Origin of the sequence: Vibrio sp. 10N.222.49.C12 (genome assembly GCF_041475025.1) — a bacterium.
GTDB lineage: Bacteria > Pseudomonadota > Gammaproteobacteria > Enterobacterales > Vibrionaceae > Vibrio > Vibrio crassostreae_C.
This window is the reverse complement of record NZ_JBFRVF010000055.1, coordinates 1-57671: the sequence shown is the minus strand read 5'-3', so window position 1 is coordinate 57671 and position 57671 is coordinate 1. Positions and strand designations below refer to the sequence as shown.

The following is a 57671-nucleotide window of genomic DNA, read 5'->3' as shown; positions in this document are numbered from 1 at the left end:
ATCTCTATCGGCGAAAGTTCGTACATTACGCGCTCAGGGGATATCGCCAGACAGGAGTCGTTACTTACATATGAAAGACAAGCGCGAGAAATGAGAAAACAGATGACCTATTCAGAATACAAAGAATCCGATTTGCATAAGTGCGTGAGCATTGGTTCAGAAGCAATGGTATCCATTACCAAGTTTGCCTTTAAAGCCACTACCCTTTTATTTCGATTTTTCCGCTGGCTTGTCGTATCGGCTTATACCTACGTGATGAAGTAATTCTATATGGGAGTCGTTGTTTTCATTACGACTTATCTAAATACCCCAAAGCGCGCCCTATTAGGTCGCGCTTTTTTTGTGCCCAGTTTTATACCTAGCTTGATGCCAAAAGTCCGAGTGCATTTTATATCGTCAGTGGCGCTAAATGGTAAAACTGACCATCGAATAAAAACCATACTACACCTGTTCCAACGAAACAGACTTCTAACTTATACAGGTACTAAAATGAAAAAGATTGCACTTAAAATTGTAGGACTAACGGTTTTGGCTTCTGCGCTAACTGGTTGTATCGGCAGCAACGCCGTAACAGGGAAAGTGATGAAATTTAACGTTGAAGTTGTCGATAACCGCTATGCCCGTGCAGGTGTAAACTTCTTATTAGCGCCTGTATACGGTATTACTACCGCAGCAGACTATGTGGTATTCAACTCACTTGAATTCTGGACAGGTAAAAACCCTATCAGCGGTTCACCACACGTATTTGATACAAAAACAGACACGCACTTCAAAGTGAACGATGAGCTGGACCCAAGCCTGAAAGAAGCCCCTGTCGGCCCAATTTCTAACAATCGCACCATTGAAACGGGTGAGATGATTAAGATCGACGAAAACACGATTCAAATGGACATCGTCTATACATCTGGTGAAACAGCGACTCTAACGGGCATCAAAGACGGTCAAAACGTTACCTATTACATGGATGGTCAGCTTGTATCGCAAACAACTATCGCTGAATTAGAGAAGATTCAAGGCACTGAAGCTTAAGGTTCATCGCCCACACAGAGTTCAAACTTAAAGAGACTTTTAAGCTCATAAAATAGAACAAGCCCGGCGATTGCTGGGCTTGTTTGTATGTGCTCTATTATTTGTAAATGCTCTATTGGGACTTGGACTGTGCAAGTCGAATGCTCACCAAACTCGCCACCATGATAGCTAAGTAAAAGCTGCCGATAATGGATTCCATAAACACAAAGAATTGAGCAATAGGCAGAGCTGGTGATATGTCGCCGTAACCAACCGTAGTCAAGGTGATAAAGCTAAAGTACATCGCATTAAACAAGTTCGTCAGCCAGACTTGCTCTTCTAACCCGTTAAAGGCATTAGGAAAGATCTCTAAAATTAACAAGTAGATGGTCGACCAAGCAAACCCTAGCAACAAGTAAATACAGATGGAGCCGATGATGTGATTAGGTGTCACCGTTTTGGCTTTCATCACCTGCTTCAACGCCGAGTAAATGTGTGAAAACAAGAACACAGCCAACGCCGATAGCGTCACTATCGACAGGTTATAGCCTTCCAAAAATGAAAACACGCCAGACACGAGCGCCGTAATCAATAACAGCCCATACCAAGAGCGATACAAGGCTCGCTCTTTACGAATACCGGCAATTGAACTCGCCAACGTAATAATGATAAGAAATAGGATTGTTTTCTGGCCTTGCGGATAAAACTGCTGCATCACCGCGCAACCAAGAAACAACACCAACAGTGCATAGAATAAGAAGTAGAAGTTGTCGTCTTTAGAGACTGGCTTCATCTATTTTCCCTCGACCTCTGCAGGTTTTTTCTCAGTTTCTTGTTGGTTTTTCTCTTCAAGTCCAAGCCACGCCATCATCAGCTCATAGCTTAAACTCAGTATCACAGCACCGACAAACAGACCGACGATGCCTGACATCGCCATTCCGCCCAGTGCACCCAATAGAATTACCAACATTGGAATGTGAGAGCCACGGCTCAGCAATACTGGCTTTAAGATAGCGTCACTGCCGCTCACCAAAATACACCACACTAAGAACAAGCTCGCCGCCAGTGTCGATTCAACGCTGAACATGTAGATGATCGCCGGTAATAGAGCGAGAATCGGTGGAAGTTGGATTATCGCAATGAGCAGCACAGCTAGCGCCCAAAACGCAGCTGCTGGAACGCCTGCAATCACCAAACCGATTGCCGACATCATGGATTGAATCACAGCCACACCAATCACACCTTGCACAACGCTTCGCACGGTCGATTTAGAGAGCTCTACCAACTCTTCACCTTTACCGCCCGTTAAACGCGCCACTAAGTGAGTCACGCCGGTTTTACATTTATCGGCATTACTCATGAATGCACCCGCAATGATGGTAGAGATGATGAACTGAATAAAGCCGCCACCTAACGAGCCAAGAACAGAAGCCGCTTTCGTCGCAAACTGTTTAAGTTCATCCGCATACTTTATGAAAGTGCCTTCAATATTGTTGGAGGCGGCAACCAAGGTTGAATAAACCTTCTCACCTATGAATGGAATATCTTGTAAGGACTCTTTCGGTTTAGGCAATGACAATGTGCCATCTTGAAGCCCTGTCATCAGGTCAGTCGCGCTGGTGTAGATACCAGAAGAAAGCGCCGCCAAAGGAATAAATAGAAGAATCACGCCAATAAAGCTCAGCAATGCACTGGCTTTACCTTTCGACATCCTGGTTTTATTTGAAATTGCGACCGCCACTGGATACAACGCAGTCGCAATGATCGCACCCCATATCACCAGAAGAATGAATGGGCGCAAAATCGAAAAACACCAATACACGAGCATGGCAATCGCTGCGATCTTGATGGCAGCGTCTATCGCCTGTTTTGAAAAATCATCAGTTAACTTCATGAGACGTCCTTGTTAGACAAAATTAAGGCTGATTTTGTAGAAACTTCCAATTCCGTGTTTCTAGGAATAGAGAAGCCAAAATCATATATATGCCAATTAACACTAATTGGAATATGCGTATAAGGGTGTTGCTATCGATATCACCGGAGCTCATCAATGTGCTACCAACAAGTACGAGCAACGTACTAAATGCAGTGGCGAAAATAGGTGCTTTTTCGTGAACCGTGTAGATCTTGGTAGCCATAAGAATGGCAATAAGTCCTATAAACAAAGAATAGAAGACAATGTTGGGTACTATAGAAAGAATTGAAAAAGCAGCAATCGCCAGCAATCCCCCGATACCGTTACTTATCACCAGAAAAGCGCTCAACTTTATCGACTTCTCTGACGTAATCATCAACGATAACAACGCAATGAACATCATTGTCAGTAAAGCTTCAGATATTTGAAAAATAAAGAAAAAGCACACCACTGGATAGGAGATAATCATCGCCCTAAAGGCCGCATACCAACGCTGTTTCTTTTCGAGTGGCGCAGCAGCGAAGCCTGAGAACGCCGATTTTGGCTCAGGGAAAAATACATGCACTAACGCAAAAAGCATGACTGAAACCACACCAGAGGTCGCTAATGCTGCTCGCGCTTTATCTGCATCTGATTTAGAAACGACACCTTTATCGGCCACCTCTAAAACACGCTTAGCTTGCAGTTTGGTATTTTGTCTTTCAACAATGGCTGAGGTGAGTTTCGCTTGTGCTGAAGCAATGCTCGCGGTTTGAGCGCCGACATTTTGGCCTGCAATCTCTAAATTTTGCTCGGCTTGTTGTACGGCTATTTGGTAATCAGACTCATCTAAAATGGCTAGCTTATCGCCTTGATTAACCAGTTGGTTAGGTTGAACAAGAATATCGAGCACTTTACCCGACACCTCAGGTTTGATTGGAACGATATAACCTTTGACACGAGCATTATCAGTAATAGGGATGATGCGGTCTGAAATGATACTGAAGATCAACATGAACGCTACGAACAACAATAAGTAGTTGGTGACCTTTCTTACTTTGTCTTTTCCATTTTCTTGCTGGCCAACTTCTTCCTTGGCTTCTTGCGCATTCCCGTTGACTTCTGACATGGGACTCCCTTCTAGATAACTAACATCAACAAAATTAATACTTTAAAAATAAGCCCGGTGATGGAAAACTCAAGTAAATAGGGTTAGATTTAGTAAACAAAACGTTGCAAATGATATGCACGTCTAATAGTGCGACAATATATACAGGATTGTATTCCAATGAGCTCTAGTCACTACCAAGTCCCGGTAATTCAAACGAACTACGCCAAAATTCTGGTTCAGGTTTTTTCTGACTATGGTCTCGACCTCCACCTTTTGCTCAAAGATTCTGGTTTACCGCCCGATCTCATTGAATCAGAAAGCGACTTTGTGCCATCAGAATCGATTAAACGTTTGATTTATCTGACATCCGCCCAACTTGGCGTGTCTCGGTTCACCGATATTCTTGGACTCGCATTTCGACGTCGAATCATCCCAAATGTCTTGCATCAATTTACCGAATTCGAAACCATTGGCGATGCACTAAAACAGATCAATTCAATCTTTGCCTATGATTCACCAGGCAGCAAAGTCGAGTTTATCCAAGAACACGGTCAGAACTGGTTTTGCCGGACAGCCCCGGAAGACAACTCCCCTATGTTTCAATGGGGCGAAGCTTTCGCTGTTATTTATATCATCGAGTTAATAACCATTTTATCGCAATCACCATGGTTACCGACTAAAGTTCGCTTGCAAGGGCATGACATCGATGTCGTCAAAACACTGGTATCAAGTAACTGCCAACTGTTTGTTGATCATTCGTCGACTGCTGTGCAGATTCCTGATGAGATCTTACAACTCCCAATCCGTCTTACGTCTAAAGACCTCAGTACAAAACCGACACTTATTGAGTGGCATACCAGCTTTACCGATAGTATTTATGAGCTTCTAAAACCGTACATGAAAGAACAAGACCTCTCTCTTGAAGAGGCGGCAGAGCTGCTCAACTTTTCAGTGCGAACGTTCCAACGCAAACTCAAGAATGAAAACACCACTTATCGAAAGATCAAAGAGAACCTGATGTTTTCTGTAGCTTGCGAGCTGATGGAAGAAGGCCACACGCTGACCTACATTTCTAGCCAACTCGGTTACACCAACATCTCTCATTTTTCTCGTGCATTTAAGCGTGTGTCTGGCCTCACGCCGAAGATTTACCAACGCTCAATCTCGGCTTAGGCTTCGCTCGATTGATTAACCAAGCACGGCCTACATCTAACCAAGGGCAATTGGAGTAGCACAGCCTGGGCTAGAGCTACACACTCTATTTCGCCCGTTACCTTTAGCGCGGTAAAGTGCCTTATCTGCACTGCGATAGGTCGCTTCGGCTTGCGCCTGTATTTCAGACACACCACTGCTCACGGTCAGGTTCAATGTTGTCCCTTTGGTAATCACTTCTTTCAGTCGATACATCGCCTCAAACGCTTCTGCCAAATTGGTTTCAGGCATCAAGATAGCGAACTCTTCTCCGCCTACTCGCGCGACGATATCAGTGTCTCGGCTGTTGTTTCTCAACAGTTCAGCGACCTCTTTCAGCGCTGAATCACCTTGGTCATGACCGTGATTATCATTGATAGCCTTGAAGTGATCTAAATCGATCAACGCCAAACAGGAATGTGTGTAACCATAACGCTCTGCCAGGTTAGAATAATGTTTTAAGTCGTTATCAAAGCGGCGTCGATTCCAGCACCCTGTCAGTGAATCCGTTTCCACCAGCATTCTTAATCGACGTTCTAATACTTTGCGTCGACTAATATCGGTAAAGGTCACCACATATTTATTATTGTGCGACAGTATTTCAGCTAACTTTTCGACAACCACATTCACAGTAAACTGCTCACCAAGTCGACTGACGCCACTCAACTCACCTTTCCATCTCTGGTTTTCCTTCAGTGAGCGAGTAATGGTCGTGATTAGGCTGCTGTTATTCATAAAACAGAGATCAGAAATCGGACGAGATTCGACTTGGTCAAAGGCATAACCTGAAACCCGAGAGAATTGTTGATTCACTTGTATGACCCTCAATTGACTATCGAGGACAATAAAACCTGCGACACCATCAATGATCGCTTCCGACAAGTTATTCTTGCTTTGAGCCATTTCATGTCGATAAAGGCGTGCGGTAATAAGAGTGCTAAGTAAAAACAACGCACACACCGAAAAAAACATGGCTGGCGTAGAAGCAATACTCAGCAACCACAAGCTAAATGCCATATTGAGGACAAGTGCAGACACCACGTATAGCGGCATTTTTCGGTCATAACTTAACTTGTTCATAGTTTGCTCTGGTGATGGGCGAATGACTATGATGGCTAAGTTTCCACTAAGATATTTACCATTTTACGACACATACAAATTCAAATTACATATCGAACAATAAGTGCATAGGGTTACACTAACTATTAAGCGGAAGAGATTGAAAAGATTCGAGACCGCCACTTTTAATGCCAACCAGTGCCGGGTTACCTAGGCCTACTAACCGAATATCTCCGTCAAAATAACGAATAAACAAACGGTTAGTGGCCAAGCTCGTGTATACTGACTTGGTAGATTACTGAACGGCTAGCTCCCCTCTGCGTACCCAGAATGCTCGAACATGGTCATAAATCAGATTAAACACAAACGCGTAAATGGTAATAAAAATGGTCACGCCGATGTCCATCAAAAATGCTTGCCATAACCCCACGTTAAGTAAGTATGCCATCACAGGGATTGTCGCGATCAACAAGCCAGCCTCAAATAGCACGACATGAAAAACACGTAACTTGAGCGAACGCTTTGATTTTTCACCCGTGAAGTAGCGATCAAAAATGCGGTTGAAACAGTAGTTCCAAATCATCGCGATAGTCGCAACAACTATCATGGTTCCTGATAAGGCATTCACATCGTGATCAGTAAATATCGCTAAACCTATAATTGACAGTGTGACGGCCAATACTTCAAACAACACCGAGTGGAAAACTCTCTCTAACGTACTCATACATTCCTATAGCAATTTATAACATGGTGGACTTACCGAAATTATGTCACCGAAAACAATAAGAGAAAGTTAACAGCCATCACGTTTAGTGATAGCTTAAGTATAAGTACCCCCTTTGGTATTGAGCGAGAGATAACATGTACAGTTTTGAGCAATTAAAAGTCTTCGTCACTGTGTGTGAAAGTGGCTCTTTCTCTGCCGCCGCTCGCAAACTGAAACGCGCTCAGTCTGGAGTCAGCCAGTCGATCGCCAACCTAGAAATTGCCATCGACCAAGAGCTATTTAACCGAGAGAAAAACATCCCCGTTTTAACCAGCAAAGGTAAAGCGTTATTGCCTGTGGCTAAGTCCATTCTTGACCAGCAAAAGTACTTCGATCAAAAAGTAGAATCGCTGACCCAAGAAGATGAGCACGAACTGATCATTGCGGTTGATGAAAGCATCATAGATAAGAACTTCATTAAGATAATCAGCTCACTCGCCGATCAATTTCCAATCACACACTTCGATATCATTACCACCTCAACCTTTGATGTTGAAGACCTAGTAAGACGAGGAAAAGCACAGATTGGCATCATCTACGCGGATGGCGCACTGAAGGTCGATATGGATTTCTTTTTGCTGGGCCAAGCGCGTTTCCTAACTGTTAGCTCTGCCACTCACGAACTGAGTCGCATGTCCGTTGTACAAGACTCAGACCTAAAGCGCTATCGCCAATGTGTGCATCGCAGCTCAAAACAACGCGAACTGTGGTTCACCTACGGTATTAGCTCGATGCTTTGGTACGCCAACAACCACAAGACCATTGTTGATCTCGTTGAACAGAACGTGGGTTGGGCTAATGTGCCCGAGATGATGGTGATGGAAGGCATTCAAAAAGGCGACCTTGTGGCGTTGCCTGTTTCGCACGAGCATGGTGGTTGGATTACTCCAGTGGGATGTTTGGTGTCTCGCAGCCACATCAACGGCCCAGTTCTCACCAGCCTTATTGAGCAGCTTAAGGGGCACTCACTGCATTACAATCAATGGCAAGCCAACTAGCCTCCCCTGTTTACAAAACATCTCTATTTTCAAAACATCGTCAATTCAGAGATTCAATATCGGCATGGAACACACCACCGCTACCTCATTTCTGCTTATCTTGCCGATAAATATCTTTGTCGTGTGGATAAAACACCCTAGTTGATGTCCCAAAGTGACATAACTACTATGCGATCCCAACGGGTTTGTCTTTTCAAACGAATATAGACAGGCCCAAATCGCTCTTTAACACCACTGACCCAACTTCAAATCTCCCAGATAAGCGCTCAGCCTTGCCGTTGCTTATATCGGTTTCAAATAGATCACTTTTTGAATATTAATTCGCACCCAGTTTATGAGCGCTCTTTGAGTGCTTTTTTATATCTAAATGAACCTTTTGGAAAATTTGTCGTGAACGTTTTAAGAAATATTTGCCCTGAGAAAATGGGTAAAGAGCGTAACAAACGAGAGTATGATTTACGCGTACTTAATTGTGTCAGTGAAAGCGAATATGAATCGCGTATGGCGGTTTGGAATAGCCTAGCGTTAACTGCTACTCCGTCTGCTTCGGAAACAAAGGGCTTCATCGATGAGTCTTTCAACAAGCTTCAACAAGACCTAAAAGAAGCTAGCCGTGAGTTATCGATTAACTACACGGACTTCATCGCAATGGCGCATGAAGAGATCAACTACATTAAGGTGTTTGTGGCTGATAAAACAGCACAATACGGTTGGTACGCTGCGATCGTTCTTATGGTCATCGGCACGGTTGCTCTTTGCATTCAATAGCCAAACGATGTGTTAGATAGAGCACCTTAAATGCTCTATCGATAAGCACACCTAGCACGACTCCCTGCTTGTGCTTTAACTAGAAAACAGATGACCAACCTCATTTGTTTTCTAGTTCTACTCCCCTTCAATCTCCCATCAGAGATAGCAGATCCTGCGTCGCTTGTTTTGGGCTTTCAGCGTGACATATCGCTGAGACCAAGGCTAATCCATGAATACCTGTGTTAACCAACTGCGGAATGTTCGATTCGTTGATTCCACCGATACCAACAATCGGCAATTTCGTTGTTTTCAAAGCCATTTGAATGCCTTCATAACCCCAATGTTTCTTTAGATTCGTCTTAGTCGGTGTGGCAAAAATCGCACTGAGACCAATGTAATCGATCGGCAAACTATCTGCTTGTTGTAGCTGCTGTTCAGTTTCAATTGATAACCCAAGAATCTTGTCTGAACCAATCAGCTTACGTGCTAACTCTGCAGGCATATCCGATTGACCCAGATGCAAACCATCGGCGTCGACAGCCAATGCTACGTCCACTCGGTCATTGATGATCAGCGGAACACCTGAGCCAGCCAGAATCGACTTAACCGCTTGTGCTCGTTCAATGAAGGCTCTTACGTCCCCATGTTTTTCTCTTACTTGAACCATAGTGACGCCACCAGCAACCGCTTGTTCAACCACGAATTTAAGCGTTTCTAGATCTTGTTGGTCGTCAGTCACCAGATAAAGTTTATAAGGGTTCATCGCGTACCTTTGAAGTCGATTTCTAAAATTGGTTTTCTGCCATTTTACCGACAAATCACATCCTATGCATGGAAGTTAGCACTTAATTCCTTAAGTTAGGCGGTTGAATTCAAATACGCAACTCGTTGAAAGCATGTCGAAAAACCCGATTTTTCTAACAAAAGCGTTACTTATTACACAAACTATTCGCTTTAGCATGCCCAGAATGCTGTTTTATGAAATACTCCAAGGTGAAGGAATCAGGTAAATATAGGGATAGTTATGCGCCACCTTTCTATAGCGCTCAAGATCAAGCTGGGTTATGCCATCTGCTTGCTCTTTTTCGTCATTTCAGGCTTTGTGAGTTACAAAGGTATCCAAACCTTGTCGAACGGCTTTAGCCAATACAGTGAGCTCAGCCAAAAAGCGACATTATCAAGCAACATTCAAGTGCACTTTCTTCAGATGCGTTTAGCTTCTGAACGTTACTTAGAGTCATTGGATGAACAGTACGAAACGAATTATCAATCAAGCAAACTTGCGATTGATGAACTGCTCAACAACTTAATCCAATCCACCACCAAAACCGATAGCCTAGCTAGCCTGCAATTAGTGCAAGACAGTGTGGCGGCGTTTGATGTGGCTTATGGTTCAATGAAACAGAGTGAGCTTCTCATAGACCAACTGGTCAACGTTGAGATGGTCCAACGAGAAACCAACGCACTGAAAGCTGCTCAAAGTTTGTTGTATGAGTCTTACAATAACAATGATCCAAACGCGAGCTTATACGCGGGCATGTTGATGGAGAATTTCCTCGCAGCCAAGATCACCGTACTCAGTTATTCAAACAACAATGACCTTAAAACCTATGAAGCGGGTAAAGATATCTTTGAATACGCGCTACCAGGTATTGAAGGCGACATTGAATCACTCAAATCATCGCCTTATCAAAGTGAGCTGATTGAAGACTTCTCGAATCAGCGCGAAGCGTATGCAAAAGGCTTTGAGCAAGTTCATCAACAAATGATCGAGAACACCCAAAGAACTGCGACCCTCGCCTCTATTGGTGACAGCTTAGCGATTGCAGTCGCGGATGCTCAAAGTATTCTCGAGCAACAGAAACAAGCGCTCACACCAGTACTGCAAGCCAGTGAAAAACGTTCAGTTCAAATCATCATATTGCTGACAGGTGTGGCTTTAGTTATTGGCATGACGAGCGCAGTGTTAGTGACTCGCTCTATCACCAAAGGCATCGCACAAGTTAAACAGATCACCAATGAGCTTTCTCAGGGCAACCTGAATGTGGAAGTGAATATTGAGAGCAAAAATGAGATTGGTGAACTGCTGACTAATATGGAGATCACCATTGAATCTCTGCGCGATATTGTTGGCCAAGTGAACCGCTCTAGCGTGCGTATTGGTGAGATGTCGGAGTCACTCAATCAAGTGACAAACAACAGCTCGACCAATGCAACACAATTGAACAGTGAAATGATCAATATCTCTTCTGCCGTTGATCAATTGGCTTCAAGCACATCAGAAATTGCTGCAAGTGCTAACCACGCGTCTCAAGTTGCTAACCAAGCAACCGAGAATGTGGCAATGGGACTCAAAGAAGTAGACAAAACACTGCATGAAATTGGCAGCGCCGATGAAAGCATGCAGGTCAGCAGCCAAAAAGTGACGGACCTACACAAAGAGTCGATGAATATTGGCGCCATTCTTGAAGTAATCAAAGGCGTTTCTGAGCAAACCAACCTACTGGCATTGAACGCGGCTATCGAAGCTGCGCGCGCAGGTGAACAAGGTCGTGGGTTTGCTGTCGTAGCCGATGAAGTAAGAACGCTCGCTAAGCGTACCCAAGATTCAGCTAGCCAGATTGATGAGCTCATCACATCGCTACAACGCGGCGCTAAAGATGCGTTAGAGTCGATCAAAGAGAGCCACAGCACTGTTTCAGATGCTTCGACTCAGGCACAACAAGCTTCTCAAAACTTGCATGTGATTAACCAACACATCCAAGATCTGAATCAGGCTAACAGCCAGATCGCAGTATCTGTAGACGAGCAAGATTGTCTGACCAAGTCGTTAGGTGAAAACGCGCAAGGTGCAAATACCATCGCACAAAGCAACCAAGAGTCGGTCAGCAGCATTTCTGGTGCCGCGAGTGACTTAACCGAGGTTGCTCATCACCTAGAGAGCCAAGTAAATCGATTTAGAACCTAGCTGACTTTCTGTCTCTGTTATTTAGAGCCTCGTTTATTGAAAACATGGCGAACACGGTTTATATAATAAGAAAGCCCTCAACACATATGTGTTGAGGGCTTTTTAATAAGCTACGAATGCAGATCTAGATTGAATCTACTGAACCTTCAAACGTTGAACCAGAGTCTCTTCATCTAACTGGTACAACTCATCAAGCAAGTTCATTTGCAGGCTACCCGGGCCGCGTGAGTTTTCAGCTGCGATTTCACCAACCACACCTAATACCGCTGCTGCCGCCAAACCACTGTCATCACCAACAGCCGCGAAAGCACCCGTCAATGCAGTTAAAGTACACCCCATACCCGTCACATACGGCATCATTTGGTGTCCATTGTTTAACGTCACCACGCTGTCTTTGGTGACAACGTAATCTGTCTCACCAGATATCACCACATTTGCACCGTATTCAGCCACTAAGCACTGTGCAGCACCTAACGCAGCATCACTGCTATCAAGCGCATCAACGCCTTTGCTCTGCGCTTGTTCGCCCGCTAACGCGATAATCTCAGACGCGTTACCACGAATGATCAACTTATCGGCTAAGCGTGCAATTTCACGAGAAGTCTCGGTACGCAACGTACTTGCCCCACAACCCACAGGGTCAAGAACCACAACCTTGTTGTTCGCGTTCGCTTGCTCAACAGCAAAACACATTCTTGGCGTCCAAACACTGTCGAGCGTGCCGATGTTAATCACCAAAGCACCAGAGAAAGACATCATCTCTGCCAGTTCTTGTTGCGAGTGCGCCATAATAGGCGAAGCGCCAATCGCCAATAACGCGTTGGCCGTGTTGTTCATCACTACATAGTTAGTGATGTTCACAACCAGTGGTTTTTGCTCTCGTACTGCGCGTAGCGATTGAATAATTTGTTCAGTAAGCATGGGTAAATCCTTATTCGTGAAAGTCGCTTTTAAGCCGCTGTTGAATCATCAAGAGCGTTCAGCCCTTGCTGCCAAAAAGCCACTTCCATACGCGTTGCGGTTTTGAAGATATGAACGATGTTCTGACCGCGTTCGCTGTTGATATCAATTTCAGCAAGCAACTGATTGAAGTATTCCGCGCCCGTTGCTACGCCAGACTGGAACTCTTCACTGCCATACAGTTGCAGCCAACTTGCGTATGGGTTGCCTTCTAATACGGTATCGCTGCTTTCTAAAAGCGCTTTACCAATCACAGCGTAACCAATGGAACACGGAGCCAGTGCAGCATATAAGTCAACAAGATCACCCGTCATGCCTGCATCCAGAACGTAGCGCGTGTAAGCCACCGTACCGAAATCTTCCGGTTCGTTTTCTAGGTCAGATTCGGTTAACCCCCACTGACCACAGTAAGTCACATGGTGAGAGATTTCAGAATCTAATAAAGCATGAACACTTGGCAGTGCACGACGCATATCAGCCAGTGTTTTTGCCTTGTAAATCGCCAATGCATAAGCGCGAGCATACTGTTTTAAGAACAGAAAATCTTGCTTCAGATAATGCAGAAAACATGGTTGAGCGAGCGTGCCGTTTGCTAGCGTTTTAACAAAATCATGCTCTGTGTAGTCTTGCCAATCTTGTTGACAGGCTTGGATTAAGTCTTGGTATTTCATGAGATTCCTTAGTCAAAAGTCGGTACGTAGTCAGCGGCTTTCGGTAGTGATTTGATAATGCCTTTGTCAAACATGAACTGTGCGTAATCGTCGTAACGCTTCATATCTACAGCAGAAGGACGAAGTGCAAAACGAGTCAGCGTGTCGCTCCATGCGCGTTGGTTAAGCTCGTTATTCAACGTATCTGGTGAATACGCCACAAACTCACTCCATGACTCTTGGGGGTGGTTCACAATGTAAGTCGTTGCTTGTTCCAATGCTTTGTTGAACGCTTTGATCGCTTCATCATCGTGCTGCTTTGCGTTCGCAACAAAGATAAGCTCGTCGTAAGCGGGTACGCCGTGCTCTTCTGGGAAGAATGCTTTCGCTTTAAAACCTTCAAGTGCTAACTGGTTGGTTTCGAAGTTCCGTAAGCCACCCCAGATTGCGTCTACCTTGCCCGATGCCAATGAAGATGAAAGTGCCCAACCGACATTGATGGTTTGCACATCTGTAAATGCAACATTTTCTTGCGCTAACATAGTGCCGATAGTCGCTTCTTCGTTACCCGCAATCGCAATACCGATCTTCTTGCCTTTCAGATCCGCTAGCGAATCGTTCTTGCCGTTATCCAGTACCATTAGTGTGTTCAGTGGCGTCGCGATAAGGGTTGATGCACGAACTAAAGGAAGACCCGCTGCCACATCCATGGTTAAACTTGGTTGGTAAGTTACCGCTAAATCGACCTTACCTGCCGCGACCAATTTTGCTGGCGTACTTGGGTCTGCTGGTTCTTGGATTTCAACCTCTAAGCCTTGGTCAGCAAAGTAACCACGCTCTTGAGCAATCACAATCGGGCCGTGGTTCGGGTTTACAAACCAATCCAACATCAATGTCAGTTTCTTTTGTTCAGAGTCCGCTAGAGCATGACCTGAAACTAACGAAGCAAGCAGTGCCACTGCACCTACCAATTTGGTATTTTTCATAGTTAACCTTTCCTTTTGAATATTATTATTGTGTTTATAGAGCTCATTCTTAACGAGCTATTGTTGAGATAAATAGCGTTGAGCGAAGCCTTATTAAACAAAGTGTTATTGAGCAAGCCATTACTGGTTCTCCCAAGGGATAGCTTTTTTGAGTAACTTGTCTATGATGAAGTAGAGCGAGATAGACAGCACCGCCAAGATGAACAAGGCAGCAAACATCTCATCAATGATCATGCGCGCGTTGGCCTGCAGCATTAGGTAACCTAACCCTTCACTCGAACCAACCCATTCCCCGACTACGGCACCAATTGGCGCAATCACCACCGCTACACGAATGCCAGACGCTAAGGTTGGCAGTGCAGCAGGAAGTTGGATATGGCGGAGCAGTTGCCATTTCGATGCACCCATCGTTTTGGCAAGATCGAGATAGCCTGTCGGTGTATTGCGCAGACCGTCGTAACAACAAGTGGTTACTGGGAAGAAGATAATGATCGCCGCCATCACCACTTTTGAGGCGATGCCATAACCAAGCCACAGCATCAATACTGGCGCGATCGCAAATACAGGGATAGCTTGGCTGGCAATTAAGATAGGCAATAACCAACGTTTTAACGGATCAAACATCAACATCTGCAGAGCGAAAAATAGCCCCATAGACAATCCGAGTAACAAGCCAAGTAGGACCTCTTGCGCAGTCACCCATGTGTGTTTGAGTAACACATCGTAACGTTCAATCAGCTTTAAAAAGACTTCTGCAGGCGCTGGCAAAATGAAGCTCGGCATCTCGAAGACAACCACAACTAACTGCCATAAACCGAGAATCACAGCACTGCTGATAAGCAAACGAACAACAGGATTCATCTGACGAGGGCGTGCAGTGGTAGTCTGTGCGTTAGTTGAATGAGCCACAGTTTCGCTTCGCGTTAGATCATTCATAATCACGCTCCAACTGATCTAAGATCGCTTGTTGTAACTCAGCACATTCACCATCTAACACTCTTGGTGTGGCAGTGAGAGGCACAGATAAAGACTGAGCGTTCGCCGGTGTGCCTTGCAACACATACAAATTGTCCGCCAAACGCACCGCTTCTTGTGGGTCATGGGTGATCAACACAACGGTTTTATCTCTCAACAGCTCACACGCTAAGCTCTGTAGTTTGTGTCTCGTTACCGCATCCAGCGCAGAGAACGGCTCATCCATCAGCACCACTGGCTTGTCTTGCATTAAAGTTCGAGCCAAAGCGACACGTTGACGCATACCACCAGACAACTGATCCGGCATCGCATTCGCATAATCAGCCAAACCAACCGCAGCGAGCAACTCGAGTGCTTGATTGGTTTGCACTGCTTTGTCAGAAGCTGAATTTTGAAAACAATGACTCAGACATACATTGTCGATAACCGACAGCCACGGCAGTAACAAATCCTGCTGCGCCATGTAAGCGATGCGATCCGTTAAAGGCAATTCATCAGAGGTTGTCAATGTTCCCTGCCACTCCACCTTGTCGTCCAACAAGCCTGCCAGATAACGCAATACCGTGGTTTTCCCGCAGCCACTTCGACCTAGCAATACCGTCCACTTACCTGCGCTTAAGCTAAGCGACAACCCAGACAAGGTTGCGTGCTCACTGTCGTTATAACGTAAAGAGGCATTGCTGAGCTGAACACCAACCGTATTAACGGACATTACCGTGTCCAGCGAAGAAGTGATTTACAGGGCCATGACCTTGGCCTTGGCCAACTTGCAACTCATCAGCGTGAGCAATCGCGCGCGAGATGTATTGTTTGCCTAGGTCGACAGCCTCTGACAGCGTATTGCCTTGCGCTAAGAAAGAAGCAATAGCAGATGAAAGCGTACAACCCGTACCGTGGGTGTTTTTGGTAGGAAAACGCTTCGCACTAATCAAAGCAGACGTGGTTGGCAGAATCAGTAAGTCGTTACTGTTCTCATCCTTCTCTAAATGACCGCCTTTGAGAAGAACGGCTTTAGCACCTAGTGCACGCAGGTCTTCAATCATATCCTGCATTTCGGCTTCGCTTTCAGGCACAGCTTTGCCCGTTAGTGCTGCGCCTTCCGGCAAGTTAGGCGTAATGATGTCTGCGAGCGGAATCAGTTCTTGTTTTAGCGTGGTGATCGCCGAGTTTTCTAAAAGAAGGTCGCCACTTGTCGCCACCATGACAGGGTCAATCACTAGGTGTTTAGGTTGGTATTGTTTGATTTTGTCCGCGACGACTTTGATGATTTGCGAATCCGCCAACATGCCGACTTTTACCGCCACGATATTCAAATCGGTAAACACTGCATCTAACTGACTAGCGACATGCTCTAGTGGGATTGGAAATATAGCGGACACGCCTTGGGTGTTCTGAGATGTAATCGCGGTAATTACCGAACAAGCGAAGCTACCCGTTGCAGACATGGCTTTAATATCAGCTTGAATGCCCGCGCCACCACCACTGTCAGAACCCGCAATGGTCAAAACAATCGGAGTATTGATCGAAGAAGATTGGTTTTCTGGTGTTTGAGTGCTGTTAGGTGATACTTGAGAATTGGAATGCTGTGTCATGGTCGCTCCTACTGTCTAAAAGACGTAAGAGAACCGAACTTTGGCCGCAAAGAGAGTGTGGAGGTGAAAGCAATGAGAGATCATTGTTGAACCACGTAGGCAAAGTAATCATAGTTCCCTACGCCAGTGTTAACTGAATCAGGTTCAACGGGTCTCGAATAACGATCTCAGCAAACACCAACTAAGGTATATGCCCCCCGACTATTGATAACGATAGTAACAGCACTCTCGCAACTGAGATACTCATTTTATTCAATTATAAGAATCACGCATGAATTTAATTCAATTAATCCCGTTTTAACAAATACTTATAATGGCTTTTTAGTTGGCTGAGATTGGATGAATAAACACATCACTATCAAGAACATACCTAGCCATCCAACCAATGGAATAAGCTCACCCACAATACACACGGCCAACACGGCGGCAACGACTGGCTCAAGTAAGGTAATCAAGTTGGCGCTACTCGCTGTGACATGGCGTAGCCCAAAACTGAAAGCGATATAGCCTAAACATTGAGGAAGTAACACCAAGTAACTCACCACCAATATATTGGTATTCGATGCGAACAAGTTATCCCCCGTAAACCAAAGCGTTGGCAGTAGCAACATCGCTCCTAGCCCAAATATGCTGCCCATCGCTGCTTGCGACTTAATGCCTTCGTCTATCAGAGCTTTTGTCGCCCATGAATAAATGGCGTAACACAACCCAGCAATCAACCCTAATCCAATGCCCAAAAGCTTCAGATCGTCACCAGAATCATTCGCTGATGATGATTCTGAAAATACCAGTAGCCCAATACCAACCACGCCAATGGCAAAGCTCGTTAACCAACGTTTGTTGATATTATTCTTTTTGCTAATAAGACACTCTAAAAGTGCAGAAAAGAAAGGAGCAGTAGCTATCGACACCACTGTGCCCATTGCGACACCCGATAACTTCATCGAAGAGTAAAAAGCCAGAGGATAGATCGCCAAAGCCAGCGCACTCGCCGCTAACAACTTTTTGTTGAGCAAAAGCTTATCAAGTGAAGATAAGATCTTTCGATACGCCAAGACTGCTTGCATTAAGCCGCCGACGCCCATTGAAAAAGCACCAATCGCTAATGGGCTGAGATCAGGCGCAAAGCTTGCGGCGGTGCCTGTCGTGCCCCATAAAACAGAAGCAAACACGATGGCTAAAGTGCCCGTTTGGAATTCGTTAACGCGATTGATGGCAAGATTCATTTCTATTACCTAGTCTATTTTCATTTCTGAAATAGATAATAGTGAACATATACTAAGTTGAGTTTGCCAAAAGGACGCTATTCTTGTTTTGGAAGACTCTCTTTCATCGAGCCCAAAAACGCCCTTGGAGACATGCCAAAGTGCTGAGAGAAGCGTCGACTGAATGCAGACAAGTCACTATAACCCACATTTTCTGCGACCAATTGAACGGGTAAATCGGTATGGCTAAGCAAGGCTTGAGCTTTCTCCATACGATAGCGAGTGATGTACTTAAGCGCACTGATTCCAATGCACTCTTTAAAGCGCTTCTTAAATTGAGTGGGGCTCAAGCAAGCCGTTTCTGCAAGCTGAGAAATAGAGAGAGGCTGGGCGTAATTATCCGCAATGAGCCTTTGGACCGCTCGAATACGAGGGTCGATGCTCTTGCTGACTTTTTGTTGCTCTAATAACAGTGAAAACACATCCAAGATGGATGATTCAATGCCACTGTCCACTTGGTATTCCAACTGCTTTTCAACAAACAGCAAGAAGCTCATTAAGGGTGGCGTGATAGTAAACACCGAGAGCTCATGCTCTAACAAGTGCTGCGGTAACTCTGCCATATCTGCGACAATAAACCGCGCTGCTTCATCCGCCTTAAACGCATGCGCTGTGGTTACCGGAATCACCACGCATTCGCCCACGGCCACCTTGCCGACATATCCCACCATTTCAATACTAATACTCCCTTGAATAGGCAGCACGAGTTGATGGTAGCCATCATGGGCATGAGTATTAAATTGCTTGGTGTAAGATCGAATGCTTAGGCTAGATTTCATGAGCAACGCCGGAGTACATTTCGCTAGGTTAAAGTAAGAGATACAACGTTACATCATCACTTCCCTAGAGTCACACTCAATGCGCATCAAATTCATGCTAGCTAAGTGACATGATCAAAAACGGCCTCCAAATAAGAGGCCGTTTTGGTTAAAAAAACGTAATTCACATAAAGGTTAGAATGACACTTGGCTGTCTTGACCAACAGTTACTAGTACGCCATTTTGAGCTTCGAATATTGTGAACCCAGCGGCTAGTGGCGCTGCATTGTCTTCATCACTGTCGTACTGCGCAGTACAGGTATAACCCAATGAGTAAGTACCTGGATCAATGAAGCCCAGAGAGAACTCATAGTTAGACTGTGCTTCATTCATTGCCACTGATGCTGAAGTGATCGGTTTCACTTCATCACTGCCGCCAATCGGAGCCATGTCAGCTTTGTCGACATTACCTTCATACAAGTACACCGACTGAACGAATGTATTGTCACCACCGTTACAAATGTCATAAGTAGAAAGAGCAACAGTACCTTCAATGTTTCCTGTCTCAACCGTATTGATAAGGCTCACAGACGTTCTTTGAATAGTGTAATCAGGGAAAGTCGAACTGTTCTTTAGGCCGCGTCGAAGATCGAACTCGACAACAAAATCATTACTCTGTTGATTCACATTAAATGAATCATTAAAGTAAAGCACGCCAGCATTATCTTCTTTACCCACACCTTGCGGGCACGCGCCATTACCTTTCACCGTTAACTCACGATTCGTATCATCATTTTCTATCACGTAAGATGGATCTGTTGGATGATCCCCATCATTGGCAAACACACACAACTTATAGCTGCCTACCGGAATGACCTCATTTTCAATCAAAGGAAGAGCCTCGCTGCCTTGGTAATCTAGCAAATTCACACTTAATGGAATCGGGTCCTCACCATCTGGCAATGGATCGCCATTTTCATCAACGTAGTCGCCGTTTTCGTCCGTTTTATACACATCATAAATCAGTGGCGAACCTCCCCCTTGAGGAAGTAAAACGACCTTACTGAATGTCACGGTGACGTCTTTAACATCATCAATGGGCGCATCACTCACGCTGAAGGTAATGGGTGTTGTGCTGCTTGATGAACCTGAATCACCGCCACAACCAACAAGCCCAGCCAGCACAAGGCTCGCTAAAGCGGTTTCCTTTAAATACTTCATAACTCATTTCCTATAAATCACTGCTCAATAAAGGGCTTAGTTTGTTGCCCTCTTATTCTTTTCCTTAATGTAACTCATAGACAAACCACGCTTATGGCCCAAATCGGCTAGCCCTATTATTTAGGGCTGTCTTCATCCAAAAACTCTGTTCATCAAGGTGCACATATCAGGTCGCACATAGGTTAATTAAGTCTAGTAAGTAAATTGTCAGTAGTCGCGCATATTTGGCAAGGTTGCTGTCAATTGTGTTGGAATGGTCGGTATGTATAGGGTCGGAGAGGATGATTGAAAGCACTCAAATCAAAATAAAAAATCGCCACCAAGATCAAAAAAGGCCGTTAAGACAGCCTGTTGCTGAACTTAAACGACCTTTTTATTGAATGTGGATTAAGCTAATTCGATATTAGCTCATTCAAATTCACTTATTTTTGAAGTTGCTCTTTAGCCGCTTCAACCTTAGAAAAATCTAGGCCAAGCTCTTCAACTGCTTCTTTGATTAGCGCAGGGTTTTGCATTACCTGGCCCATCAGCATTTGAAGTTTATCTTGTGGTAAGCCAAGTTGGCTGATCGTCGCCATTGCTGCAAGAGGGTTCTCGGTCAACGTCTTGAATAGCTCGCTGATCTGCTCGTCGCTAATATTGTTCTCTTTCAACATTGCTAAAATCGGGTTCATTTTTTTGCCTTTGAAACACTAAATTAAGTAGGAGCACAGCATACCATCTAGCTGTGCTCGATTGTACTAGCAACTTATACTTTGCCTACTGTGAAGTAACCCTAAGCCTAGCGAGACTCTAATGGGTAAGAGCGGTAGCTCCACATACCATAGGTTCTAAGCGCATCTCGGTAGATACCTAGTAGCTCACCATCACTCGCCTTCTTAAGATCTTCTAGCGGCTTATCTGGGTAAGAGACCGTATCGAAGGTAATGCCCTGAGGGCCCGTTTGCCAGCTCGCGATCTCAAACAGAGTTTGACCACGACGAACATGGCTTGCCGAGCTGATAATGGTCGCATGTTTAATATCATGACGAGCAAGCGCATAGCTACTGAACAAGGCGTTGCCTACCGTGCTAGTCGCGTAGTTCTCTTCAATGATGCGGTCTTTGCTTACCCCTTTTGAGATAAGCCAATCCGCCATTAACTTGCCTTCAGTCTTATGATTCTTTGGCACTCCGCCCGTCAACACGATCATCGCATCAGGGTTCGCTTTCGACATTGCTAATGTGGTTTCAAGACGTTCAATCAAGATCTCATGCATAGAACCATCAGGGTTAAGCGCGTAACCCAAAGTGACGATGGCACCGTGGTCGCTCAACAGTCCCTTATCTGCAGACTCTTTAAGCGGTGTTTCTAACACGCGGTCGACCGTTGCAAAAATACGTTTGATGTCTTCTGCTTTACCTTTGTTCAGGCTTTCCAGTTTCTCCATGTGCTTGTTGGATTCACTGTCATTGCCTTCAAATCGCTGCCAAACCGCAAGATATGCGTGCAAGTCGACATCGTCTGGCGCAACCGTCAGTGCTTGTTCAAACAACTCAATAGCGCGCTCTGCATTCTTGTTGTAGATCTGAGCGTTAGCCGCCGAAATCAACAAGTCAGTACGGTAAGGTTCTAGCTGGTACGCTTCTAACAATCGGTTAGTCACAATTTCCATGTTGCTTGGCATTTTAGCCGTGAAGCCCGCGTGAGAAATTCTTGCCGGAGACTTAAACGCCTGCAACGCATCAAGAAGTAATTGGTCGACAACTTGTCGCTTAGTCACCAACTGCGCGTAATCCGCAGAAGCCTGCACTGCGCCATCGTTAGCGGCAAAAGAATAAGGTGTTGCGCCAAAAGCGAGCATGCCACCAAGAGCGAGGGCGATAATGTTCTTTTTCATGGAAAGATCCTGTGTCGTTAAGTGTTCACATCAGATTTGCTCACCAATGTAAGCCCCCAAGATTAAAAAACCGTGAACCAAACCTTACTCTCCAAGGTTAATAATCATTTGTTGCATAAGGTGTGGCTGCAGATCACGATTTTATGCGCCAGAGTAAGCTCAAATATCCAGATAGCTTCGAGCTATGAGGAGCTCCCTTGATGACTTTGGAATATTTAACTTCGAATCCCACATCCCTATTCCATCTAAACCCGTAAGTTTCGAAGCTCTGTCTTATTTCTAAACGTGCGTTTATGTTCATTATTTCAGCAACTTAAAACGCGATTCCCCTACCAGTCGACGCTAATTCACGTTTACACAGCCAAGTTCAAAGGCACAGAGTGTGATATCAAATCAGTCAATTCACAGAAAATTCAAAAATCATTTATTGAACGATCGTTCAAGTGATGGTTTAATGAATCACCAATACAAGGAGTTACCCCATGCTTAAGTTCTATTTTCACCAAACACCCAACCCAATGAAGATCGCTCTGTTTCTAGAAGAGACAGGCCTAGATTTTGAACTTGTTCCTGTCGATACCTTAAAAGGCGAGCAACACACACCGGAATATCGTTTGATCAATCCAAACGGCAAAACGCCCGCGATTGAAGATGATGGACAACGTGTATTCGACTCTAACGCTATCCTGCTCTACCTATCTGAGAAAACAGGCAAGCTAGCTGGTCAGCCAGAAGACAGAGCTGAACTATTATCTTGGATGATGTTTATCGCCAGCGGACTTGGTCCATACTCTGGCCAATCGGTACACTTCCGTCATGCTGCGCCAGCAGGCTTAGATTACGCGGTAAATCGTTATCTACGCGAAGCACAACGTCACTACGAAGTGTTAGAGAAACACATGGAGGGTCGTGAGTTTTTCGTCGGAAATGAGTACACCATTGTCGATGTCGCGGCATGGGGTTGGATTGACAAAGCACCTTTCGTGCTTGGTGAAGAAGGCCTAGAACCTTACCCGAACTTGAAGCGTTGGTTTAACGCAATCAACGCCCGCCCTGCCGCACTGCGCGCTCGCGAAATCGGCAAAGGCATTGAGTTTAAAACCGAACGTGATGAAGAAGCGAAACGAGCACTGTTTCCTTCGAATTATGCGAAGTAGAAGAAGTAAAGTCTGATAACAAGGCTCAGTAGTAATCTGCTGGGCCGTTCCTGCAACTTGATTAATCATCAGTAACCGCCCTATCCGTCCAGACTCAAAAACTTCCATCCTGATTCAATCGCCCCGTATGTGTAATAAGTATTCTAAAAACCGTAAGTAACTGTTGTAAATCATAAAATACAGATTTAGAGCTACTTGATATGAGATCATAATGATATTCTACATATCATTAAATATTTCATAGGCTTTAAAACGAGCCTTTAAACTAACCTGTGCGTGGTTGGTATCAATACGATAACCAGCTTTCTTTACGCGACTTACTAGACCCAAAGTAGACTTTCAGTTTCAGTGCTCTGATATAACTACCGATAACGAAGGGGGGGTCTTGTATGTGAAGTTTCGTTGATAACAGAAAGAATTGGTAAGTTAACCTCTTAGCTTACAAACGACATACAAACAAAGTAGAAGACGGTGATATGAGACTAACTGCAACACCAAGTTTAACGACACAAAGACATCGTTGGAAAAGACATTTAAGAACTAAGAAAAACTATCAACCTAACAACGATAATGTAACTTCCAATACACATGAGACTTCAAAACCTGTTTCTCACGTTGCAGATATCCAAGGGGCAAAAATTGCGAAGGAGTTCAATAAACTACATCTAGAACGCAAAGCCTTGAGTAAAAAATCGTGTAGATCCGGGACATATAAATTCCCTGTCCCAAAGAACTTTGACATCTATAATAATCCTGAAAACGTTTTTTCTGGCTTAAGTGAGCTATTTTTTGCTGCAACTTCAAAGCACGTCAAAAGGATTCAATTTTCTCACAAATCACAAAACACCTGTATGGCAAGCGAAGCTTTACTCGGTATTCTTGCAACTGACTTATGCAGAGCTAGAGCACAAGGGAAACATCCTTTACAATTGAAAGGAACAATTAGTGAACAAATTGCTACTCATGAGCTAATCCATGAAGCAGGAATCGTCGCAGAGCTTAATCATGCAAAAATACTAGCGGGTGAACCTTTAACTACATCCAAAGGTTCATTTGTATACAGAAACGAAAGCAACAAATTTGAGTCTGCTAGTGCTACAGCGGATGATGCAAAAACAAACGTCGCTGAAGAGTGCATTGATAGCTTTTGTGATGGCTTAAAAGTTCTGGCTTTGAAGATGCACGATGATGTACAAGCTGAATTACAGATGTGTTTAGCTGAAGTATTAGACAATGCGGAAGAACACTGTCACCGAACGGCTCCTAATTGGTACGTCAGAAGCTATTTAAACTGTAGCCACGAGAGCCAAAGGTATTTTGAACTCATGGTCATGAACATTGGTCACTCAATTGCCGAAACATTCAATGAACTACCTACAACCAGCGCAGCCAAGAAGCTAGCGCAAGATTACGTAGATAGGCATAGTGCTACATTCGATTCCGACGCCCTAACAACTGTAGCTGCGTTACAAGGAAATATAAGTTCAAAAAAAGACGAGGAACCAACCAGAGGGCAAGGAACCGTTCGATTAATTGAGACATTTGAATTAATATATAAAGCCTATACTGAACTTAGAGGTAATGGAAACCATAAAGATCGAGCTATGATGAATATTATTTCTGGCTCTACTTTAATCCATTTTGATGGGAAGCTCTCTTCCAAGACAACCGCAAATGAAGATGGAAGCGAAGATGTACACATTCCTTTAAATGAGGAACAATCTTTGAAATTCCCACCAAGTTCTAAATGCGTAAGAACAATGGATAAGAATCATTTCCCAGGGGTCATGATTAATATTAGGATTCCACTAAATGGTAGTACTGTTCCATTAGATAATCTGCAGGAATGACATATGTCTGAACAAAAAATTGATTTCACAAAGATTGAAGGGAAATTACTTTCAGGTAGAAAGAATGGCGAACGTGCGCATAAATTACTTGGCATAAAACTTGCTGATGGCTACAAATTTGTAGCAAGACAAGAGCAGTTGATAACTAGTTCATACTTTCTTGGTTTGATGAGTAATGAGCTTCAAGAACTAAGCTCATCGATCGACATTGAAGAGTTAATGGCCCGACTAGACACAACGGACCTCAATGAGAAGAGCAAGAATGAATGCACTAGAGCTATTCGTCGTAGTATTACGACCGCTAGAGCTCTTTAGGTATTGATATGAGTCGTTTGCTATGTTTATTCTTAATCTGCCTCAGCCATTATGCTTTCGCTGAACCATCAAATTCATACTTCGACGTCGATAAGAAAGATTCTACGATAACACTCAAATTAGAAGGTAAGGCTTCAGATGATGACGGAATTTCACTTGAAACTGTCTTCGCAGGCTTTGCTGTTCTAATCTCAGTATTGTCTTCTGTGCACACTCACAAACTCACAAAAAAACAAAAGAAAGAGTCTATCCATGACCTTTTTTGGCTTAGAGAAGTGATTTACCCAAACTGCCTAAAACATTTCGTTACTTTTATAGATGAAGCACCACAGTTGTTCAGGGCAAATGGGCAAGATATTGATGACTTTTGGGAAAGCTATGGCTTAGAAGAAACAAACAAAATTCGAGATAGCTTCATATGGCTGGTCTCTGTAAACACCCAATTAAAGGACGACGCAGAACGAATTATGGATGATTTAGATGACAATATAGCTGACGTAAGCTCAGCTGAAGAGCTCAACTTGATACTAAGTCAAACAGCTGAAAAATTCATTGCACTACTAAAAAACACACAAGAAGAGATCTGATATCTTACAATATAAACCTAACTTTCTAGATTAAGTTCTTGTATAGCCTACTGGTTAGTTCGAAGCGATTTCCTTGTTATAAGGTAAGATAAAACATCGTAGTTATTATCCCTTTCACTGATAATAACTCACTCTTTTATAAAAAGAGCCGCTTTAGCGGCTCTTGATTTTCAAACTATTCGAACTCGTTCAGATTACTCTTTACCGAATACGTTGTTCTCTTGCTCTTGTACACGGATGAAAGTCGTACGCTTAGTTAGCTCTTTAAGCTTTGCTGCACCTACGTATGTACAAGTTGAACGTACACCACCAAGGATGTCAGAAATTGTGTTGTGAACAGAGCCACGGAACGGAAGTAAAACAGTTTTACCTTCAGCAGCACGGTACTTAGCAACACCACCTGAGTGCTTGTCCATAGCCGACTGTGACGACATTCCATAGAACTTCATGAATTGCTTACCGTCTTGCTCTACAACTTCGCCGCCTGACTCAGAGTGACCTGCTAGCATACCGCCTAGCATTACGAAGTCAGCACCGCCGCCGAACGCTTTAGATACGTCACCCGCACATGAACAGCCACCGTCACCGATGATCATGCCGCCAAGGCCGTGTGCTGCGTCGCCACACTCGATGATTGCAGAAAGTTGAGGGTAACCTACGCCTGTTTTAACACGTGTAGTACAAACAGAACCAGGGCCGATACCAACCTTAACGATGTCTGCGCCAGCTAGGATTAGCTCTTCAACCATGTCACCCGTTACAACGTTACCAGCAGAGATAACTTTAGTCGGGAATTCAGCACGTACTTTTTGTACATACTCAACTAGGTGCTCTGAGTAGCCGTTAGCGATATCAATACAGATAAATACGAATTCGTCGCTCAGCGCCATGATTTGCTTAGTTTTCTCAAACTCAGCTTCAGAAGTACCTGTTGAAACAAATACGTTGTTCAGCGTTTTCTTGTCTGCTGTTTTTGCGAACTCAGCCCACTGCTCTACTGTGTAGTGCTTGTGTACTGCAGTCATAACACCGTGCTCTGCTAGAGCAGCTGCCATTTCAAAGCTTGCTACCGAATCCATGTTCGCTGCAATTACTGGAGTACCAGACCATTGACGACCGCTATGCTTGAATGTAAAATCGCGGGTTAATTCAACTTGAGAACGGCTTTTAAGGGTAGAACGCTTCGGACGGAAGAGTACATCTTTGAAACCTAGCTTAAGTTCTTGTTCGATACGCATGATAATTTGTCCTGTAATCATATTACGTGTCGTGCGTTTTCGGTAAGCGTTGGCAGACGCTTTACTGAGTTTCGGACACAAAAAAACCGGAGCGTTGGCAGACGCTCCGGTTTTCAGCATTATAGGCTGTGATTTACTAACAGCAAGTCTGATATTTCATTTTTTTTTGTGCTATCCTCTCAAAGATTCCATATCTGGTAAAAGCTTCCCGCCCGTCATTTCCTACTAAATTCATAGTAATTAATAACTTAACAACATATTCACGCAAACGCTGTCGGTTTATTGCGCAAACGTTTCCCTTGCAAATTCGGCGAAAAAATCTTCGATAAGGCAAATTTGTGAAAAAAGTGCCCTTTAATCACATAAAAATCACACTTTTCTTGAATCAAAAAATGCGTTTTTTCTTAAATAATTTCATTTTTTTCTGACTTTTTTCGCTTCGAGTGCCGATCTCAGCCCTCTTTCATTAGCCCTGAAATTTATAAAGTACAAAGGCAAGATCGATTAGCACGTTCGAAACTTGGATGAGCGGGGTAAAGTCCACAAAATATGGCAGGTTAGATGCGCTTATTTATGAGAACCCAGCGGATACAAGCCGCTGTTGATAGAGCCTAACAACAACTCGACTAAAGTTAACGAACACGGAACGCCTTTCTTTAGTTCGAACTCATTACTACAGGATCAGATACAAAAATGGCCAAGGGGATTAACCTTGGCCATTTTTATTTGGTTTTCAGAGTGCTCTTATAAGGCGATTCAATTTTCACCTTAAGGTACGTCAAGCCTTTTTCTGAGACATCAGAGCTTCAGCAGTCGCATCTTGAATCGACAAGAACAAGGATGTCACTTGCCCCGTTGGAGAACGCATCGGGTTAAGCGTGACGTTCTGATACATAAAGTCGGCTTGCTGAGTTACTGGCCTCACGTTGCGGCACTTAAACAGATAAGGCCTTTGTTGCCACGTTATGAAGCTACGGCAGCCTAGGTCATAAACCGGTTTTGTTTTAAGCCTAAACCACTCTTCAGGAATTTCAGGGAATAACTCAAAGATCGACTTACCGATCGCATCATGCGATTGCTTACCACTATGGTGCGTCATGAAACCATTCCAGACTTGTACCTGAAAATCACGGTTAATAACCACCAGCCCCATATCGACGTTTTGAACCATGTCGACCATCCAGTGGAACTGTTCAAATTCAGCAGGAAGATTCAGCATATTAAAACTCCTCCATTAGGTAGGCCAATTTGTTGTCTAGAAGAGGCAGAGACTCATCAACGAACATAAACAGAAGGTCACAACGGATAGAAGTGCCGTCGATGTTGTAGCTGACTTCGAACGTCATGGTCTTTTTAAATGAGCCGCTGGTATTTTCAATCACCGAATCAATCGAGATGTGTTGACCTAGCAGCACAGGAGAGCTCTGGAAGAAACGAACTTCCGACTGCTCCCCTAACCCATTCAAGAATGAGCCGACTAAGATGTTCGATACATCCATCAACAACTCTAATTCTTCTAGCTGCTCGCTTTCTGTTGGCACCTTCATGAGCTTCTTAAGATCGCTCACACTGGAATCACTCAACAAAACTAGCGCTTCACCTGCAATGCCTTCTCCACTGAAGCCTTGGCAAACACCCGACACTTGGTCGTTATCCGCTAGGTCACGAAGTGCCATGTGCAATTCACTCACTTCGAAGATGTTAACGTTCGGCAGCGGTAGGTGAACAAACACATTAAAGTGACGAGCCAGTGCATCAGCGGCACGGCCTATCGCTACGTTCGCGACTTCCATATAGATATCGCGTCTGCGAAGTATTGGCAGTTCTAAAGCGGTTGGGGTAATGATTTGAGGTTGTTTTGGCGGCTCGACATGCTCACGTAAAATGGCTTTTAGCGCTTCTTTATCGATCGGCTTTTGCAAAAATGCTTTGGCGCCAAGATCCAGCACCTTCTGTTGTGCTTTTGGTTGTATGTCACCAGAAACAACGACAACTGGCGTGGTATCGCCTAAACGTTGCATCTCTTCCAATGTGCCATAGCCGTCTAATTCCGGCATGGTTAGGTCGAGGAACATCAATTTGAATTGGTTTTTAGCGAGCTCTTCAAGTGCATTAAGCCCATGAACAGCAAAAGTTATATCTGCATTTAGAGAACTAGGCAGTGACCGAGCCATCTGCTTCCTTGCTAACGCAGAATCATCACATATAAGAACTGGGAACGACATAAATGCACCACTGACAAATTAAAGCTAATTCGACCGAGTGTAACAGAACATTATGGTATCAGGTACGGGGTGAATGGATTTATGTGCAGATTATTAGTAAGAATGATGAAACAGGTGGGTAAGCTATTATTTCGCATTATTCTTCATGAAAAACAATATGCTACAAAGGTAATAGCCAATCCTTGCTGTTGAGTAATAGCACTATTATATTTAACAGCAGCCTTAACAAGCGGGTTTATTAAGGCTCGACTGACTCATTCATTGAACGGCTTTATGTAGCCATGATAGAGAGCTATCCAACAAAGCTAATGCAAGAGAACTAGAACTGATATGAAGGCCATAAAATCAGTAATGCGAAACGTATGATCACAGCAAATACCAACAACGCGATCCCCAGGCGATACCATTTGTATTCGGCGATGTTCATTGGGATACGCTTGTAGAACATCGTAATCACGCCTTTCCAATCGCTACTGCGTCTTCCGTACTGCATCATGCTCGTCAAAACAAACAGTGCGCCAAGCACTAACATTCCTTTTTCAGCCCAGAACAATCCAACTTCCATTTGTGTATTCCTTGATAAAACGGTGAGCAACTCAAATCATTCTAGTCACCTTTTAGCTCGGTTTCTGTAAGACCAAGGTCTAAATTACGAAGTACGCAATTTAGGGCTTATAGGTCATTGTTGGTAATTGATAGTTCTCGGTCAGCAATACAACGTTTATCGTTCAAGGTTCCATGGTAAAGGCGAGCATCACAAGCAAATCACGTATAAGCATGATTCGACAAATCTGGAGATTGGTTGTTCTTTTGAATGACACGCATCAATTGGATAAGCAGCAGAATACCTGTCACGCCTAAGCCAACACCGATTCCGCCCCAAATCCCTGCCAATTCGAACTTAGGCATCAAATACCAAGCCGCAGGCAAGCCAAATACCCAGTAACCGATGGCAGTCATCACGGTTGGCATAGAGACAATCTTCATGCCTCTTAGCAGGTTAATCGCCAGTAGCTGCCAAGCATCAACAATAAAGCACAAAGCAACGACCCAAATCACAGAAGCCAGTAGTGAAGTCATAGCACCCGTGCCATCGTCTAACTTGAAGATAGAAGCGATCATCTCAGGCCATATAATGAACACGGCCGACAACGCCACACTCAACACCGACACCAATATGAAGCTTTGAATCGAGGTTCTTTTGATGCCTTCGTAGTTGCCCGCGCCATAATCACGGCCTACTAAAATTGCGGCAGCTTGCGAGAAACCGAAGTTGAAGTTCCACGTAAAGCTTAAGCATTGCAGCAAGATTTGGTGCAGCGCTAGAGAAGCAATACTGATCGTGCCCGCCATCAAGGTGCCACCGTAAATCAAGCCATGCTCAAGTAAAGCAGCCAAGCCGATAGGTAGACCCATCAACAACAATGGGCTCATCAACTTGATTGAATACTCTTCTGTATTTAGCCAAGGGGCGAACTGCTTAAACTCGTCACGCTTAAATACCCAAACCGTATATCCAACCATCACGATAAATGCCGCGATAGCCGTACCAAGCCCTAAACCTGTTAAGCCCATGTCTAATTGGAAGGTGAGAAAGTAGCTCACTGGCACATTCAGAATTACGGTGATAATCGACATCACAAGAATGGAGCGCACGTTGCCAAACGCACTGGTTAAGCCACGAAGTACCAACAAGATAAGCGAAGGCAACATTACCCACTTCAAAGCATGGACATATTCCATGGCTAAAGTGATCACTTCTGGTGGCTGTTTGGCTGCTTCTAATACCAACGGAGCAAACCAGAAGCTGGCCATTAAGGTCACGCTGAGCACGAATGCCAACATGGTTGCGCCTTTCACCGCCAATCTAATTTGAGTATTACCAAACTCAGGGCGAGCTACTCGCTGACCATAAGCGATCGCAATCAAATTCGCGACACAACCCACGGTGCTGCTCGCAATAATGAAGATGAAAAAGTAGATTGAGGCACCTAAGCCACCAGCCGCAAGGGCTGACACACTGATACGCGACATCATCCAAACATCAGTAAGGACTAAAGCCATAGAGATCAGCTGTGAAATGATCAAAGGGAATGCAAGAGTGAGTATTTTTTTCATGAGCGCCTCAGTTAATTTCGCCCAAAATACGATCGATGAGGCTGGCGTTCAATTGATAAATTTGCGACTCTAACATTCCATAAACTCATGCGAACGAATTATGACCCCATATCCTAGCTTGCCATCATCACATAATGGCTTAAAAGCCTTTGAAGCTGCCGCAAGGCTGATGAGCTTTACTCTGGCTGCCGAAGAGCTGCATGTGACACAAAGTGCGATCAGCCGACAGATCAAACAGCTTGAAGATGAGTTAAACGCATCACTGGTTATTCGTAAGCATCGAGCCATAGAATTAACGGTACAAGGTCATGATTTGTATGTGGCTTTGCGAGAAAGCTACGGTAATATCGAAGCTGTTATCGCCTCTTGGAGTGAGCCCAAGCAGAAGCGTATCGTGATCAAAGCGACTCTGAGTTTCGCGACGCGAGTATTGATCTCCAAAGTTCGGGAATTAAACGAGCGTTATCAAGATCATGAGATCGTCATTGTTCCTGTGATTGAGGAAGACGAATCGATTAATAGTAGTGAGTATGATCTACTGATCTTCCACACGCGTTTCAAAAAACGCTATGACAAGGCACCTGACATTACCTTCTTGCGTGAAGAGTTCATGGCGCCGGTTTGCTCTACTAGTTTAACCACCAAAGACACCGACCTTGATTCAATCTTAACCTTGCCAAGGCTGCATCCAACCTTAGATCATCACGACTGGAAAGTGTGGCTGGCCGATGTTGAATTCCCACCAAAGAAACCTGTCAGAAATACCAGCTTCTTGTCTTTAGATATGGCGCTCAGTGCCTGTCTATCCGGTGAAGGGGTTACGGTCACGGATCTGTTGTTAGTTCAACAAGATCTCCAACGAGGCTTCTTGTACTGCCCTAGAAATGCAAAAATCCAACACAGTGCTTGGACTTACTTCATGCACCAGCGTAGTCACACGCCTATCATCAACGACCTTATTGAATGGCTTAGAGAAGAGACAACAAAAGAGATCGAGTTGCTGAAAGTACTCGCACAGCAATATCAATGGTTTGGTGTAATAGAACAGGACAAAGACTTTGGTCGGCTCTTCTAAACTAAGTTATGATTCCTGTTCCCTCAACCGATTGATATTTTTATGTCTTCTTTCTCTTTTTCACAAATCCCTGTTGGGGTTCGATTCATGATCCTCTCCGCTTTTGGATTCGCACTGATGTCAGCTTGTGTGAAATACATCAGCAATTATGGCATTCCTGTATTCGAAATTGTTGCAGCAAGGGCTTTGGTGTCTTTGATCATCAGTTATATCGACGTTAAGCGAAAAGGCATTTCGATCTGGGGAAATAACAAACCTTTGTTGTTTGTTCGAGGCGCAGTTGGTACAGCAGCCTTGATGTGTGTTTACTACGCTGTGACCACTTTGCCATTAGCCGAAGCGACCATTCTACAATACGTTCATCCTGTATTTACCGCCCTACTTGGCGTGTTATTTCTGAAAGAACGCGTCCAAAAATCGACCATGATCTGCATTGCGTTCTGCCTAGCTGGGCTATTAGTGATGGTACAACCAAGTATGAACAGTGGCGCGAGCAGCGAGTTACCGCTATTCAGCATTATGGTGGCGTTATGTGGTGCGTTTGGTAGCTCAATTGCTTATGTGATTGTGAGAAAGCTGAGCCAGACGGAAGACAGCTCTGTCATCATCTTCTACTTCCCACTGGTTGCTCTGCCAATATCGACAGTCCTTATTTGGAACGACTTTGTATGGCCAAGTCTATTCTTAACCGTGATGCTCGTGTTAGTCGGTATTTTCACTCAGATAGGCCAATACGGTTTGACCAAAGCGATGCAGACTCAAGCGGCGGGTAAAGCTTCGGCTTACTCATACGTCCAGATCGTCTTCTCGGCACTGTTAGGCGTGTGGATCTTTAATGAAATTCCATCGGTTTGGACTTATCTAGGCGGTGGCCTGATTGTGACTGGCGCGCTGATTAATGTGTTTGGCAAACAACTGTTGGTGCCTTTTAAGGCTAAATAAACAACCCAACAACTGAGCTAAACATCAGCTAAATAATCAGCTATTGCATAGACCTAAAAAGGGCATTGCGGATTATTCCACAATGCCCTTTTCTATAAATGCTCTCTAGCGCGCTTTCATTCAGCTAACCAACTTTAACAAAGCGGCGTATTACGTAACTAACTCGTGGCATTTCGTAACTTAGGGTCATCACTTAGGTATTCAACGAACTCGATTTCAAAGCCTGCCGGATCCACAAAGTAGACATTTTTTCGATAAGGTTCTTCAGCGCCAGGTTTAGCAATCGGGAAACCCGCATCGATAAGACGTTGAGTGACGCTTTCGATATTATTGGTCACATAAGCGAAGTGCGCGAGGCCAACAGAGTGCCCTGCCAAATCTCTGTTTTCACCCTCACCGTGATCACTCAATGCGATGTATTGGTACTCGTCGCCAAAATGCAGCCAGTTACGTGGCTTGCCTGACCATTCACCTTTTCCTTCATCACGAACGTACCAGTGTGGAAACGCCGCTTTATAGAAAGTCAGCATTTCAGGGATGTCCTTGACGACTAAATTCACATGTTCAAGTTGGATCATTCTTCTCTCCTTAAAGTATTCTCGTAAGCAACGTTGCACATCCTAATACCTCAAGTTAAGTTGAGGTAAAGCACTAATTTGCATTTATTTCGAGAACGTTTTTAGAGCCCAAATTGTCGTATTTTGAAGCGATACAAACCCTAAGTTTAGACGACCTTCCCTGATGTGGTTTATTTGGAATCCAGAATGACTGAGAGACAAGCCGCTATGGTTTAGGCGGAGTAACCTCAACTTCTAAAGCGGCTCGGTCTCTCCACTTGAAAACCTTCTTCCATTTAATCGGCATCATTGGAATAACGATGAGACTAATGCCCACCAGCGTCAGGATGTCTGGAATCTCATCGAACCACATAACACCAAACAATGTTACGAACACCAACCCAGAATATTCGGCGAGCGCAATCTGGTTGGCCGGTGCTTTTTTGTAAGCCACCACCACAAGCGCATGGTATCCAAGTACGAACAAGTTGATTGCCATGATCCAACCAACATGACGCCATTCGAGCGCAGACCAAGTTGGCAGCGCTAATGCCAGTGCAAGTGGCAGAGTCATAATGCTGGTCCAGAACAGAGTTGAGATGATGTGTTGCTCTGCATTCAAGCGTTTAATCAAGATATTACCCACGCCCATCGCAAGCGCACTGCCTAGCCCAGCAATCGCCGCCCAATGAAATTGTTCAGGGCGTAACACGATTAATACGCCCACAAAACCAATCAGGGTCGCGATCACTTTTGAAGATGTCGGCCTTTCTTTCAACAGCACGATCGACAAAGGCAGCATAAGGATTGGTCCAACGTAGAACATCGCGTTTGCTGTCGCCAAAGTAAGGTGTGTAATGGCGATCATCGCGCAGCCACTCCCCACTAAGATAAATTGAGCCCTTAAGAAGTTGATTCGGCAACCGCCTTTCATACGCGTCTCTCTCGGTAACTTTAACCAAAATGGAAGCAACAAGATCACGCTCAATAGCTGACGGATAAACACGTACTGGAACGTAGGGACTTCGCCATTCAGTATCTTCAATGATACGTCTGAAAAAGACGCAAGTAGGTTTGCGAGCACCAAAAGCAAAATGGCGTGGTTAACAGCTTTATTCATACAGGAGTAAGATTACACATTTGTCATACAATTATGGGCGCACATCATACATGAGAATTTGAAATGTGTAATAGCAAAATTAATAAGGCTCAGACTAATGCAATTTTGAATTAAACCTCGATGAACAAATCACAGCTATTCGTTCAATATTTAGCCGCATTAATATTCTCTTATTGACTGATACATCAAGTTACAAATCGCTTTCATATTAACCAAGAACACTGATCTGGGTTAATAAATTGGCTTCACAATAACCTTACTTTTAATGTGGTCAGATAATTACAAAAAAGGAAGTTAAAGTGAAAAAATTATTAGCACTTGGTATCGCAGCGGTAATCTCGGCTCCAGCAGTAGCCGACCACAACACAATCAATGGTATGGATTTTGGTCCACTCGCAAAGTTAGTCGGCACATGGAAATCAGTCGAAACTGGCGGCGTTGATATTTCTCCAGGCCAAGAAGGCACAGAAGTGGGTGCAGGTGGTCCCGCGGTTACACCATTCTATGAAGTAATGACGTTTGAGGTTGCGGCAGATGCAACCAATGCCAGCGATCAATATCTGGTTGCTCTGTACTACAAACAAGAAGTATTCAGAAAGGCCGACGACTCTAAGTTCCACGATCAACGTGGCTACTTCATCTACGACCAAAAAAATCAGGTCGTCTACAACTCTTACTGCGTACCACGCACCACATGTGTCACCGCAGAAGGCCCTGCTGGCGATACAATGACGTTAGTTGCGTCTAAGCGTGGCATCGCTGAGTCCGAATACATGACGGACAACGCAACCACCACGGGCTTCACGATGAACATTAGCATTTCAGACGATACGCTGACGTACTCTCAAACAACAGGCTTAGAGATCTACGACAACGCATTTGCTCATACAGATTCAAGCACTCTAATTAAAGTGAAGTAGATTCAAATACAAACGCCTTTCACAGCGAAGTGAAAGGCGTTTTTCTGTTGTACTTGTAACAACAAACAAGTTTAACTAGATTGTGTATCAACCTTGGCGTAACGGTTGGCTAGCACTGCACAGTAAAAGATCTGAATCGGGTGATAAAGCATGATTGGTAGTAATATCATCCCTAGATTAGGGTTGTGAGCAAAGATCACCTTAGCCATAGGAATACCTGCCGCTAAGGTCTTCTTAGTACCACAGAATACTGCCGCGACTTCATCTTGATGATTGAATCCAACCTTTCGGGCACTCCATTGAATGCCGTGTACCATCACCATCAATACCACTAAACAAATCACCGCTGACAGCAACAACAGCATTGGTGAAAAGTCGCTCCAAATACCGTGTTCAATAGAGTCACAGAAAGCACTGTAGACGATCAGAAGTATCACGTATTTATCTAACTTATTGACCACTGACTTGTGTTTCTGAGTCCATTCAAAAAGTAACGGGCGCATCAACTGGCCGACAATCATTGGCAATAGCAGCATTTTAGATATAGAGATCACCGATTCCATCAGGTTTAGCTCTGCACCTTCCAACCCCATAAAGAGCTGGATCAGTAGAGGCGTAATGAACACGCCTAAAATACTAGAAAGTGATGCATTGAATATCGCACCCGGTAGGTTTCCTTTTCCAATCACCGTCATCGCGACCGAAGACGAAATCGTACTCGGTAATACGAAGAGGTAACAGAAACCAAAGGCCAGAGCTGCTGGCATATAAGCGACAAAGCCTTGCCCGAATATCACCCAAAGCAGTGGGTAAACTAAGAATGTCGCGCTTTGTACAAAAACATGCAGCTTCCAATTCGAAAGCCCCTCAAGAATGGCTTTGGGAGACAAACCCAAACCGTGTAAGAAAAACACCAAAGCGATGCCGAGAACAGTCACCGTATCGAGATGAAGTACCCCACCCGATTTGCCCCAATCCGGCGTAAAAACAGAAACGACCATAGCCACCACCATCCCTACAAGAAACCATTCCTTTTTCAGTTTTTCTATCATGTTGACACGCACTTTCTGTAGATTCCATTTCAGCCAATAACAAGGCTCCGATGCTATTTATCCTATCGACTCTAATTTTAATTAACCACCATAAACGCAAATTAAGCTCGTCTTTATCTTGAGGGTTAACGTTGTTATTCGAGTTTGTTACGCACGCTTCGCTCTGGATTGAACAGATGTATGGAATGATGATGAAATATTAGAAAACAGCGGTTTATCGAGAAGGTAAGACCCTTTCAGTGATCGGGGCACAGAGGTAAGCCGTAAGGATATGAAAGAAAGACGTAGGCAATCTAAACACCAAAGATCAGCCTATTCTCAAAGATAACGCAGCGGGAGTAACACATGGACAACAGAATCACCATTATTGAATTTCTCAGAGTATTTGAGTTTATTCGCTCTTCCGGTGAGCAACGGGACAACAAATATCTAGTGGGCGAAATGACGGCTTGGCATGATTACGACGGTTACACCTGTTGGCTAAGCTATAAAGACGTCACGGTGACGCTGATGTTTCACGGTTCGCTAAAAATTGAGTACGACAACGCTTCAAATTACTCTGAATTTATTGAGCATTGTATGGGTATGCTTGCCACTGAACCTTCTCCATAAAACGCGAACAGACTAACGGGTAACGGAGACAATCATGAACGAAACGGCTTCATTACTTAAGCGAAGACACCCTTTTTGGCTAGTACTCAGCCTCTCCTTTTTATGGTCTCAAGTATCTGTAGCAGGCATAGGTATGATTGATTTTATACAACCGAACGAACACAAGAATTGGACAGCGACCAACGACGATGTAATGGGTGGCATCTCAACGGGCGGGCTCATTTATCTTGATGATATGAGTCGATTTAGGGGCGAGCTATCGTTAGAAAACAATGGTGGTTTCAGTTCTGTAAAGCGCTCCATTGAATCACCTGCCCATGAAATAGATAGTGCAGAGCTATTATTCTTTGGTGATGGTCGCACCTACCAACTGAGGTTTACAACATTGAAGGACGGCAATCGAGTTCAATACAAACACGATTTTGATACCTTTAAGGGACAGCAACTTAACAAGGTGTTCCACTTCAATGATTTTCAAGCGGTATTCAGAGGTAGGCTACTGAGCGATGCACCGGAACTTAAGGCACGAGACATCAAACAAATCGGCTTTTTGATTGCAGACAAACAGCCATCGCCTTTTGAGCTAGACCTAATACAGCTTCACTTCAAAACATCGCAACCTATCACATCACCAGAAGCTGACTAAACTGACTAAACTGAAAACAAACAAAAGCCCCTGATACCTTTTGACTAGCAATCAGATATCAGGGGCTTCTTCTATTTAAACCGTCAACGACTCAAAACAACGACGGATTAAAACATCAGCAATTAGTATTTGATGGCAGTTTTACCAATCGAGGCACTGCTCTCAATGCGTTGGTGTGCATCTTTGATTGTATCCACACTAAAGCCATTTAGGGTCGTGGTTAGAGTCGTTTTAATACGGCCCGAATCAATCAGATTCGCGGCTTGGAATAGGATGTCTTGCTGCTTCTGGATATCTTCGGTGTTAAACAATGAACGCGTGAACATCAGCTCCCAAACAAAGCCTGCTGATTTTCCTTGCAGCGCTGATAAGTCAATGCCACCATCAAATTCAACAATCGAACTGATCATGCCTTGCGGTGCGATCAACTCAACCATCGCATCCCAGTGCCCTTTTGTATCAGCAACATTGAAAATGTAGTCAACATGTTGAATGCCTTGCTCTCGCACAGACTCAACAAGGTTACGGTGGTTCACCACATAGTCCGCTCCCATATCTCTTACCCACTGCTCCGTTTCAGGTCTTGAAGCTGTTGCGATAACATTTAGGTTGGTCAGTTGCTTAGCCAGTTGAATCGTAATTGAACCAACACCGCCTGCTCCACCAATGATCAGGATAGACTTTTTCTCTTCAGGACGAACACGCAAGCGGTCAAACAATGCTTCCCAAGCCGTAAGCGTTGCTAGTGGCATAACGGCTGCAGCTTCATCAGAAAGGCTCTTCGGCGCTTTAGCGGTAATACGGTAGTCCACAGCTTGGTATTCTGCGTTAGCACCCATGCGTGTTACGTCACCCGCATAGTACACACGGTCACCGACTTTGAAGCCTTCAACGTCAGCACCTTTGCCAACAACTTCACCGACTGCGTCATAGCCCAGCACTTTTGGCTGCTCAAGAGTTTTGTCTTTGGCATTACGAATACGAATTTTTGCGTCAGCAGGGTTGATAGAAGTCGCGCTCACTTTTACCAGCAAGTCATTATTTTTTAGTTCTGGCAGACTCGTTTCAAACTCAAACAAACTGTCTTGTTCTGTAATCGCAAGTGATTGAGTAAATCCGATAGCTTTCATTTTTGATGGTAGTGACATTGTGCTTTCTCCTTGAATTAGACGAGTTAATCTTAGTCAATTCTCACTCTAGATAAACCGCCTAATATTTGAATAATTCTCAAATAATTTTTGATAGTAAGATGTATATGCGCAGGAAAAATACTAAGATTAGCAATTTGAAAATGCCTAATTTATGGGTAACCGAACAACCGATTCAAGGTTCAGAACAGGGAAACGAAATGCTTCTTGAAGACTTACAGGTCATTTTGAAAGTGGCGGAGTTTCGCAGTATCACCGCTGCAGCCACCAACCTCGATATGCGTACTGCCACAGCAAGTGCAGCGGTAAAACGTGTTGAAGCGGCACTCGGTGCGGAGTTATTTGTAAGAACCACGCGCCACCTAAGGCTCTCTTCAGCTGGCGAGCGTTATTTACCGGAATGCGAACAAGCCTTAAAGATGTTGGAGCAAGCGAAGCTCAACATGCGCGAAGAGCTTGGTATTCTTGACGGTGAAATTCGCATAGCGCTTTCATCAGATCTAGGACGCAACCTAATCACACCTTGGTTAGATGAGTTCTTGCTTGAATACCCAAAGGCGACGCTTCGCACTAGCATCAGCGATAGCAATATCGACTTCTACCGAGATTCCGTCGATATGGCGCTGCGTTACGGCTCTCCGACCGATGCGAACATGTATGGTTTCAAGATATGCGATGTGCCGAGGATATTGTGTGCGGCTCCTGAATACTTGGCTGAAATGGGCACACCAAAACACCCGAGTGACTTAGCTCAGCACAATGGTTTGCTTTACCAACTCCATGACATGTTGCAAGACGAGTGGGTGTTTAACGATGGTACTCAAGATCATAAAGTGAAACTAAAAGGAAATCGCGCTTCGAACGACGCAGACCTTGTAAGACGTTGGTGTATCGCAGGTAAAGGGGTGGCAATAAAATCTTGTCTAGACATGTCTCCTCACCTGCTTTCAGGCGAAGTGGTTAAAGTTATGCCTGAATTTAAGCCGACACCTACCGAGCTGTGGTTAGTGTGTCCAAGTCGTCAATCCATCACCCCTACTGTGCGTCTACTGAGAGATTTATTCAGAGAGAAAACCGCTGAGATCCTTTCGCAACTGAGCAAACAAGGCATTACAGAAGGCACAACATCTTAAGGTTTAATGTCGCTTATATAAGAAGCAGAGAGACAAAAAAGGCGTTAGCGAACTTCAATTCGCTAACGCCTTTCATCATTAGAACATCATAGCTGCATGATGAACCTTAATAAGAGTACTTAGTTTAATACTCTTAATACAAAAGCTTAGTTTGACTCGTCTTCAACATCGCAGTCTGCGCAGCACTGAAGAGCAATCTCATGTTCGAAGGTGATGGTGTCTTTACCTTCTTCAAGTAGCTCTGCGATTTCGTCTGCCACTTCTTTTTCATCATCCGCTTCGATTCCGCTTGCTAGCTCTTCTTCTGAATAACCGAAGAAGTTCAGTAGTAAATACTCACGCGCTTCATCTTTCGTACAAACCACGTCCGCTGAAAGATCAGGAGTAACCTCGCCTTGTGCAAGTGTTGCTGTCACTTGTGCGATAGCATCGTCTTTCATCGCAGGCGTTAACCAACCAAGATCAGTACTTACTGTCGTTTTTTTACAGTCGAAGCAAGGCAGTTGGTGAAAGTAGTATTGAAAGGTAGTCATAGGTAAATTCTTCTTTAAATGTTGTATAGCGAGATTATGCGCGTTTTGTAGCAAAATACTATCTCAATCACAACCTGAAACCGCTTCGTTCTAAGTATTTTTCAAGCTCCGCGCAAGCTGATGTGATCATCCTATAAAAGCGCTGTTTTGCGCATGCTTACTCAGCTTTACGCTTGTTTACATTTGTACGGGTAATATATGCCTTATCAGATAACAAGCGTGGCACCTCACAAATATTTTGGCTCTTGCTTAGTTTCGTCGCTCCAGCTGTTAGCTATGAGATCACGGCTTACTTAGCTACTTAGCTCGGATTTGTTTGAAATAGCTTTGTTTTCAATTAACTTACTTGCACTTGGCTTATTTTGAACCACGCTTATTTAAATAACCCCTTCTCGGATACCCAATCAATGATCATCAAAAAATATCAAGCCCTTGCCCTTTCATCGGTTGCTTTGCTCGCTACAGGCTGCTCACCATCATCAGATACGCCTTCGGTCAGCAACATCAGTGATTACCAAGGCTCAGCGAGTATTACTCAAGGTGTGGCGACCACTGTTGAATCGAATCTCTTTGAGTGTGCAAACGGACGTAGCCGAGTGGCGGGCGTCGGGGAAATTATGGACTCAGAAGGAAAGGTTTGGACGGTTCCAGCCAAGAACAACTTTGCGACAGGGCCAAAAGCCTTTGATCTTTATGAAGAGTGCTCAAACACCACACCAAGCAGCCTAGCCGAAGTCGATCAAAGCTCTGTACCGGTAGCTGTTGTGGATCAAGACGGTGAGGAAATAACAGGTTATATTTTTGCCGATAACTATTTCGAACTTTATATCAACGGCAAGTTAATCGCGGTAGACACCGTTCCTTTCACACCGTTTAACTCAAACATCGTCAAATTTAAGGTGAAGAAGCCTTACACGATTGCGGTGAAAGTGATTGATTGGGAAGAAAACCTAGGTCTTGGCAGCGAAGATAACCGCGGAAAGGCATACCACGCTGGTGATGGTGGCTTTATCGCGAGCTTTAGTGACGGAACCGTGACAGGTCCAGACTGGCAAGCACAAACCTTTTATACCTCACCGATTTATGACCTGACTTGTTTGAGTGAAGTGGACGGGAAGCGTCTTTCTGAAAGCTGCACCACGGAAGGAACTGACCACGGTCAAGATGCCTACGCCGCTCATTGGGAAACACCAACCAACTGGATGAACCAAGAGTTCGATTCAACATCTTGGCCTCTAGCATCGGTATACTCAGAAGACGATATTGGCGTGAACAATAAAAAAGCGTACATGAACTTTATCGAAAAATTCAGTGGTGCTGGCGCAAGCTTTATCTGGTCGACAAATGTCGTTCTCGATAATGAAGTGCTACTGAGATACGAAGTTAAATAGCTTTATTCCTTTGTAAGCAAGCCCAGTCACGAGTATGACTGGGCTTGCTACTCAAACAACTTGCTGGTGTTTCTAATTCACAGCGAACCTGATCCTAATCTTGGGTCGTTTGATTACGACGAAGTTTGCGAAGTCTTGTTTGCTCCACGCGACTTAGCTTTGTAATTGTGTAACCAGCAACAAAACAACCCGATGCACAAACCCCAAAATGCACTGCCGATTCCCAGTAAATTAGTACCAGAAGCAGTGAATAAGAAAGTAAGCAGCGCAGGCTCTCGATAGTGGGTGTCTGCCATCGAAACAGCTAAACAATTCATCAAGGTCGGCATCACCGCTAAGCCAGCAACCGCAATGACAATCTCGGAGGGCACAGCGCTAAACAGCGACACAAATGACATACCCATCACGCCAGCTAACAAGTAAAACCCGCCCATACAGATCCCCGCCATGTAACGTGTCTTTGGATTACTATCCGCATTCGGGCCCATACAAATAGCGCCCGTAATCGCTGCAAGGTTATACGCAAAACCGCCAAATGGTGCGAAGATCAAACCTGTCACCCCAGTGGTAGTAATGATCTTCGATGAATCGACTTGGTATCCGTTCGCTTTTAGAACCGCAAATCCCGGTAAATTCTGTGAAGCCATCGTCACGATAAACAGTGGGATACCGACACTGAACAACGAAAAGAACTCAAAATCGGGCGTAATGAACACCGGGGTCGTTAATCCCATAGTTACCTGACTAACATCGAGTTTGCCAAAACCCACACACATGACCAGTGCGATGATGAAAATGCTTGGGATCAGTAAATTTCCTAACCGCGCTTTCGCCAGAATAAATACAGCAAGCATGACCGCTACGACTTGTGCCTCTTCCATTAGCGACGTGAACAAACCCAAACCGAATTGCAATAGAATCCCCGCGAGCATCGCAGAGGCAATCGATGTTGGGATCTGTTTTAGGACTTTCTCAAATATCCCCGCTAATCCAACTAACGTGATCAACATCGAACTGAACAAAAACACGGCCACAGCCTGATTCATTGTCAGCCCTTCAAGCGATGTGATTAACAACGCCGCTCCAGGCGTCGACCACGCTGTAACCACAGGCTTCTTGTAATGAAACGAAAGCAGTATTGTGGTTACGCCCATGCCAATTCCCAACGCCCAAAACCATGACGCCACTTGTTCTTCGGTTGCTCCAGCACTCATTGCCGCTTGGAAAATAATCGCCGCAGCGCTCGCATAACCAATGAAAACAGCGATAAAGCCGGTACTGACGTGAGAAAATTTTAGCTTAGTCATGTTAATCTCTTCCTGCGTGCGTTATAACGTCCATAGAACAAACCTAGCACTGTGCGCTATAACGCACAACTTATTTGTAAAAACTTTTAGAGAAAATATGCAAACAGAAATTAAAGTTGGTGTTAATTTGAAACGCCTTCGCCAACAAAAAGGCTGGAGCTTAGACAAAACAGCGAAAGAAACTGGCGTAAGCAAAGCAATGCTAGGACAAATTGAACGTGGAGAATCCAGCCCGACAGTCGCTAAGCTCTGGCAAATAGCTTCTGGGTTCGAGGTGTCACTTTCAAGCTTTATCACTGCTAGCCCAAACAGTGAACTGACGAGTTTATTCAGAGACGCAAACGAACTAAGACATGAGGAATACAACATTGGCTTTTTCGTCAGTTTGTTGTTTCCTTTTGAGGAAGCACTAGGATTTGAAATATTCGAACTCACCCTAGCACCCGATTACCAGCATGAATCCGCCCCACATAACGCAGGCGTCACTGAGCACATCTTATGCATTTCAGGAGAGATGGCCGTGATGTTTGATGATGAGTGGCATACGTTACGCGCAGGACAAGCCGTTCGCTTCAATGCCAACCAGACCCATGCCTACAAAAATATCGGTGAAGGAAACGCCGTATTTCATAATGTGATTCACTACCCTAATAACAAGCAATAGTGCCGGATTTGGTGCTAACGGATGTTTAGCTCTAACCGGATGTTCAGCGCTAACGAAAGAGCTGGCAGACCACTGGCTGTTACTAACTTAAAGCGACTATACGTTGACGACCATACTGCCATCTTCGGCTTGATAACGAGCCCATAGTTGAGAGAGGTTTTCTTTATTAAGCTGTATCTCTTTTTCTTTCAGAAACGTTTCGTTGTGCAGCTTCGAATACGAGCGCTCAGCAAGGTCACAGCTAAATGTAACGATGGTTTTCCCTTTCCCCATTCTAGCCGCAGCGTATAGCGCACCTGCTACGTTCAACGACGAACTGCTTCCTAGAAGAATACCGTCATGTTCCGCAACAAGGCGGGATATCGTCACCAAATCCTGATCGGGAAGCGTGATTGCACGATTGATTTTTGCCTGCCTGAAATTTTCAACCGTTCGCATGATCCCTATGCCTTCCGTGAACGAACTTCCCGTTGATTGATAGTGTCCATTACGTAGAAACGAATAAATGCCGGACCCATTTGGGTCAACTAACCAAGTTTCGAGATTGGGTTGCTGCTCAGATAGATAGTGTGAGTTTCCGGCAATGGTTCCACCCGTCCCCACCACTGAAACTAGAGCATCAATATTCCCCTGTGTTTGCTGCCAGATCTCAGGTCCAGTATTTAAATAGTGCGCTCGATAATTACTGAGATTTTCAAACTGATCTGCCCACCAATAACTCTCATTTTCGACACCAATCCGCTTAGCCGTGTGGTAAAAATGTTCAGGGTTTGCAAAAGGACAAGGGTCGACCAATAACAGTTCAGCATTATAAAGCGAGATCATGCGCTCTTTCTCTTGTGCCTGCCCTTTTGGCATCACCACCAACATTTTGTAACCAAGGGATTTAGCGACCAGAGCAAGTCCTATTCCCGTATTACCAGCAGTACCTTCAACGATTGTCATTCCCGGCTTAAGCTTACCGGCTTCTATTGCATCCATAACCAACTGAAGTGCCGCTCTATCTTTAATCGAACCACCCGGGTTCTGGTGTTCGCACTTAATAAGAATCTCACAACCTGATATCTCTGAAAGACTGTTGATTCTAACAAGATCGGTATCGCCAATCAGTTCACTGAGATTGTTTGCAATATGGGCAGATGACATCGCGACTCCATTTATTTGTTGAGGATAAGTTTGTTCATCGATTGGGTTGTCGATGATCATAAGCGTAGCTCTGGGGTCTGCTTAGTCAAGAAGTGCCGGAATTGAAAAGACTCTCATTTTCCAAATAGCAATTATAATTAGGGGTGACCGATTAGATTGAGGGCAAAAAAATGTTTCTAAAAGAGAAAAAACCGGTGACCTCGTTGATGTAACTGAAATGACCAAATTAACCAACTTATTTCAAGACAGTATCGAAGATCGGTTTCAAGCAGGCGAAGAACAGCAAGACCCTGAGATGTTTAAAAAGTCCGAACTGATGTTTATGTCAGGGGAAGAGTTACCTCGATGCTGGACAGATCCAAACTACCGCTCAGGGACTAAATAACCTTAGCGCTTCCAGAGCACCCGATGAGTCGCAATTTAAGCTCTGTTCTAAAACTGTTTCACGATCGCCTTGTAGGCTATCCCCCTGTTAAAACATTCAGACGCATCTTTACTAGACACAAAAAGCGAGCCACTTGGGCTCGCTTTTGATTGTCTTTTTCTTGCTTAGACTTCAGTTCAGATTACAGAAGTTCTACCGACTGTTGAGCAATCACGAATTCTTCGTTGGTTGGCAAGCTATTATAATCGCACCTATTAACACGGGTTTGGACAGAAATCATTTAGACTATTTACTTAAATCGGGAGTCACCGGATTAGTTCAGGTATCTAAAACTCCAAGGTCTCACCATCAGCAGGAATAAGGACTTTATCTGACAAACCGTTTTTATCAATTGCTTCTTTAAGAATTGGTCGAGTCACTGCACAGTGATTGAGTGCCTCCATATGGTTCGCAACCACCTTATTAGGGGAAAGGCGAATAAACTCCATGACCTCATCAATAGACATCAATAACGGTTGACCAACGTCCATACGAGCACGACCTGCCGCGACTACTGTGATATCAGGTTTCAACTCAGTCAACGCTCGTTTTACATCATCGGTTAGAACTGTATCACCGCTAATGTAAATAGAAGGCTCATTGGGGAGCTCCAAGAAAAATCCAACACCATTAGCCATTACCTTGTGAATCCATCCATGGCCGTGCAAAGCCGGAACCGCGGTGAGCTTTCCGTCTAGAAAGTCGATAGTTTGCCAGTCTTCAATTCCCCAATTTACCGTTAAGTCATATTTTTCTAAGTAAGCCTTATCTTTGGCTGGTGTCGCAACTGGGATATTACGACTTGTTAAAAACGTCTCACCTGCCGGATCTAGGTGATCTCCATGTTGTAATGCCTTGATACCAAGTGTTTGACTGTGAGTAATTAAGGTATGAGTAACCTTGTTTAGTAGCTCATCGGCATTACTTGGCATCTCAACGGTTGGATTTTTCGCGGCCTTAGCCTTAATGACTGAAAACGGAGGCATAGAGCCTTTTTTCCCCAACATAGGATCAATAAGGATAAATTTTTCGCCAGATTCAATAATAAATGTTGCGCTACGTAGGTGGTGGATCTTCATAATGCCTCTCTAAAATCACTAACAAGCCATGTTCTCTATGAGATTTAGTATGCTTCTTTCTAGTTTCTTGTGATACTGTCTTGAAAGTCAACATTCGCGCAAATCGAGACACTTGTGAACAAATCAACCGAGCTAATTAAAATTACGATGGTAGCCTTTGAAGGCATCAGTGCTTTTCATCTCTCTGTGCCTTGTCTGGTGTTTCAAGATATCTTTTTCGGCCAGCCGGTTCGGTTTGACTTGAGGATCTGTTGCGAAAACAGCTTGCAGTTTGAAACAAGCTCTGGATTTGGTGTGGTGATCGATAGAGATTTGAGCGCTATTAAAGAGGCGGATATTGTGATTGTTCCAAGCTGGCCAAATGACCTGCCAGAGCCAAGTGAGCGACTTATAGAGGCGCTAATAGAGCATCATGGGAAAGGTAAGCTACTAGTAGGACTCTGCCTCGGGTCTTATGTACTTGCATGTGCTGGCGTTCTCGATGGAAAACGTGCCACAAGCCATTGGGCGTTTTCCGAACAATTTCAGCAGCAATTTCCTAAGGTGGATTTTGACCCAAACCCTCTATTTGTTGAACATGAGACTATCATTACCTCTGCTGGAGTAGCTGCTTCACTCGATTGTTGTCTACATATAGTGCGCCGTTTGTGTGGTAGTGAGCTTGCGAATGATCTCGCACGTAAGATGGTGACAGCGCCATTTCGAACTGGTGGACAGCAACAGTACATACCTGCACCGATTAGCGTAAAGCCACTCGCAGAAACAAGCATCAGCCTTGTGATTGAGCATGTCGAACAAAACGTCCATCTGCCTCACTCACTAGATGCAGTCGCTGAGCGCTGTGCGATGAGCAAAAGAACCTTCACACGCCAGTTTAAAGCTACCTATGGCTGTACATTTGGTGAATGGTTGCAAAATAAACGCTTGGTGCTCAGCCAACGCCTACTAGAAACCACTAAGTTATCTGTTCCTCAAGTTGCAGAGAAAGCGGGTTTTGGTTCTGACAGCGTATTCAGAAAGCACTTCAAATCGGCTTTTCATGTATCGCCGATTCAGTGGCGCACTACATTCAAGCAATAGTCTTAATTTCATTGAGGGCGATGGGGCTAGATCGTCGCATCTATTACTTTTTGTATCTGAAACCTTGCAAGTTCAATTCTAGGCGTTTTTGGGGCATCACAAGCCAGCCCTAACATCACTAGTTTGAAGCTACAAAATGATTTGCCGAAATCAATAGAATGAGTTTTGACTATCTCGCTATAAGGCCACTTAGCGATGGTCTATACAACATATGAGCACAAAAAAAGCGAGCACTAAGCTCGCTTTTAACCATCTGTTTTTAAAGTAAATTACAGTAGTTCTACCGACTGTTGAGCAATCACGAATTCTTCGTTGGTTGGATTGCTATTAGTATCGCATCTGCTAGTAAGAGTGTGGTCAAAATTATTTAGACCACAATTTTAAACGACGTTGCAAAGATGAGTCTTACTCAATATCAGCAATTAGAACAACTATCCAAGCAAAGTGTAGGAAGTAAGCGCTATGTGACTCCCAGCAAAAGGATAAATTGCGCAGTCTAACTCAATGTAATCACGGTTTTTCGTTTTGTGGTTTCACTGTGTTTCAACGCATCAAGCATCTGCTCGAATTTAAAAGTGACAGGAATACTAACTTCAACACTCCCATTTTCAATACGCTCAAGCAGCGCTTCACCATTTTGCATTAATGTATGCCAATCATCTTTATCACCAAAATTATGTAACGCTCCAAGGGCTATTTCGTGGTAAGAAATAGTGCGCGTAAATGGAGGGTCAATGGGTTTAGCAATACGATCTTGAATGCAGACAATATGTCCATTCGCTCTTAACAGCGGCACTAAATGGGCGGCATTTTCCCCACTCACCGCATCAAAAATGGCGAAGTATTTCATGTCGATTTGAGATTGCTCCCGATAAACTTGGCGAATACCTAAGCTTTTGGCTCGCTCTTCGCTCAGACTCGCGGAGACAACATCAACGATATAACCCGCTCTGACAAGGATCTGGGATAACAAATTATTCACCGCGCCAAAACCAACGACAAGCACTTCTCTTTGTTGGGTTAATGGAATTTTTTCAAATGCTTGCCACGCAGTTAGCATCGGACAAGGCAGTGCCGCGGCAAGTTCAAAAGATAGGCTCTCAGGTAGTGTCATCACTCGCTCAACGTTCAAAACAGTATATTTAGCGAAGCTACCATGGCGATTTAGTGAACCATGATATGCCACTCGACGGCCAATTAGACTGGGATCAACTTTAGAACCTACTTGTACGACGACGCCTGCACCATCAACACCTGGAACATGGCCATTCGGCCAATTTAAAGGATTGGCTTTAATAAATTTCCAATCCACAGGGTTAATACCAATCGCTTTGTTTTGTACTAAGATTTCGCTGTCATCTAAAGCTGCTCTTTCAGCCTTACCTAAAACAAGACTGTGTTTCTCAGTTTGATATTGCCAAATTCGATAGGGTTCCATATCACTTCCACTCGCTTAATGAAAAGGTAAGGCACCAAAGAGTTATCGTCCTTGGTACCTGGTGTATTAGGCTTGATAAGTTGGATAATCGACGTAGCCTTCGGCTCCGCCCCCATACAAGGTCAACCTAGCATCGGCATCAAACTCGGCCAATGGTAAATCATGAGCAAATCGGGCGACCAAATCAGGGTTCGTTACAAACGGAGTACCAAAGGCAACGAAATCAGCATACTGCTTATCTAGCAACTGTTGGGCAGATTGCTTGGTCAACTTTCCTGCAACCATGATTGGATTAGAGTATATTCGGCGTACTTGCTGGCGAAACTCTTCAGGCACCTCTACATAGCGTGATATGTTTTCTGAAAAATGCACATACGCAAGGTTCATCAGTTGTAGTTTTTCCAGCAATGCTAACGTTAGCGGAACAATTTCAACATCATCCCCAGCAAAACCCTCTCCGATATGAGGAGACAGACGAACCGCAACTCTTTCCCCACCAATTTCGTCGGTAAGTGCTTGCAACGTATCAACCAAAAAGCGCATGCGATTCTCTTGGCTGCCACCATATTGATCACTTCTTTGGTTGCTTTCTAAGCGTAAAAAGGTATCAAACAAGTAACCATGCGCAGCATGAATTTCCACGCCATCAAAACCAGCTTCAATGGCGTTTTTGCCCGCTTGTACAAAATCCGCAATCGTGCTCTTAATGTCTTGCAGCGTCATCTCCCGTGGCGTTTCAGTTTCAATCATCCCAAAGCCACCTTCAGCTAGTGGGCCAAATACTTGATCTGGGATTTTAATCGCTGATGGGGCTAACGGCTTAGTACCTGAAATATCAGAATGACTGCGTCGCCCCACATGCCAAAGTTGAGTAAATATTTTCCCGCCATCTTGATGCACAGCTTGGGTGGTTTTTTTCCAGCCTTCGATGTGCTCTGGGGTATAAATGCCCGGAGTCATCGAATAACCTCGTGCAGCCGCTGAGATCGGGGTGCCCTCTGATACAATGAGTCCAGCACTGGCACGCTGACGGTAGTAGGTTGCCATCATCTCGTTTGGTACATCACCAGGTTGAGACGTGCGTGAACGAGTCATCGGCGCCATCGCGATACGGTTTCTAGTCTCAAGTCCGTGACCTTTAAATACCTTAAACATACTTACCCCCTTAAGCTTTATACGTTGGATAATCAATCAGACCTTTCTCACCACCACCAAACAAGGTGTTTGGATCATGCTCTGCCAATGGGTAGCCGTGAAGTAGACGTTCAGGAAGATCGGGATTCGCCACAAAAGGTCGACCAAAGCCGATCATATCAGCCAGTCCGTCATCAATAGCTTGCTTTGCTTTTTCCGCATTATAACGACCTGCGTAGATCAGCACGCCTTGAAAAGCATTGCGCATTGCACGTTTGAATGAGACGGGTGTATCTGGTGCATCATCCCAATCGACTTCAGCAATATGTAGGTACACGATATGATGTTTATTGAGTAACGCTGCGGCAGCGGTATAAGTCTCAATAGGGTTAGCATCAACAGTACCATTGAGGGTTGTTAAAGGTGCCAAGCGCACACCAACGCGATCAGCGCCAATGGCATCGACCATTGCAGTAACAGCTTCATCAAGAAAACGAAGACGGTTTTCAAGACATCCACCGTACTCATCAGTGCGATCATTCGCCTCTGAATCAATAAATTGGTTAATTAAATAACCATTAGCGGCATGCAGTTCAATGCCATCAAAGCCTGCCTCAATGGCATTCAATGCGGCTTGACGGTAATCTTCGATCACTTGCTGAATATCGGCTTTTGTCATCGCTCTAGGCTGAACGACGTCAACAAAACCAGGTTCATCACTGCCATTATCAACGAATACTTTGACGTTTTCCGCTTTTAATGCGGAGGAAGAAATCGGTTGCTTACCACCGATGTTATCTGGGTGAGTGACTCTTCCCACATGCCAAAGCTGCGCGAAAATAGCGCCTTGTTTGGCATGCACAGCGTCTGTCACTTTACGCCAACCAGCAATCTGCTCAGGTGTGTAAATACCTGGGGTCCATGCATAGCCTTTTGCCGTCGCTGAAATTTGCGTACCTTCAGACACAATCAATCCTGCACTGGCACGCTGAGCGTAATAGGTTGCCATCATGTCATTTGCGACATCACCAGGCTGGCTGGCTCTTGAACGCGTCATCGGTGGCATGACAATGCGGTTTTTGAGTGTGAGTCCACCCAATGTGAATGGTTTAAATAGTGATAGTGACATAGTTGAGCCCTCTTCATTTGATAGGGGCATACTAGCAAATGAGTCACCAATCATTTATAGCAATAAAGGCAAATAATATTTGTTATAAATGCAACAATTGTTCGATGAAGAAGAAATTATTTTATATCGCACTCCCTATAAAGCATGGTCCAGTGTCTTGTGTTATGGGACATTAACGAATATTTTTATCTAAAACGGGTTATAGGCACATTCACTTATCATTGTTGCTAAGGAGAAATATGAATATTAAGGGTAAAAACATTCAGTCGTTAGAGCGCGGTTTCTTGATTTTAGAAACACTCTCTTTCGCAGAATCGCCACTGTCTCTGCAAGATATTACCCAATCAGTCAAATTAGCGAAAACAACTGTACATGGACTGCTCGCAACTTTAGTTAAACTAGGGTATGTAGAACGCACCAAACAAACATACCAACTCGGGTTAAGGCTGAGAGAGTTATCTAAGCCATTAGAGCAGCGAGACGAATTTATTCGTCGCCATTTTTACTCACTTCTAAAGAAAATGGCGCAGCTTTCCAATAACACAGCTTATCTCGCAATCCAAAGTGGGGCTGATGAGTACCTTTATATCGATGCAATAGAAAAAGATAATCCCTTGACGATACGCAGCCCAAGAGGACGCCGAGAAAGTTTAATTGAGTCTGCCATTGGTAAAATATTTGTTTCTTTTAACCCTCAACTGAAAAGAGTACTAAGAATTCAAGGTGTGTTAACACCATCGTTAGAGATGGAAATTGAGCAGATCTCCCAACAAGGATTTTCATTGGATTTAGAACAAGCAGAGCCTGGGCTGCACTGTTTGGCTATTCCTCTTTATATGAACGGTGATCTTGTCGCTGTTGCGGGTTTAAGTGGTGCTGCTGATGAACTCACTGAGGCAAAATTGCGTCATTTCGCTCAAGTATTTCTGAAGTAATTCGACATTATCGAATCTTATTTACTTTTCCCACGGTTCGCATGCCTCCTAGAATTTATCTAATTAAACTGATCCCGTCATTCACGATCATCATTAGGAGACACCTGTGATTTCTCTCAACTTAGCAAAACAGATCACCGCGATAGCTATACAACAAGCGAAACAACAAGAGTTTAACGTTTGTGTCAGTGTCGTTGATCAGGCTGGATTATTAGTCTATTTTGAACGCATGGATAATGCATTACTCGGCGCGATTGATGTGGCGATAAAAAAGGCCAGAACAGCGGCGCTTTTCCAAACCAATAGTGCTGAGCTTGGTGCGAACGCACAACCTGGAGGTGCGATTTATACACTTGAAGCTACGAATGGAGGACTTATTTCCTTTGGTGGTGGTGTGATCCTTCGTAACGAGCAAGGTAATGTCATTGGGGCTATCGGAGTTGCAGGAGCGACCGTTGAAGCCGATGAAGCCATTGCACAACTTGCAGTTCGTCAATAAGGAGATCCAGATGAAAACTGTAGTGATTACTGGCGCAGCTTCTGGCATGGGGTTAGCGGCTAGTAAGTTGTTTCTAGAAAAGCATTGGCGCGTTCTGATGATAGACACCAACGAGGAGCATGGGCAACAGCAATGTTTGAAACTTCAACGCCAAGGTTTTACTGAGGTGTATTTTCAACGGTGTGATATCACTCAAGCTGCACAGGTCTCACAGGTAGCCAAGTTTGTAATTGACAACTTTGGACGAGTTGACAGTGTGATCAACAATGCTGGAGTTTGGCGTGGTGGTGAACTACATCAAACAACAGAGACAGATTGGGACTTATTGTTTAATGTTGATGTGAAATCGATATTTTTGATGAGTAAGTACTTTGTGCCATACATGATTGCACAAGGTGGAGGGACTATTGTAAATACTGCTTCAGTATCAGGGCTGAATGGGGATCACCAGATGGCAGCCTACAATGCAGCAAAAGGAGCAGTTGTTAATTTAGTCCGAGCGATGGCACTCGATTATGGAAAATATAACATTAGAATAAACAATGTATGTCCAGCCGCTTGCGCTACTCCAATGTTTCTTGCCAACTCCAAAAAAGTGATTGACACGTTTAATCAGGCCAACCCTCTAGGCAGAATCTGCACGCCAGAGGAAGTCGCTGAAGCAATGTACTTCTTGGCCTCTGATGCATCAAGCTCATGCAATGGGATCAACCTACCTATTTCTGGTGGCTTAGAGCTGCATACTGGTCAACCGATACAATAAAATCGACAAAAAGCGAGGTCGGCAATGGCCTCGCTTGGAACTATTTACAGATCCAGTTTCGGCTTAATAAAATCAATAAAAGCGGAGATCCGCTTGGCCACAGAAGAAGTCTTATAATACACAGCGTTGACTTGTTCTCTTCGTGGATGACTGATTTTTTCGCTCTCCAACAGCGAGATTAAACGTCCTTCGGCAATATCTTTATTCACCATAAACCCTGATAGACATGCAATGCCATTTCCTGCCAACACAATTTGTCGAATGGTTTCGCCATTACTTGATGACATCAAAGCGTCTAGTTGGGTAAACCCTTTTAAAGGCCAGTCATTCAAAATTTTGGGGGCGACAAATCCAATGAGATTATGCTGAGCAAGATCGCTGCTTTTAGTGGGGAGCCCGCGTTTTGAGATATATTCTGGTGAAGCCACAATATACAAGGGGCTTCGACCCAGCGACCGAGCATGTAGCGTAGAATCGCTCAACGTACCAATCCGAATTGCTAAATCGGTTTTCTTTTCTAGTAAATCCACAATGCCTTCATTGGAGGTTATTTCTAGCTCAATATCGGGATAGGCTTGATTAAATGACTGCACCAATGGCACCAGTTGATGAAACACAAACGGACTAGCCGCGTCGACACGTAAACGGCCTTTGGGCAATTCCCCACGGGAAATAATATCTTCTTCCGCCTGCTGTAATTGCATTAATCCCACCCGCACAGAGTCAATGAACTGGCGTCCTTCATCGGTTAATTCAATACGTCTAGTGGTTCGGTTTAGAATAGTGACCCCAAGTTGACTCTCCACTTTACTGACCGCTCTGGATACTCGCGCGACTTGGATATCTAGGCTCTCTGCTGCCGCTGAAAAACCTCCGGTATCGACTACAGCTAGTAAAATGGCTAAATCATCAGATTTTGTTCGCATGCTATTTCCCTCAACTTTATCCAATCGCTCATCAGCTTTATTGCATTTATAACAAATATCATTTGTAAAAACCTCTGTTTTTCACAAAACATCTTTAATGCAAAATGCCCCCCATCAATTAACAACGCGACGGCATAGCGACCAATACATCGGCTATTGCTGGTCATTTTCAAACAACAGAGAGTAAATATTATGCCTTTAGCACTTCTTGCATTGACGCTCAGCGCCTTTGCTATTGGAACAACGGAGTTTGTGATCGTGGGGCTACTCCCGACCATGGCCTCCGACCTAAATATATCACTGCCTTCAGCAGGCTTGCTGGTTAGCCTTTATGCACTTGGTGTTGCCATTGGCGCCCCGGTTTTAACGGCTTTAACAGGAAAGTGGAATCGTAAACACGTATTGATTACCGTCATGTCACTGTTTGTTGTCGGTAACTTAGTTGCATGGCAAGCACCTGGTTACAACACCCTTGTCGTTGCTCGCATTTTAACTGGTTTAGCCCATGGTGTGTTTTTCTCTATTGGCTCTACGATTGCCACAGGACTTGTACCCAAAGAAAAAGCCGCCAGCGCGATTGCGATTATGTTCACCGGATTGACCGTGGCATTAGTCACAGGCGTGCCGCTTGGGACATACATAGGTCAAACCTTTGGCTGGCAATCAACCTTCTTAGTTGTTGCGCTATTAGGTTTAATCGCATTAATTGGTAGTGCTTTCTTAGTACCAAATAACTTAAAACAACCTGCTGCAGCTAAGCTTTCATCGCAGCTTAAGGTATTAACTCAACCTAGATTATTACTGGTTTATGCGATTACTGCACTGGGTTATGGCGGCACTTTTACAGCATTCACTTTCCTTGCTCCTATTTTGCAGCAAGAAACTGGCTTTAGTGCGAATGCAATTAGTTTAATTATGTTGGTTTATGGAGTCTCAGTTGCGATTGGTAATATTTGGGGCGGAAAAATGGCCGATAAAATGGGCCCAATAAAAGCCCTTAGCATTATTTTTACTGGTCTTGCAGCTGTGCTTATCGTGTTCAATTTTACCGCCGTTAACCCTATTGCCGCGGTAGCCACGATTTTAGTTTGGGGGGCATTTGCATTCGGTAATGTTCCAGGTTTACAAGTATATGTAGTGAAACTTGCTGAAAAATATACACCAGATGCAGTGGATGTTGCTTCCGGTTTAAACATTGCCGCCTTTAACGTTGGTATTGCACTTGGTTCATGGGGCGGAGGGATGGTTGTCGCTGAAGCAGGCTTAATGCATACACCTTGGGTAGGTGCAGTAGTTGTACTGATAGCGCTTGCTTTGACCCGCTTTAGTGGCCGCCTTGATAAGCGTGCAGAAAGTTAATGGTAAAAATGTATTAATGAAATAAACACGACTCTTACCCTTAGAGCTGGTCAATGCAGCAGCATTGGCCAGCTTTTCGCAACTTATATTGATTGGTATTAGACAAGATTGAAACTGATAAGAGGCACTCAATGAAAACCGTTTTTATTACTGGAGCTAATCGTGGCTTAGGATTAGAGCTTGCAAAGCAATATGCACAGCGACATTACAAGGTCATCGCTTGCTGTCGCGATATTGATTCAGCGCATGAGTTAACCCTGTTAGCACAACAGTATTCAACCATTCGCCCTTATGCTCTAGATGTTAGTCATGAAACAGATATTCTCGCTTTAACTGAGGTGTTTAAAGAGCAACCTATTGATGTACTTATTCATAATGCTGGGGTGAGTGGTGAAGGATGTGACAACTTAGGCAATATGGATCAGCAAAGATGGCTAGAGGTGTTAAAGGTCAATACCATCGCACCCATGTTAATCACGCAGGCCTTGCTCAATAATATTCTAGCCGGCCAAGATAAAACCATAATCGGGATGACCTCAATACTGGCCAGTATTGATGATAACCGCTCAGGGGGACGATACAGCTATCGAGCATCAAAAGCGGCCCTCAACCAAATAATTAAATCTCTAGCCTGTGAATTATCCGAAGCGGGAGTGAAGACCATGGCAATTCATCCAGGTTGGGTAAAAACCGATATGGGTGGAAAGGAAGGCAAGGTAACAGTAAAAGAGAGTGTTACAGGCATGCTTAATGTTATCGACAATTTAAAACTTAAGCATTCAGGTTCATTTTTTGTCTACGATGGCACTCAATTGCCATGGTAAGCCTAGTAGTTACGTCTCATACAAACTCTAAGGGTAGGATATGCTTTTAACCTTTATAGTTTTAATCCTTTCTATTGTCGCTTTGCTCGGGTGGTATTTACACAAAGTCTCCCGTGACATTTCCCAAATTGACTGGGATTGGGATGACGATGAGATCCTATAAATTGATATTGCCTGCATCTATGGCTGGTCACATTACATATCCTAAGGAACGACTGCGATCTTACTCTGGAATGAGTAAATACTTTAACGTGAAATGGGGCAAGCAATGATCGCGCTTAGAAAAGTCTGGGCTGTGATCACCAAGCGATTCT

Annotated in this window: 57 protein-coding genes, 2 pseudogenes and 1 riboswitch; of the genes and pseudogenes, 25 read left to right on the top strand and 34 right to left on the bottom strand. The window is 44.2% G+C overall.

The features are described from left to right. Positions 1 to 102: 102 nt before the first annotated feature. Complete coding sequence (locus tag AB4583_RS16305) at positions 103 to 264, top strand: hypothetical protein (protein ID WP_372118335.1); 162 nt, start codon at positions 103 to 105, stop codon at positions 262 to 264. Positions 265 to 489: 225 nt separating this feature from the next. After that, positions 490 to 1029 (top strand): DUF3332 domain-containing protein, encoded by a 540-nt coding sequence (locus tag AB4583_RS16300; RefSeq protein WP_017061899.1) that lies wholly within the window; start codon positions 490 to 492, stop codon positions 1027 to 1029. Between the two features lie 112 nt (positions 1030 to 1141). Here the strand turns inward: AB4583_RS16300 and AB4583_RS16295 are convergent, their stop codons facing one another. The 3 genes and pseudogenes from AB4583_RS16295 to AB4583_RS16285 all read right to left on the bottom strand — a co-directional run. After that, positions 1142 to 1801: a potassium channel family protein gene (locus tag AB4583_RS16295; protein ID WP_372118333.1), complete on the bottom strand. Its 660-nt coding sequence runs from the start codon at positions 1799 to 1801 to the stop codon at positions 1142 to 1144. After that, positions 1802 to 2902 (bottom strand): AI-2E family transporter, encoded by a 1101-nt coding sequence (locus AB4583_RS16290; RefSeq protein WP_372118330.1) that lies wholly within the window; start codon positions 2900 to 2902, stop codon positions 1802 to 1804. A 22-nt stretch (positions 2903 to 2924) separates the two neighbouring features. Next, positions 2925 to 3962 (bottom strand): annotated as a pseudogene (locus AB4583_RS16285) (HlyD family secretion protein); the annotation flags it as partial. Between the two features lie 228 nt (positions 3963 to 4190). On the opposite strand from AB4583_RS16285, the gene AB4583_RS16280 reads away from it, so the two are divergent. Continuing rightward, complete coding sequence (locus AB4583_RS16280; RefSeq protein WP_017072267.1) at positions 4191 to 5186, top strand: AraC family transcriptional regulator; 996 nt, start codon at positions 4191 to 4193, stop codon at positions 5184 to 5186. Positions 5187 to 5222: 36 nt separating this feature from the next. Here the strand turns inward: AB4583_RS16280 and AB4583_RS16275 are convergent, their stop codons facing one another. Beyond that, positions 5223 to 6284, bottom strand: a complete 1062-nt coding sequence (locus AB4583_RS16275) for a diguanylate cyclase (RefSeq protein WP_372118327.1) — start codon at positions 6282 to 6284, stop codon at positions 5223 to 5225. A gap of 274 nt (positions 6285 to 6558) precedes the next feature. Continuing rightward, positions 6559 to 6987: a PACE efflux transporter gene (locus AB4583_RS16270; RefSeq protein ID WP_017066716.1), complete on the bottom strand. Its 429-nt coding sequence runs from the start codon at positions 6985 to 6987 to the stop codon at positions 6559 to 6561. Positions 6988 to 7124: 137 nt separating this feature from the next. On the opposite strand from AB4583_RS16270, the gene AB4583_RS16265 reads away from it, so the two are divergent. Together AB4583_RS16265 and AB4583_RS16260 are read left to right on the top strand one after the other, a co-directional pair. Then, positions 7125 to 8027: a LysR family transcriptional regulator gene (locus AB4583_RS16265; protein WP_372118323.1), complete on the top strand. Its 903-nt coding sequence runs from the start codon at positions 7125 to 7127 to the stop codon at positions 8025 to 8027. 423 nt (positions 8028 to 8450) lie between these two features. Then, positions 8451 to 8795 (top strand): hypothetical protein, encoded by a 345-nt coding sequence (locus AB4583_RS16260; RefSeq protein ID WP_017064409.1) that lies wholly within the window; start codon positions 8451 to 8453, stop codon positions 8793 to 8795. Positions 8796 to 8922: 127 nt separating this feature from the next. On the opposite strand, the gene thiE is transcribed toward AB4583_RS16260, so the two are convergent. Then, a complete protein-coding gene (thiE, locus tag AB4583_RS16255; RefSeq protein ID WP_372118320.1) occupies positions 8923 to 9540 on the bottom strand; it encodes a thiamine phosphate synthase in 618 nt (205 codons plus the stop codon). 261 nt (positions 9541 to 9801) lie between these two features. Between thiE and AB4583_RS16250 the strand changes: the two genes are divergently transcribed. Beyond that, positions 9802 to 11745 (top strand): methyl-accepting chemotaxis protein, encoded by a 1944-nt coding sequence (locus AB4583_RS16250; protein ID WP_231900731.1) that lies wholly within the window; start codon positions 9802 to 9804, stop codon positions 11743 to 11745. A gap of 135 nt (positions 11746 to 11880) precedes the next feature. Here AB4583_RS16250 and thiM read toward each other — a convergent pair whose 3' ends face one another. From thiM to AB4583_RS16195, 11 genes and pseudogenes are all read right to left on the bottom strand, one after another. Next, positions 11881 to 12666, bottom strand: coding sequence for a hydroxyethylthiazole kinase (thiM, locus tag AB4583_RS16245; RefSeq protein ID WP_372118317.1), 786 nt, complete (start codon positions 12664 to 12666; stop codon positions 11881 to 11883). A gap of 29 nt (positions 12667 to 12695) precedes the next feature. Then, positions 12696 to 13376: a thiaminase II gene (tenA, locus tag AB4583_RS16240; RefSeq protein ID WP_017061912.1), complete on the bottom strand. Its 681-nt coding sequence runs from the start codon at positions 13374 to 13376 to the stop codon at positions 12696 to 12698. Positions 13377 to 13384: 8 nt separating this feature from the next. Continuing rightward, positions 13385 to 14341 carry an ABC transporter substrate-binding protein gene (locus AB4583_RS16235; protein WP_372118314.1) on the bottom strand — a complete coding sequence of 319 codons (957 nt, stop codon included), beginning with the start codon at positions 14339 to 14341 and terminating at the stop codon, positions 13385 to 13387. A 120-nt stretch (positions 14342 to 14461) separates the two neighbouring features. Continuing rightward, positions 14462 to 15196: pseudogene (locus AB4583_RS16230) on the bottom strand (ABC transporter permease); the annotation flags it as partial. A 73-nt stretch (positions 15197 to 15269) separates the two neighbouring features. Then, a complete protein-coding gene (locus AB4583_RS16225) occupies positions 15270 to 16028 on the bottom strand; it encodes an ABC transporter ATP-binding protein (protein ID WP_372106345.1) in 759 nt (252 codons plus the stop codon). Next, positions 16018 to 16908 carry a bifunctional hydroxymethylpyrimidine kinase/phosphomethylpyrimidine kinase gene (thiD, locus tag AB4583_RS16220; RefSeq protein ID WP_372118310.1) on the bottom strand — a complete coding sequence of 297 codons (891 nt, stop codon included), beginning with the start codon at positions 16906 to 16908 and terminating at the stop codon, positions 16018 to 16020. The genes AB4583_RS16225 and thiD overlap by 11 nt, the downstream gene beginning before the upstream one ends. Positions 16909 to 17006: 98 nt before the next feature. Next, positions 17007 to 17118, bottom strand: a riboswitch (TPP riboswitch). 98 nt (positions 17119 to 17216) lie between these two features. Further along, on the bottom strand, positions 17217 to 18134 hold the full coding sequence (locus tag AB4583_RS16215) for a DMT family transporter (RefSeq protein ID WP_017061917.1): 918 nt from the start codon (positions 18132 to 18134) through the stop codon (positions 17217 to 17219). Between the two features lie 77 nt (positions 18135 to 18211). Next, positions 18212 to 18952, bottom strand: a complete 741-nt coding sequence (locus AB4583_RS16210) for an AraC family transcriptional regulator (protein WP_017061918.1) — start codon at positions 18950 to 18952, stop codon at positions 18212 to 18214. A gap of 174 nt (positions 18953 to 19126) precedes the next feature. Then, the gene (locus tag AB4583_RS16205) at positions 19127 to 20152 is read right to left on the bottom strand and encodes a DUF4382 domain-containing protein (protein WP_372118306.1); all 1026 of its coding nucleotides are present in this window, start codon (positions 20150 to 20152) and stop codon (positions 19127 to 19129) included. Between the two features lie 422 nt (positions 20153 to 20574). Next, positions 20575 to 20826, bottom strand: a complete 252-nt coding sequence (locus AB4583_RS16200; protein WP_004731647.1) for a DUF2999 family protein — start codon at positions 20824 to 20826, stop codon at positions 20575 to 20577. A gap of 107 nt (positions 20827 to 20933) precedes the next feature. Further along, positions 20934 to 22031, bottom strand: coding sequence for an ElyC/SanA/YdcF family protein (locus AB4583_RS16195; protein ID WP_372118303.1), 1098 nt, complete (start codon positions 22029 to 22031; stop codon positions 20934 to 20936). A 482-nt stretch (positions 22032 to 22513) separates the two neighbouring features. Here AB4583_RS16195 and AB4583_RS16190 point away from each other — a divergent pair, with 482 nt between their 5' ends. From AB4583_RS16190 to AB4583_RS16175, 4 genes are all read left to right on the top strand, one after another. Continuing rightward, on the top strand, positions 22514 to 23188 hold the full coding sequence (locus tag AB4583_RS16190) for a glutathione S-transferase family protein (protein WP_372118300.1): 675 nt from the start codon (positions 22514 to 22516) through the stop codon (positions 23186 to 23188). Between the two features lie 476 nt (positions 23189 to 23664). Then, on the top strand, positions 23665 to 25038 hold the full coding sequence (locus AB4583_RS16185) for a hypothetical protein (protein WP_372118297.1): 1374 nt from the start codon (positions 23665 to 23667) through the stop codon (positions 25036 to 25038). A 3-nt stretch (positions 25039 to 25041) separates the two neighbouring features. Further along, complete coding sequence (locus tag AB4583_RS16180; protein ID WP_017064397.1) at positions 25042 to 25353, top strand: hypothetical protein; 312 nt, start codon at positions 25042 to 25044, stop codon at positions 25351 to 25353. Between the two features lie 8 nt (positions 25354 to 25361). Beyond that, entirely contained in the window at positions 25362 to 25940 is a 579-nt protein-coding gene (locus AB4583_RS16175; RefSeq protein ID WP_017064396.1) for a hypothetical protein, read from the top strand. Positions 25941 to 26134: 194 nt separating this feature from the next. On the opposite strand, the gene AB4583_RS16170 is transcribed toward AB4583_RS16175, so the two are convergent. From AB4583_RS16170 to AB4583_RS16150, 5 genes are all read right to left on the bottom strand, one after another. Next, positions 26135 to 27178, bottom strand: coding sequence for a GMP reductase (locus AB4583_RS16170; protein ID WP_017062429.1), 1044 nt, complete (start codon positions 27176 to 27178; stop codon positions 26135 to 26137). 778 nt (positions 27179 to 27956) lie between these two features. Next, complete coding sequence (locus tag AB4583_RS16165; protein WP_017062430.1) at positions 27957 to 28397, bottom strand: PAS domain-containing protein; 441 nt, start codon at positions 28395 to 28397, stop codon at positions 27957 to 27959. Position 28398: 1 nt separating this feature from the next. Next, complete coding sequence (locus AB4583_RS16160) at positions 28399 to 29403, bottom strand: response regulator (protein ID WP_029236531.1); 1005 nt, start codon at positions 29401 to 29403, stop codon at positions 28399 to 28401. 319 nt (positions 29404 to 29722) lie between these two features. Then, complete coding sequence (locus AB4583_RS16155; protein WP_010430578.1) at positions 29723 to 29968, bottom strand: hypothetical protein; 246 nt, start codon at positions 29966 to 29968, stop codon at positions 29723 to 29725. A gap of 200 nt (positions 29969 to 30168) precedes the next feature. Then, positions 30169 to 31521, bottom strand: a complete 1353-nt coding sequence (locus AB4583_RS16150) for an MATE family efflux transporter (RefSeq protein ID WP_372118294.1) — start codon at positions 31519 to 31521, stop codon at positions 30169 to 30171. 100 nt (positions 31522 to 31621) lie between these two features. Between AB4583_RS16150 and AB4583_RS16145 the strand changes: the two genes are divergently transcribed. Both AB4583_RS16145 and AB4583_RS16140 read left to right on the top strand, forming a co-directional pair. After that, positions 31622 to 32596 (top strand): LysR family transcriptional regulator, encoded by a 975-nt coding sequence (locus AB4583_RS16145; protein WP_017068435.1) that lies wholly within the window; start codon positions 31622 to 31624, stop codon positions 32594 to 32596. A gap of 42 nt (positions 32597 to 32638) precedes the next feature. Further along, complete coding sequence (locus tag AB4583_RS16140) at positions 32639 to 33538, top strand: DMT family transporter (protein ID WP_017068434.1); 900 nt, start codon at positions 32639 to 32641, stop codon at positions 33536 to 33538. Between the two features lie 158 nt (positions 33539 to 33696). On the opposite strand, the gene AB4583_RS16135 is transcribed toward AB4583_RS16140, so the two are convergent. Both AB4583_RS16135 and AB4583_RS16130 read right to left on the bottom strand, forming a co-directional pair. Further along, positions 33697 to 34116: a VOC family protein gene (locus AB4583_RS16135; protein WP_017065925.1), complete on the bottom strand. Its 420-nt coding sequence runs from the start codon at positions 34114 to 34116 to the stop codon at positions 33697 to 33699. 205 nt (positions 34117 to 34321) lie between these two features. After that, on the bottom strand, positions 34322 to 35215 hold the full coding sequence (locus tag AB4583_RS16130) for a DMT family transporter (RefSeq protein ID WP_017065985.1): 894 nt from the start codon (positions 35213 to 35215) through the stop codon (positions 34322 to 34324). A 299-nt stretch (positions 35216 to 35514) separates the two neighbouring features. On the opposite strand from AB4583_RS16130, the gene AB4583_RS16125 reads away from it, so the two are divergent. Continuing rightward, positions 35515 to 36135: a heme-binding beta-barrel domain-containing protein gene (locus AB4583_RS16125; RefSeq protein ID WP_017062436.1), complete on the top strand. Its 621-nt coding sequence runs from the start codon at positions 35515 to 35517 to the stop codon at positions 36133 to 36135. 71 nt (positions 36136 to 36206) lie between these two features. On the opposite strand, the gene AB4583_RS16120 is transcribed toward AB4583_RS16125, so the two are convergent. Continuing rightward, positions 36207 to 37187 carry a bile acid:sodium symporter family protein gene (locus AB4583_RS16120; protein WP_032546192.1) on the bottom strand — a complete coding sequence of 327 codons (981 nt, stop codon included), beginning with the start codon at positions 37185 to 37187 and terminating at the stop codon, positions 36207 to 36209. Between the two features lie 345 nt (positions 37188 to 37532). Between AB4583_RS16120 and AB4583_RS16115 the strand changes: the two genes are divergently transcribed. Further along, the gene (locus AB4583_RS16115; protein ID WP_017068432.1) at positions 37533 to 37799 is read left to right on the top strand and encodes a DUF3081 domain-containing protein; all 267 of its coding nucleotides are present in this window, start codon (positions 37533 to 37535) and stop codon (positions 37797 to 37799) included. A gap of 34 nt (positions 37800 to 37833) precedes the next feature. Continuing rightward, positions 37834 to 38445, top strand: coding sequence for a CIA30 family protein (locus AB4583_RS16110; RefSeq protein WP_017068431.1), 612 nt, complete (start codon positions 37834 to 37836; stop codon positions 38443 to 38445). 122 nt (positions 38446 to 38567) lie between these two features. Here the strand turns inward: AB4583_RS16110 and AB4583_RS16105 are convergent, their stop codons facing one another. Next, complete coding sequence (locus AB4583_RS16105) at positions 38568 to 39593, bottom strand: zinc-binding alcohol dehydrogenase family protein (RefSeq protein ID WP_102394463.1); 1026 nt, start codon at positions 39591 to 39593, stop codon at positions 38568 to 38570. A 200-nt stretch (positions 39594 to 39793) separates the two neighbouring features. On the opposite strand from AB4583_RS16105, the gene AB4583_RS16100 reads away from it, so the two are divergent. Then, positions 39794 to 40726: a LysR family transcriptional regulator gene (locus tag AB4583_RS16100; RefSeq protein WP_137002266.1), complete on the top strand. Its 933-nt coding sequence runs from the start codon at positions 39794 to 39796 to the stop codon at positions 40724 to 40726. A gap of 146 nt (positions 40727 to 40872) precedes the next feature. On the opposite strand, the gene AB4583_RS16095 is transcribed toward AB4583_RS16100, so the two are convergent. Next, positions 40873 to 41259 (bottom strand): hypothetical protein, encoded by a 387-nt coding sequence (locus AB4583_RS16095; protein ID WP_102394466.1) that lies wholly within the window; start codon positions 41257 to 41259, stop codon positions 40873 to 40875. A 407-nt stretch (positions 41260 to 41666) separates the two neighbouring features. On the opposite strand from AB4583_RS16095, the gene AB4583_RS16090 reads away from it, so the two are divergent. Next, on the top strand, positions 41667 to 42650 hold the full coding sequence (locus AB4583_RS16090) for a hypothetical protein (protein WP_102333937.1): 984 nt from the start codon (positions 41667 to 41669) through the stop codon (positions 42648 to 42650). Positions 42651 to 42763: 113 nt separating this feature from the next. On the opposite strand, the gene AB4583_RS16085 is transcribed toward AB4583_RS16090, so the two are convergent. Beyond that, positions 42764 to 43957, bottom strand: coding sequence for a benzoate/H(+) symporter BenE family transporter (locus AB4583_RS16085; protein WP_372118287.1), 1194 nt, complete (start codon positions 43955 to 43957; stop codon positions 42764 to 42766). A 97-nt stretch (positions 43958 to 44054) separates the two neighbouring features. Here AB4583_RS16085 and AB4583_RS16080 point away from each other — a divergent pair, with 97 nt between their 5' ends. Beyond that, a complete protein-coding gene (locus AB4583_RS16080; RefSeq protein ID WP_102428006.1) occupies positions 44055 to 44621 on the top strand; it encodes a helix-turn-helix domain-containing protein in 567 nt (188 codons plus the stop codon). 96 nt (positions 44622 to 44717) lie between these two features. Here the strand turns inward: AB4583_RS16080 and AB4583_RS16075 are convergent, their stop codons facing one another. Then, complete coding sequence (locus tag AB4583_RS16075) at positions 44718 to 45767, bottom strand: cysteine synthase A (RefSeq protein ID WP_102320367.1); 1050 nt, start codon at positions 45765 to 45767, stop codon at positions 44718 to 44720. A gap of 217 nt (positions 45768 to 45984) precedes the next feature. On the opposite strand from AB4583_RS16075, the gene AB4583_RS16070 reads away from it, so the two are divergent. After that, entirely contained in the window at positions 45985 to 46152 is a 168-nt protein-coding gene (locus AB4583_RS16070) for an acetyltransferase (RefSeq protein WP_372118283.1), read from the top strand. A gap of 326 nt (positions 46153 to 46478) precedes the next feature. Here AB4583_RS16070 and AB4583_RS16065 read toward each other — a convergent pair whose 3' ends face one another. Further along, positions 46479 to 47270 (bottom strand): MBL fold metallo-hydrolase, encoded by a 792-nt coding sequence (locus AB4583_RS16065; RefSeq protein WP_017068423.1) that lies wholly within the window; start codon positions 47268 to 47270, stop codon positions 46479 to 46481. A gap of 114 nt (positions 47271 to 47384) precedes the next feature. On the opposite strand from AB4583_RS16065, the gene AB4583_RS16060 reads away from it, so the two are divergent. Then, positions 47385 to 48350 (top strand): GlxA family transcriptional regulator, encoded by a 966-nt coding sequence (locus AB4583_RS16060; RefSeq protein WP_372118280.1) that lies wholly within the window; start codon positions 47385 to 47387, stop codon positions 48348 to 48350. 496 nt (positions 48351 to 48846) lie between these two features. Here AB4583_RS16060 and AB4583_RS16055 read toward each other — a convergent pair whose 3' ends face one another. From AB4583_RS16055 to AB4583_RS16045, 3 genes are all read right to left on the bottom strand, one after another. Next, positions 48847 to 49788 carry a zinc-binding dehydrogenase gene (locus AB4583_RS16055; protein WP_017062694.1) on the bottom strand — a complete coding sequence of 314 codons (942 nt, stop codon included), beginning with the start codon at positions 49786 to 49788 and terminating at the stop codon, positions 48847 to 48849. A gap of 66 nt (positions 49789 to 49854) precedes the next feature. Then, positions 49855 to 50943, bottom strand: coding sequence for an alkene reductase (locus AB4583_RS16050; protein ID WP_017062693.1), 1089 nt, complete (start codon positions 50941 to 50943; stop codon positions 49855 to 49857). A gap of 10 nt (positions 50944 to 50953) precedes the next feature. Continuing rightward, positions 50954 to 52051, bottom strand: coding sequence for an alkene reductase (locus AB4583_RS16045; protein WP_372118277.1), 1098 nt, complete (start codon positions 52049 to 52051; stop codon positions 50954 to 50956). A gap of 239 nt (positions 52052 to 52290) precedes the next feature. Between AB4583_RS16045 and AB4583_RS16040 the strand changes: the two genes are divergently transcribed. The 3 genes from AB4583_RS16040 to AB4583_RS16030 all read left to right on the top strand — a co-directional run bounded on the left by AB4583_RS16040 (position 52291) and on the right by AB4583_RS16030 (position 54248). Next, the gene (locus AB4583_RS16040; protein ID WP_372118274.1) at positions 52291 to 52986 is read left to right on the top strand and encodes an IclR family transcriptional regulator; all 696 of its coding nucleotides are present in this window, start codon (positions 52291 to 52293) and stop codon (positions 52984 to 52986) included. Between the two features lie 106 nt (positions 52987 to 53092). Beyond that, positions 53093 to 53485, top strand: coding sequence for a heme-binding protein (locus AB4583_RS16035; protein ID WP_017068420.1), 393 nt, complete (start codon positions 53093 to 53095; stop codon positions 53483 to 53485). A 10-nt stretch (positions 53486 to 53495) separates the two neighbouring features. Beyond that, positions 53496 to 54248: an SDR family NAD(P)-dependent oxidoreductase gene (locus AB4583_RS16030; protein WP_017068419.1), complete on the top strand. Its 753-nt coding sequence runs from the start codon at positions 53496 to 53498 to the stop codon at positions 54246 to 54248. 44 nt (positions 54249 to 54292) lie between these two features. On the opposite strand, the gene AB4583_RS16025 is transcribed toward AB4583_RS16030, so the two are convergent. Then, entirely contained in the window at positions 54293 to 55174 is an 882-nt protein-coding gene (locus tag AB4583_RS16025; RefSeq protein WP_017068418.1) for a LysR substrate-binding domain-containing protein, read from the bottom strand. 192 nt (positions 55175 to 55366) lie between these two features. Here AB4583_RS16025 and AB4583_RS16020 point away from each other — a divergent pair, with 192 nt between their 5' ends. Both AB4583_RS16020 and AB4583_RS16015 read left to right on the top strand, forming a co-directional pair. After that, entirely contained in the window at positions 55367 to 56533 is a 1167-nt protein-coding gene (locus AB4583_RS16020) for an MFS transporter (protein ID WP_372051019.1), read from the top strand. Between the two features lie 131 nt (positions 56534 to 56664). Continuing rightward, the gene (locus AB4583_RS16015; RefSeq protein ID WP_017068416.1) at positions 56665 to 57357 is read left to right on the top strand and encodes an SDR family oxidoreductase; all 693 of its coding nucleotides are present in this window, start codon (positions 56665 to 56667) and stop codon (positions 57355 to 57357) included. Positions 57358 to 57671 lie beyond the last annotated feature (314 nt).

Coding starts and splice junctions, on each gene's coding strand:
- AB4583_RS16305 (WP_372118335.1), top strand. CDS start 103: ATGACCTATTCAGAATACAAAGAATCCGATTTGCATAAGTGCGTGAGC.
- AB4583_RS16300 (WP_017061899.1), top strand. CDS start 490: ATGAAAAAGATTGCACTTAAAATTGTAGGACTAACGGTTTTGGCTTCT.
- AB4583_RS16295 (WP_372118333.1), bottom strand. CDS start 1,801: ATGAAGCCAGTCTCTAAAGACGACAACTTCTACTTCTTATTCTATGCA.
- AB4583_RS16290 (WP_372118330.1), bottom strand. CDS start 2,902: ATGAAGTTAACTGATGATTTTTCAAAACAGGCGATAGACGCTGCCATC.
- AB4583_RS16280 (WP_017072267.1), top strand. CDS start 4,191: ATGAGCTCTAGTCACTACCAAGTCCCGGTAATTCAAACGAACTACGCC.
- AB4583_RS16275 (WP_372118327.1), bottom strand. CDS start 6,284: ATGAACAAGTTAAGTTATGACCGAAAAATGCCGCTATACGTGGTGTCT.
- AB4583_RS16270 (WP_017066716.1), bottom strand. CDS start 6,987: ATGAGTACGTTAGAGAGAGTTTTCCACTCGGTGTTGTTTGAAGTATTG.
- AB4583_RS16265 (WP_372118323.1), top strand. CDS start 7,125: ATGTACAGTTTTGAGCAATTAAAAGTCTTCGTCACTGTGTGTGAAAGT.
- AB4583_RS16260 (WP_017064409.1), top strand. CDS start 8,451: ATGGGTAAAGAGCGTAACAAACGAGAGTATGATTTACGCGTACTTAAT.
- thiE (WP_372118320.1), bottom strand. CDS start 9,540: ATGAACCCTTATAAACTTTATCTGGTGACTGACGACCAACAAGATCTA.
- AB4583_RS16250 (WP_231900731.1), top strand. CDS start 9,802: ATGCGCCACCTTTCTATAGCGCTCAAGATCAAGCTGGGTTATGCCATC.
- thiM (WP_372118317.1), bottom strand. CDS start 12,666: ATGCTTACTGAACAAATTATTCAATCGCTACGCGCAGTACGAGAGCAA.
- tenA (WP_017061912.1), bottom strand. CDS start 13,376: ATGAAATACCAAGACTTAATCCAAGCCTGTCAACAAGATTGGCAAGAC.
- AB4583_RS16235 (WP_372118314.1), bottom strand. CDS start 14,341: ATGAAAAATACCAAATTGGTAGGTGCAGTGGCACTGCTTGCTTCGTTA.
- AB4583_RS16225 (WP_372106345.1), bottom strand. CDS start 16,028: ATGTCCGTTAATACGGTTGGTGTTCAGCTCAGCAATGCCTCTTTACGT.
- thiD (WP_372118310.1), bottom strand. CDS start 16,908: ATGACACAGCATTCCAATTCTCAAGTATCACCTAACAGCACTCAAACA.
- AB4583_RS16215 (WP_017061917.1), bottom strand. CDS start 18,134: ATGAATCTTGCCATCAATCGCGTTAACGAATTCCAAACGGGCACTTTA.
- AB4583_RS16210 (WP_017061918.1), bottom strand. CDS start 18,952: ATGAAATCTAGCCTAAGCATTCGATCTTACACCAAGCAATTTAATACT.
- AB4583_RS16205 (WP_372118306.1), bottom strand. CDS start 20,152: ATGAAGTATTTAAAGGAAACCGCTTTAGCGAGCCTTGTGCTGGCTGGG.
- AB4583_RS16200 (WP_004731647.1), bottom strand. CDS start 20,826: ATGAACCCGATTTTAGCAATGTTGAAAGAGAACAATATTAGCGACGAG.
- AB4583_RS16195 (WP_372118303.1), bottom strand. CDS start 22,031: ATGAAAAAGAACATTATCGCCCTCGCTCTTGGTGGCATGCTCGCTTTT.
- AB4583_RS16190 (WP_372118300.1), top strand. CDS start 22,514: ATGCTTAAGTTCTATTTTCACCAAACACCCAACCCAATGAAGATCGCT.
- AB4583_RS16185 (WP_372118297.1), top strand. CDS start 23,665: ATGAGACTAACTGCAACACCAAGTTTAACGACACAAAGACATCGTTGG.
- AB4583_RS16180 (WP_017064397.1), top strand. CDS start 25,042: ATGTCTGAACAAAAAATTGATTTCACAAAGATTGAAGGGAAATTACTT.
- AB4583_RS16175 (WP_017064396.1), top strand. CDS start 25,362: ATGAGTCGTTTGCTATGTTTATTCTTAATCTGCCTCAGCCATTATGCT.
- AB4583_RS16170 (WP_017062429.1), bottom strand. CDS start 27,178: ATGCGTATCGAACAAGAACTTAAGCTAGGTTTCAAAGATGTACTCTTC.
- AB4583_RS16165 (WP_017062430.1), bottom strand. CDS start 28,397: ATGCTGAATCTTCCTGCTGAATTTGAACAGTTCCACTGGATGGTCGAC.
- AB4583_RS16160 (WP_029236531.1), bottom strand. CDS start 29,403: ATGTCGTTCCCAGTTCTTATATGTGATGATTCTGCGTTAGCAAGGAAG.
- AB4583_RS16155 (WP_010430578.1), bottom strand. CDS start 29,968: ATGGAAGTTGGATTGTTCTGGGCTGAAAAAGGAATGTTAGTGCTTGGC.
- AB4583_RS16150 (WP_372118294.1), bottom strand. CDS start 31,521: ATGAAAAAAATACTCACTCTTGCATTCCCTTTGATCATTTCACAGCTG.
- AB4583_RS16145 (WP_017068435.1), top strand. CDS start 31,622: ATGACCCCATATCCTAGCTTGCCATCATCACATAATGGCTTAAAAGCC.
- AB4583_RS16140 (WP_017068434.1), top strand. CDS start 32,639: ATGTCTTCTTTCTCTTTTTCACAAATCCCTGTTGGGGTTCGATTCATG.
- AB4583_RS16135 (WP_017065925.1), bottom strand. CDS start 34,116: ATGATCCAACTTGAACATGTGAATTTAGTCGTCAAGGACATCCCTGAA.
- AB4583_RS16130 (WP_017065985.1), bottom strand. CDS start 35,215: ATGAATAAAGCTGTTAACCACGCCATTTTGCTTTTGGTGCTCGCAAAC.
- AB4583_RS16120 (WP_032546192.1), bottom strand. CDS start 37,187: ATGATAGAAAAACTGAAAAAGGAATGGTTTCTTGTAGGGATGGTGGTG.
- AB4583_RS16115 (WP_017068432.1), top strand. CDS start 37,533: ATGGACAACAGAATCACCATTATTGAATTTCTCAGAGTATTTGAGTTT.
- AB4583_RS16110 (WP_017068431.1), top strand. CDS start 37,834: ATGAACGAAACGGCTTCATTACTTAAGCGAAGACACCCTTTTTGGCTA.
- AB4583_RS16105 (WP_102394463.1), bottom strand. CDS start 39,593: ATGTCACTACCATCAAAAATGAAAGCTATCGGATTTACTCAATCACTT.
- AB4583_RS16100 (WP_137002266.1), top strand. CDS start 39,794: ATGCTTCTTGAAGACTTACAGGTCATTTTGAAAGTGGCGGAGTTTCGC.
- AB4583_RS16095 (WP_102394466.1), bottom strand. CDS start 41,259: ATGACTACCTTTCAATACTACTTTCACCAACTGCCTTGCTTCGACTGT.
- AB4583_RS16090 (WP_102333937.1), top strand. CDS start 41,667: ATGATCATCAAAAAATATCAAGCCCTTGCCCTTTCATCGGTTGCTTTG.
- AB4583_RS16085 (WP_372118287.1), bottom strand. CDS start 43,957: ATGACTAAGCTAAAATTTTCTCACGTCAGTACCGGCTTTATCGCTGTT.
- AB4583_RS16080 (WP_102428006.1), top strand. CDS start 44,055: ATGCAAACAGAAATTAAAGTTGGTGTTAATTTGAAACGCCTTCGCCAA.
- AB4583_RS16075 (WP_102320367.1), bottom strand. CDS start 45,767: ATGTCATCTGCCCATATTGCAAACAATCTCAGTGAACTGATTGGCGAT.
- AB4583_RS16070 (WP_372118283.1), top strand. CDS start 45,985: ATGACCAAATTAACCAACTTATTTCAAGACAGTATCGAAGATCGGTTT.
- AB4583_RS16065 (WP_017068423.1), bottom strand. CDS start 47,270: ATGAAGATCCACCACCTACGTAGCGCAACATTTATTATTGAATCTGGC.
- AB4583_RS16055 (WP_017062694.1), bottom strand. CDS start 49,788: ATGGAACCCTATCGAATTTGGCAATATCAAACTGAGAAACACAGTCTT.
- AB4583_RS16050 (WP_017062693.1), bottom strand. CDS start 50,943: ATGTTTAAGGTATTTAAAGGTCACGGACTTGAGACTAGAAACCGTATC.
- AB4583_RS16045 (WP_372118277.1), bottom strand. CDS start 52,051: ATGTCACTATCACTATTTAAACCATTCACATTGGGTGGACTCACACTC.
- AB4583_RS16040 (WP_372118274.1), top strand. CDS start 52,291: ATGAATATTAAGGGTAAAAACATTCAGTCGTTAGAGCGCGGTTTCTTG.
- AB4583_RS16030 (WP_017068419.1), top strand. CDS start 53,496: ATGAAAACTGTAGTGATTACTGGCGCAGCTTCTGGCATGGGGTTAGCG.
- AB4583_RS16025 (WP_017068418.1), bottom strand. CDS start 55,174: ATGCGAACAAAATCTGATGATTTAGCCATTTTACTAGCTGTAGTCGAT.
- AB4583_RS16020 (WP_372051019.1), top strand. CDS start 55,367: ATGCCTTTAGCACTTCTTGCATTGACGCTCAGCGCCTTTGCTATTGGA.
- AB4583_RS16015 (WP_017068416.1), top strand. CDS start 56,665: ATGAAAACCGTTTTTATTACTGGAGCTAATCGTGGCTTAGGATTAGAG.